General features: G+C 60.6%; 50 protein-coding genes, 4 tRNA genes and 1 pseudogene (1 of these 55 only partly in view). 24 read left to right on the top strand and 31 right to left on the bottom strand.

The window, feature by feature from the left end; genetic code table 11:
- Window positions 1–676: the 3' portion of an MFS transporter gene (locus FBY04_RS28225; RefSeq protein ID WP_145318656.1), read on the top strand. 479 nt of this gene lie to the left of the window's left edge; 676 of the gene's 1155 nt are visible here — the last part of the coding sequence; the start codon falls outside the window, past its left edge; the stop codon is at window positions 674–676.
- Window positions 677–680: 4 nt separating this feature from the next.
- On the opposite strand, the gene nhaR is transcribed toward FBY04_RS28225, so the two are convergent.
- Window positions 681–1580, bottom strand: coding sequence for a transcriptional activator NhaR (nhaR, locus tag FBY04_RS28220; RefSeq protein WP_084319760.1), 900 nt, complete (start codon window positions 1578–1580; stop codon window positions 681–683).
- Window positions 1581–1860: 280 nt separating this feature from the next.
- On the opposite strand from nhaR, the gene FBY04_RS28215 reads away from it, so the two are divergent.
- Together FBY04_RS28215 and FBY04_RS28210 are read left to right on the top strand one after the other, a co-directional pair.
- Window positions 1861–2103 (top strand): hypothetical protein, encoded by a 243-nt coding sequence (locus FBY04_RS28215; protein ID WP_084319761.1) that lies wholly within the window; start codon window positions 1861–1863, stop codon window positions 2101–2103.
- A gap of 28 nt (window positions 2104–2131) precedes the next feature.
- The gene (locus FBY04_RS28210) at window positions 2132–2881 is read left to right on the top strand and encodes a TerC family protein (protein WP_145318653.1); all 750 of its coding nucleotides are present in this window, start codon (window positions 2132–2134) and stop codon (window positions 2879–2881) included.
- A 79-nt stretch (window positions 2882–2960) separates the two neighbouring features.
- Here FBY04_RS28210 and FBY04_RS32490 read toward each other — a convergent pair whose 3' ends face one another.
- The gene (locus tag FBY04_RS32490; RefSeq protein WP_167362933.1) at window positions 2961–3128 is read right to left on the bottom strand and encodes a hypothetical protein; all 168 of its coding nucleotides are present in this window, start codon (window positions 3126–3128) and stop codon (window positions 2961–2963) included.
- A 234-nt stretch (window positions 3129–3362) separates the two neighbouring features.
- On the opposite strand from FBY04_RS32490, the gene FBY04_RS28205 reads away from it, so the two are divergent.
- The 3 genes from FBY04_RS28205 (at window position 3363) to FBY04_RS28195 (ending at window position 4560) form a co-directional block, all read left to right on the top strand.
- Window positions 3363–4022 carry a peptidase C39 family protein gene (locus tag FBY04_RS28205; RefSeq protein WP_256667200.1) on the top strand — a complete coding sequence of 220 codons (660 nt, stop codon included), beginning with the start codon at window positions 3363–3365 and terminating at the stop codon, window positions 4020–4022.
- 96 nt (window positions 4023–4118) lie between these two features.
- The gene (locus FBY04_RS28200) at window positions 4119–4325 is read left to right on the top strand and encodes a DUF6021 family protein (protein WP_084319763.1); all 207 of its coding nucleotides are present in this window, start codon (window positions 4119–4121) and stop codon (window positions 4323–4325) included.
- Window positions 4326–4344: 19 nt separating this feature from the next.
- Window positions 4345–4560 (top strand): hypothetical protein, encoded by a 216-nt coding sequence (locus FBY04_RS28195; RefSeq protein ID WP_084319764.1) that lies wholly within the window; start codon window positions 4345–4347, stop codon window positions 4558–4560.
- Window positions 4561–4612: 52 nt separating this feature from the next.
- Here FBY04_RS28195 and pbpG read toward each other — a convergent pair whose 3' ends face one another.
- Both pbpG and folD read right to left on the bottom strand, forming a co-directional pair.
- Window positions 4613–5551, bottom strand: coding sequence for a D-alanyl-D-alanine endopeptidase (gene pbpG, locus FBY04_RS28190; RefSeq protein WP_084319765.1), 939 nt, complete (start codon window positions 5549–5551; stop codon window positions 4613–4615).
- Window positions 5552–5790: 239 nt separating this feature from the next.
- A complete protein-coding gene (gene folD / locus FBY04_RS28185) occupies window positions 5791–6645 on the bottom strand; it encodes a bifunctional methylenetetrahydrofolate dehydrogenase/methenyltetrahydrofolate cyclohydrolase FolD (protein WP_084319766.1) in 855 nt (284 codons plus the stop codon).
- 275 nt (window positions 6646–6920) lie between these two features.
- Here folD and FBY04_RS28180 point away from each other — a divergent pair.
- The 11 genes from FBY04_RS28180 (at window position 6921) to FBY04_RS28130 (ending at window position 17441) form a co-directional block, all read left to right on the top strand.
- Window positions 6921–6997, top strand: a tRNA-Arg gene (locus FBY04_RS28180).
- A gap of 32 nt (window positions 6998–7029) precedes the next feature.
- Window positions 7030–7105, top strand: a tRNA-His gene (locus FBY04_RS28175).
- Window positions 7106–7159: 54 nt separating this feature from the next.
- Window positions 7160–7244, top strand: a tRNA-Leu gene (locus FBY04_RS28170).
- Between the two features lie 78 nt (window positions 7245–7322).
- Window positions 7323–7398 (top strand) — tRNA-His (locus FBY04_RS28165).
- A gap of 400 nt (window positions 7399–7798) precedes the next feature.
- Entirely contained in the window at window positions 7799–9109 is a 1311-nt protein-coding gene (gene tig, locus FBY04_RS28160) for a trigger factor (RefSeq protein WP_084319767.1), read from the top strand.
- Between the two features lie 93 nt (window positions 9110–9202).
- A complete protein-coding gene (gene clpP / locus FBY04_RS28155; RefSeq protein ID WP_008034105.1) occupies window positions 9203–9838 on the top strand; it encodes an ATP-dependent Clp endopeptidase proteolytic subunit ClpP in 636 nt (211 codons plus the stop codon).
- Between the two features lie 112 nt (window positions 9839–9950).
- A complete protein-coding gene (clpX, locus tag FBY04_RS28150; protein WP_145318649.1) occupies window positions 9951–11234 on the top strand; it encodes an ATP-dependent Clp protease ATP-binding subunit ClpX in 1284 nt (427 codons plus the stop codon).
- A gap of 240 nt (window positions 11235–11474) precedes the next feature.
- Entirely contained in the window at window positions 11475–13871 is a 2397-nt protein-coding gene (lon, locus tag FBY04_RS28145) for an endopeptidase La (RefSeq protein WP_084319771.1), read from the top strand.
- 147 nt (window positions 13872–14018) lie between these two features.
- The gene (locus FBY04_RS28140) at window positions 14019–14291 is read left to right on the top strand and encodes an HU family DNA-binding protein (RefSeq protein ID WP_002552737.1); all 273 of its coding nucleotides are present in this window, start codon (window positions 14019–14021) and stop codon (window positions 14289–14291) included.
- A gap of 233 nt (window positions 14292–14524) precedes the next feature.
- The gene (locus tag FBY04_RS28135; RefSeq protein ID WP_145318646.1) at window positions 14525–16396 is read left to right on the top strand and encodes a SurA N-terminal domain-containing protein; all 1872 of its coding nucleotides are present in this window, start codon (window positions 14525–14527) and stop codon (window positions 16394–16396) included.
- Between the two features lie 211 nt (window positions 16397–16607).
- A complete protein-coding gene (locus FBY04_RS28130) occupies window positions 16608–17441 on the top strand; it encodes a DUF2242 domain-containing protein (protein ID WP_145318643.1) in 834 nt (277 codons plus the stop codon).
- A gap of 348 nt (window positions 17442–17789) precedes the next feature.
- Here FBY04_RS28130 and FBY04_RS28125 read toward each other — a convergent pair whose 3' ends face one another.
- Window positions 17790–18830 (bottom strand): AraC family transcriptional regulator, encoded by a 1041-nt coding sequence (locus FBY04_RS28125; protein ID WP_145318640.1) that lies wholly within the window; start codon window positions 18828–18830, stop codon window positions 17790–17792.
- Between the two features lie 3 nt (window positions 18831–18833).
- Complete coding sequence (locus tag FBY04_RS28120) at window positions 18834–19964, bottom strand: carbon-nitrogen hydrolase family protein (RefSeq protein ID WP_145318637.1); 1131 nt, start codon at window positions 19962–19964, stop codon at window positions 18834–18836.
- A gap of 272 nt (window positions 19965–20236) precedes the next feature.
- Here FBY04_RS28120 and FBY04_RS28115 point away from each other — a divergent pair, with 272 nt between their 5' ends.
- Entirely contained in the window at window positions 20237–21244 is a 1008-nt protein-coding gene (locus FBY04_RS28115; protein WP_084319781.1) for an Ldh family oxidoreductase, read from the top strand.
- Between the two features lie 39 nt (window positions 21245–21283).
- On the opposite strand, the gene FBY04_RS28110 is transcribed toward FBY04_RS28115, so the two are convergent.
- The 15 genes from FBY04_RS28110 to FBY04_RS28040 all read right to left on the bottom strand — a co-directional run bounded on the left by FBY04_RS28110 (window position 21284) and on the right by FBY04_RS28040 (window position 36617).
- Window positions 21284–22864, bottom strand: a complete 1581-nt coding sequence (locus tag FBY04_RS28110) for an aldehyde dehydrogenase (NADP(+)) (RefSeq protein ID WP_145318634.1) — start codon at window positions 22862–22864, stop codon at window positions 21284–21286.
- Window positions 22865–22931: 67 nt separating this feature from the next.
- Entirely contained in the window at window positions 22932–24329 is a 1398-nt protein-coding gene (abaF, locus tag FBY04_RS28105; protein ID WP_145318631.1) for a fosfomycin efflux MFS transporter AbaF, read from the bottom strand.
- 71 nt (window positions 24330–24400) lie between these two features.
- Window positions 24401–25318 carry a dihydrodipicolinate synthase family protein gene (locus tag FBY04_RS28100; RefSeq protein WP_084319786.1) on the bottom strand — a complete coding sequence of 306 codons (918 nt, stop codon included), beginning with the start codon at window positions 25316–25318 and terminating at the stop codon, window positions 24401–24403.
- A gap of 127 nt (window positions 25319–25445) precedes the next feature.
- Window positions 25446–26474: a proline racemase family protein gene (locus FBY04_RS28095; protein WP_145318628.1), complete on the bottom strand. Its 1029-nt coding sequence runs from the start codon at window positions 26472–26474 to the stop codon at window positions 25446–25448.
- Window positions 26475–26608: 134 nt separating this feature from the next.
- Window positions 26609–27331: an amino acid ABC transporter ATP-binding protein gene (locus tag FBY04_RS28090; RefSeq protein WP_084319790.1), complete on the bottom strand. Its 723-nt coding sequence runs from the start codon at window positions 27329–27331 to the stop codon at window positions 26609–26611.
- Window positions 27324–27974: an amino acid ABC transporter permease gene (locus tag FBY04_RS28085; protein ID WP_084319792.1), complete on the bottom strand. Its 651-nt coding sequence runs from the start codon at window positions 27972–27974 to the stop codon at window positions 27324–27326. The genes FBY04_RS28090 and FBY04_RS28085 overlap by 8 nt, the downstream gene beginning before the upstream one ends.
- A 10-nt stretch (window positions 27975–27984) precedes the next feature.
- Entirely contained in the window at window positions 27985–28650 is a 666-nt protein-coding gene (locus FBY04_RS28080) for an amino acid ABC transporter permease (RefSeq protein WP_084319793.1), read from the bottom strand.
- Complete coding sequence (locus tag FBY04_RS28075; RefSeq protein ID WP_145318625.1) at window positions 28643–30421, bottom strand: aconitase X; 1779 nt, start codon at window positions 30419–30421, stop codon at window positions 28643–28645. Before FBY04_RS28075 ends, FBY04_RS28080 begins: the two co-directional genes overlap by 8 nt.
- 10 nt (window positions 30422–30431) lie before the next feature.
- A complete protein-coding gene (locus FBY04_RS28070) occupies window positions 30432–31250 on the bottom strand; it encodes a transporter substrate-binding domain-containing protein (RefSeq protein WP_084319796.1) in 819 nt (272 codons plus the stop codon).
- A gap of 231 nt (window positions 31251–31481) precedes the next feature.
- Window positions 31482–32231: an AraC family transcriptional regulator gene (locus tag FBY04_RS28065; protein WP_084319797.1), complete on the bottom strand. Its 750-nt coding sequence runs from the start codon at window positions 32229–32231 to the stop codon at window positions 31482–31484.
- A gap of 73 nt (window positions 32232–32304) precedes the next feature.
- The gene (locus FBY04_RS28060; protein ID WP_145318622.1) at window positions 32305–33561 is read right to left on the bottom strand and encodes an FAD/NAD(P)-binding oxidoreductase; all 1257 of its coding nucleotides are present in this window, start codon (window positions 33559–33561) and stop codon (window positions 32305–32307) included.
- A complete protein-coding gene (locus FBY04_RS28055; RefSeq protein ID WP_145318619.1) occupies window positions 33558–33794 on the bottom strand; it encodes a 2Fe-2S iron-sulfur cluster-binding protein in 237 nt (78 codons plus the stop codon). Before FBY04_RS28055 ends, FBY04_RS28060 begins: the two co-directional genes overlap by 4 nt.
- A complete protein-coding gene (locus tag FBY04_RS28050; RefSeq protein ID WP_145318616.1) occupies window positions 33787–34902 on the bottom strand; it encodes an FAD-binding oxidoreductase in 1116 nt (371 codons plus the stop codon). The genes FBY04_RS28055 and FBY04_RS28050 overlap by 8 nt, the downstream gene beginning before the upstream one ends.
- On the bottom strand, window positions 34899–35831 hold the full coding sequence (locus tag FBY04_RS28045; protein WP_145318613.1) for a 4-hydroxyproline epimerase: 933 nt from the start codon (window positions 35829–35831) through the stop codon (window positions 34899–34901). The genes FBY04_RS28050 and FBY04_RS28045 overlap by 4 nt, the downstream gene beginning before the upstream one ends.
- A gap of 114 nt (window positions 35832–35945) precedes the next feature.
- On the bottom strand, window positions 35946–36617 hold the full coding sequence (locus FBY04_RS28040) for a GntR family transcriptional regulator (RefSeq protein WP_084319966.1): 672 nt from the start codon (window positions 36615–36617) through the stop codon (window positions 35946–35948).
- Between the two features lie 297 nt (window positions 36618–36914).
- On the opposite strand from FBY04_RS28040, the gene FBY04_RS28035 reads away from it, so the two are divergent.
- Window positions 36915–38954, top strand: a complete 2040-nt coding sequence (locus tag FBY04_RS28035) for an FAD-dependent oxidoreductase (protein WP_145318610.1) — start codon at window positions 36915–36917, stop codon at window positions 38952–38954.
- 189 nt (window positions 38955–39143) lie between these two features.
- Window positions 39144–40070 (top strand): 1-aminocyclopropane-1-carboxylate deaminase/D-cysteine desulfhydrase, encoded by a 927-nt coding sequence (locus FBY04_RS28030; RefSeq protein ID WP_145318607.1) that lies wholly within the window; start codon window positions 39144–39146, stop codon window positions 40068–40070.
- Between the two features lie 48 nt (window positions 40071–40118).
- On the opposite strand, the gene FBY04_RS28025 is transcribed toward FBY04_RS28030, so the two are convergent.
- The 3 genes from FBY04_RS28025 to FBY04_RS28015 form a co-directional block, all read right to left on the bottom strand.
- Entirely contained in the window at window positions 40119–40679 is a 561-nt protein-coding gene (locus FBY04_RS28025; RefSeq protein WP_145318604.1) for a cytochrome b, read from the bottom strand.
- 249 nt (window positions 40680–40928) lie between these two features.
- Complete coding sequence (phnX, locus tag FBY04_RS28020) at window positions 40929–41756, bottom strand: phosphonoacetaldehyde hydrolase (RefSeq protein WP_145318601.1); 828 nt, start codon at window positions 41754–41756, stop codon at window positions 40929–40931.
- 181 nt (window positions 41757–41937) lie between these two features.
- Window positions 41938–43047 (bottom strand): 2-aminoethylphosphonate--pyruvate transaminase, encoded by a 1110-nt coding sequence (locus FBY04_RS28015; protein ID WP_145318598.1) that lies wholly within the window; start codon window positions 43045–43047, stop codon window positions 41938–41940.
- Window positions 43048–43156: 109 nt separating this feature from the next.
- Here FBY04_RS28015 and FBY04_RS28010 point away from each other — a divergent pair, with 109 nt between their 5' ends.
- Window positions 43157–44020, top strand: coding sequence for a LysR substrate-binding domain-containing protein (locus FBY04_RS28010; protein ID WP_145318595.1), 864 nt, complete (start codon window positions 43157–43159; stop codon window positions 44018–44020).
- A gap of 109 nt (window positions 44021–44129) precedes the next feature.
- On the opposite strand, the gene FBY04_RS28005 is transcribed toward FBY04_RS28010, so the two are convergent.
- The gene (locus FBY04_RS28005; RefSeq protein ID WP_084319815.1) at window positions 44130–45002 is read right to left on the bottom strand and encodes a LysR family transcriptional regulator; all 873 of its coding nucleotides are present in this window, start codon (window positions 45000–45002) and stop codon (window positions 44130–44132) included.
- 268 nt (window positions 45003–45270) lie between these two features.
- On the opposite strand from FBY04_RS28005, the gene FBY04_RS28000 reads away from it, so the two are divergent.
- Window positions 45271–46596, top strand: coding sequence for an MFS transporter (locus tag FBY04_RS28000; protein WP_145318592.1), 1326 nt, complete (start codon window positions 45271–45273; stop codon window positions 46594–46596).
- A 4-nt stretch (window positions 46597–46600) separates the two neighbouring features.
- Window positions 46601–47998: an FAD-dependent oxidoreductase gene (locus tag FBY04_RS27995; RefSeq protein WP_178118337.1), complete on the top strand. Its 1398-nt coding sequence runs from the start codon at window positions 46601–46603 to the stop codon at window positions 47996–47998.
- Here the strand turns inward: FBY04_RS27995 and FBY04_RS27990 are convergent, their stop codons facing one another.
- Window positions 47999–49327, bottom strand: coding sequence for a type VI secretion system Vgr family protein (locus FBY04_RS27990; protein ID WP_145318586.1), 1329 nt, complete (start codon window positions 49325–49327; stop codon window positions 47999–48001).
- A gap of 225 nt (window positions 49328–49552) precedes the next feature.
- On the opposite strand from FBY04_RS27990, the gene FBY04_RS27985 reads away from it, so the two are divergent.
- Window positions 49553–50257: a YebC/PmpR family DNA-binding transcriptional regulator gene (locus tag FBY04_RS27985; protein ID WP_084319822.1), complete on the top strand. Its 705-nt coding sequence runs from the start codon at window positions 49553–49555 to the stop codon at window positions 50255–50257.
- A 148-nt stretch (window positions 50258–50405) separates the two neighbouring features.
- Here FBY04_RS27985 and FBY04_RS27980 read toward each other — a convergent pair whose 3' ends face one another.
- The 5 genes and pseudogenes from FBY04_RS27980 to FBY04_RS27960 form a co-directional block, all read right to left on the bottom strand.
- Complete coding sequence (locus FBY04_RS27980; RefSeq protein WP_145318583.1) at window positions 50406–51707, bottom strand: protein kinase; 1302 nt, start codon at window positions 51705–51707, stop codon at window positions 50406–50408.
- Between the two features lie 194 nt (window positions 51708–51901).
- On the bottom strand, window positions 51902–53032 hold the full coding sequence (zapE, locus tag FBY04_RS27975; RefSeq protein WP_145318580.1) for a cell division protein ZapE: 1131 nt from the start codon (window positions 53030–53032) through the stop codon (window positions 51902–51904).
- 281 nt (window positions 53033–53313) lie between these two features.
- Window positions 53314–54359: pseudogene (locus tag FBY04_RS27970) on the bottom strand (ABC transporter substrate-binding protein).
- Between the two features lie 18 nt (window positions 54360–54377).
- Complete coding sequence (locus tag FBY04_RS27965; RefSeq protein ID WP_145318577.1) at window positions 54378–55493, bottom strand: FAD-binding oxidoreductase; 1116 nt, start codon at window positions 55491–55493, stop codon at window positions 54378–54380.
- Window positions 55490–56845, bottom strand: coding sequence for an NAD(P)/FAD-dependent oxidoreductase (locus FBY04_RS27960; protein WP_145318574.1), 1356 nt, complete (start codon window positions 56843–56845; stop codon window positions 55490–55492). The genes FBY04_RS27965 and FBY04_RS27960 overlap by 4 nt, the downstream gene beginning before the upstream one ends.
- Window positions 56846–57447: the final 602 nt, after the last annotated feature.

Raw genomic sequence — 57447 nt, 5'->3', positions numbered from 1 at the left:
TGGCATTCTGGCGGTGATCGCGTTTGCCAAGGCGTTGTTGCTGTTTATCTACTTGCCGAAGACCAGCCTGCACCAGCATCAGGTGAGTTTCCGTTCACAGTTCAAGATCCTGCGCAGCCCGCTGATGATTGAGCACGTGTTGCTGTCGATCCTGGTGTTCAGCGGCATGTTCACCGCTTACACCTATCTGGCCGACATCCTTGAGCGGCTGGCCGGCTTCAATGGCACGGTGGTCGGCTGGTGCCTGATGGGCTTCGGCGCGGTCGGCCTGATCGGCAATTCGCTGGGCGGTCGTGCGGTGGATCGTCATCCGCTGATCGCTTCCGTGACGTTCTGCGCCTTCATGATTGCCGGCATGGTGGCGCTGGTGCCGAACATTCATTCGCCGCTGGGGCTGGCGGCGGCGATGGGGATCTGGGGTGTGACGCAGGCGGCGTTGTTCCTGGTCAGTCATGTGCGTTTGATGAAAGCAGCGCCTGAAGCGCCGGCCTTTGCCGCGTCGCTGAACATTGCCGGGGCCAACCTCGGGATTGGTCTGGGTGCGATGGTCGGTGGGCGCGTGATCGACAGCGTTGGCCTCGGCGGGCTTGGCTTTGCAGCGGCAGCATTTATCCTGGCTTCGATTCTGCTGGCCATGGCGCTGATGACCTTCAAACCCCGCGAAATCTGCGCCTGACCCTTCACATCGCGGTAAACAGCTCGCGTCGGGCACCTTCGGTAATCGCAACGATGCCGGGGTGCTTGACCTTGCGTTCCACCGAAATGGCGTAGAACGACTCGGTCACGGCATCGGTCTGGCCAATCAGCTCCACGCCGTACTGGTGTTTCACTTCATCGGCAATCACGCTCGGGCCGATGAAAATCCCGCTGCCGGATTGACCAAACGCCTGCATCAACGCGCTGTCGTCGAACTCGCCGACGATTCGTGGCTGGATCTGTTGCTCGGCAAACCAGCGCTGCAAGCGACTGCGCACCACGGTTTCCGGCCCCGGAATCAGCAACGGTGCGCCATGCAGGCTACGCGGAAAATCCTGCCCGTACTGCGCCGCGAGTTCAGCGGTGGCAAAGAAGCTGATCCCGCATTCCCCGAGTTTCTGGCTGTAGCCCTTGATGTCCAGGTGCGACGGCATCGGGCTGTCGGAGATCACCAGGTCGAGGCGCTGAATCGCCAGGTCGGCCAGCAAGCGTTCGAGTTTGTCCTCGCGACAGGTGATACGCAGCGGCTCGCTCAACTCCATGGTCGGCGCAATCAGGCGATAGACGATGGATTTGGGCACAACGTCGGCCACGCCGACCCGAAACAGAATCTGCTGCTCATTGGGCTGCGCCCGCAACATCAACTCCAGTTCACCGCCGAGCTGAAACATCTGCTCGGCGTAGGGCAGGGCCTGACGCCCGGCTTCGGTGAGTTCCAACTGTCGACCAACCCGGCGAAACAACTCGATCCCGTAGGTTTGTTCCAGCAGGGAAATCTGCCCGCTGATGGTCTGCGGTGTCAGGTTCAGCTGCTCGCAGGCGCGCACGATGCTGCCGGTCTTGGCCACCACCCAGAAGTAATGCAGTTGTCGATAGTTGAGCATGTTGCTGAAACCCCCTGTTCACCTCATGCGTAGGAACTGTCGAGTGAAACGAGGCTGCGATCTTTTGACGTTGCTTTTAAAGCGCAAAATCAAAAGATCGCAGCCTCGTTTCACTCGACAGCTCCTACGGGCGCCCCGTTGCACGTTTGAGGCTGGATTCGTTAAAACCGAAGTATAACCGCCAAAAATACGAATTTTCCTGAAGTGTTAGCCTCCCTAGAATGCCTCGCTATCAACGGGCCATCGTTTCGGCCCGTTCTGTTCTATCGAGGAAAGCATCATGAAGCTTACAACCACGGCACTGCTGATCGCGTCTTTACTGGTATTGGCCGGTTGCGACCAGGCCGAAAAAAGCGCTCAGCAACTGATGGGCAAGGCCGCCGAAACCGCCAAACAAGCGATCGACGATACCCACAAAGCGGCCGAGCAAGCGATCAGCGATGCCACCGGCGGGTTGATCAGCAAGAAAGAACCATCGGCCGAAGATAAAGAGAAATCCGAATCTTCGTCCCAGGAAATCTAAACCGTCTTAAACGAGTCAGGACTGACCCATGGAATACCTTTTAGAACTTGCTGCAAGCCCCACCGCCTGGGTCGCCCTGGCTACGCTGGTGGTGATGGAAATCGTGCTCGGCATCGACAACCTGATCTTCATCTCGATCCTGACCAATAAACTGCCCGAACAGCATCGGCAGAAAGCGCGGCGCATTGGTATCGGCATGGCGCTGATCCTGCGACTGGCACTGCTGAGCACCATCGCGTTCATCGTCCAGCTGACTGAGCCTGTGATCGAGATCCTCGGCCACGCGTTCTCCTGGAAGGACATGATCCTGATCGCCGGCGGCCTGTTCCTGTTGTGGAAGGCGACCACCGAGATTCATCACAGCATGGACCCGGCACCGGACGATCCGAAGTCGGCGACTTCGACCGTGACCCTGGGCTTTGCCGCCGCCATCGGTCAGATCCTGATGCTGGACATGGTGTTCTCCATCGACGGCATCATTACCGCTGTCGGCATGACCGAGCATTTGCCGATCATGATCATCGCGGTGGTGGTGTCGGTACTGGTGATGTTGCTGGCCGCTGACCCGTTGGCCAAATTCATCAACGACAACCCGACGGTGGTGATGCTGGCGCTGGGCTTCCTGATCATGATCGGCATGACGCTGATCGCTGAAGGCTTTGGCGCCCACGTACCTAAAGGCTACGTCTACGCGGCCATGGCGTTCTCGGCCACGATCGAGGGCTTGAACATGATGTCCCGGCGGGCAAAGCAGAAGCGCATCGCCGCTGAAGCGTAACCTGCGTTAAACAAAAGGCCGCCTGCGCTCGAAAGAGCCCAGGCGGCCTTTTTTGTTCGGGATTTTTTGTATGCGTCGGTCAATGAGCCGTCGCGTGGCGTGAAACCGATTTATCGGCCTTGGTTATCCGAACGGGCGGAGCAGGGTGATGGTGTCGGCGCGTAATCCGCAACACGCCCCACAACATGGCAGCGGCAACGGCCAGCCAGCCGGAAATCAACATCACTATGGTCATTGTCAGGCTCATCGGTGCCTCCTCTTTGCCCTGCTGCGGGCACACACTCTGTGCAAGTGACAGTCTAGTCGCTGCCGTGTTTCAGGCTATTGACCAAAGGTCGTCTGTCACCAACCAGTTCGCTCTATCGAATGCATTCGACTGCCGGTTAAGGCTATACCGCTGCCGCGTGGCGTCCTATGATCGATGGCCAAGCCGGGAGCACGATGACGGCGTCTGAACAAAAGAGTGATGAGGGTGCGGGGAATGTCGCGAATTCGAATGGCAGCACTGATTGCCGGTTGTGTTGCGGGTCTGGCTGGCTGTGCGGGAAGCGTTGCGCCGGAGGTCAAGCGGCTGCCGGAACGGGTAGAGCTCAGCGGCACGTTCTACCGCGGGCAAGACTATCAAAGCGGGCCGCAGGTCCTGGCGAGCATGCTGTCGCAGCAGGGCGTGGTGATCACGCCGGGGTTACTCGAAAAACCTCTGCACGTTCCCGGTGCCGAAGCGCAATTGCAGCAGAACATGCAGAACCTCGCCCGCGAGTACGGCATGGTCGTTTATCCCCTCGACAGCAATCTGCCTGCGCTGCTGACCCAGGTTGCGGCGGGTTATCCGGTGATGGTGCGCTTCACCGAAGGCTCGGCATTCTGGGCAGAACCGCGTTACGCGATTCTCGCCGGGTACAACCGTCAGAAACAGACCGTGCTACTGCGCGCCGGGATGAATCGTCGGGAATTGATGGGCTTCGGTTCGTTCGAGTCGGCTTTCAAGGACGCCGGTGGTTGGGCGGTGCTGATCCAGAAGCCGAACCAGATTCCGGCCAATGTCGATCAGCAACGCTGGTTGAAAGCAGCGAGTGACCTGGCTCAGGCCGGTCAGGAGCAAGCGGCAGCCCGTGCGAAGAAGGCGCTGGGCGCTCAGTAGGTTTCCGTTCGTCATCTGCATTGCACTGCTGCGCGCGGTTGGCCTCTGAAGGATAAGGACCCGGATTTTTCCCGGGTCAGTTCCAAGGAGGCGTTCATGACCAATCCCACTGCACCCACCGGCCCGCACTCGTCTGAGCATTCATCAGGCGACGAGTTGGGTTTTGATCCCGATTCGCCGGACCTCGCCGATCCTCAGGTCGACCCCATCGGACCTGCCAAGGCGCCCATGGACATAAAACCGGGCGAGGATACCAAGGCCCCCGCGAAGCCTTACGACCCGCTGGCAAATCTGAAACCCTGACGTTCAGTGTGAGGTGTGTATGTCTACTGATTCGAGTTTTGACGACAAACGTCCGGACAGCGTCCCAACCACCCCCGAAGATGACATTGATCCGGTGATGGATCCCGACAGCCCGATGCGCGACCCGTTGGCCAGGCCCGTGGTGGTGCCGACCGAACATCCGCAGGACAGGAGGGATCCGAGTGCCGGCGATGGCATTCCGGATGACGACCAGATGCCGCTGCCCAATGATTAACGCTGGACGAAAAAAAGCCCCGAAATGATCGGGGCTTTTGCTTTCTGCGCCGTTATTTGGAGGCTTCAACCACACCGCTCTGGCGGTGCTTGAGGTTCTTATCCGATTTGTATTGCAAGGCCACGGACGGAACGTCGGCGCTCTTGCCGGTCTCGACCCAATTGCGAATGCGACTGGCATCAGCAAAGTGCGTGTACTTGCCGAAGGCGTCGAGAATCACCAGCGCCATCGGGCGATTGCCCATGCTGGTCACCAGCACCAGGCAGTGACCTGCTTCATTGGTGAAACCGGTTTTCGTCAGCTTGATGTCCCAGTTAGGCTTGCCGACCAAATGATCGGTGTTGCGAAAACCCAGGCTGTAATTGGGTTTGCGGAACGACACGGTTTTTTCCTTGGTGGTGCTCAACTCGGTCAACAACGGGTACTTGTGCGCGGCGATCAGCAATTTGCTCAGGTCGCGGGCGGTAGAGACGTTACGAGGGGAGAGGCCGGTCGGCTCCACGAAGTGGGTGCTGGTCATGCCCAGCGCCTTGGCCTTGGCGTTCATCGCGGCAATGAATGCAACATAGCCGCCCGGATAGTGATGGGCCAGGCTCGCGGCTGCGCGGTTTTCCGAGGACATCAGGGCGATCAGCAGCATTTCCCTGCGCGGCAATTCGCTCTTGAGTTTCACCCTGGAAAATACGCCTTTCATTTCTGGCGTATCGCTGATGTTGATATTGATGTACTCGTCCATGTTCTGCCTGGCTTCGACCACGACAAGGCCGGTCATCAATTTGCTGACGGACGCGATAGGGACAACCACATCGGGGTTGCTGGCATAAATGACCTTGTTGGTCTGCATATCCAGCAGCAAAGAGCTGCCGGAAGCCAGCTTGAGTTGTTTCGTGTCTCGAGGTGCCGCGGTGGTATCAGCGGCATTGATCGTTGGCGTGATGAACGTCCCTGTAAATGCAAAAAATAGGCTCAGGATGGAAAGACGGATTTTCACGCTGGCAGACTCATAAGGTGTGGATTAGCCGTTCTGTAACGGGTTGTTTCTTGAAAACCGACGCATTTTAGGAGTATGGCTGAAGAACTGTCGATGGTTGTTCAATCAACAGATGAAAGTCCTTGAAAGGCCCTACAAAACAGCAGGTTTCCGGCGAATGGTAGTGGCCGTTCAGCGGGCAAAAAGAACCCCGCCATTGGCGGGGTTGTTTTGTTCGTCGCTGACGCTCAAGCGTGAACTCAGCTGTGCAGCGTTTCCGCTGCGTACAGCGTGTTTTCCAGCAGGCAGGCGCGGGTCATCGGGCCCACGCCGCCCGGCACCGGCGTGATCCAGCCGGCGCGGGGCAGGGCGGTTTCGTAGATCACGTCGCCGACCAGTTTGCCGTCTTCCTGACGGTTGATGCCGACGTCGATCACGATGGCGCCTTCCTTGATCCACTCACCCTTGACCAGGCCCGGCTTGCCGGCGGCCACCACCACCAGGTCGGCGCGACCGACGTGGCCTGCCAGATCCTTGGTGAAACGGTGGGCGACGGTCACGGTGCAACCGGCCAGCAGCAGTTCCATCGCCATCGGGCGCCCAACAATGTTGGAGGCGCCGACAACCACTGCGTCCATCCCGTAGAGATCGGCGCCGGTGCTTTCCAGCAGCGTCATGATCCCTTTGGGTGTGCACGGGCGCAGCAGCGGAATACGCTGGGCGAGACGGCCCACGTTATAAGGATGGAAACCGTCGACGTCTTTGTCCGGACGGATGCGTTCCAGCAATCTGGATGCGTCCAGGTGTTCAGGCAAAGGCAGCTGAAGCAGGACGCCGTCGATTGCCGGGTCGTCGTTCAGGCGATCGATCAGATCGGTCAGTGCTTCCTGAGTGGTTTCGGAAGGCAGGTCGTAGGCTTGGGAAATGAAGCCGACCTCTTCACAGTCTTTACGCTTGTGCGAGACATAAACCTGAGAGGCAGGATCGCTGCCGACCAGGATCACCGCGAGGCCCGGCGTGCGCAGGCCTTGCTCGCGACGCTCGGTCACTCGTTTGGCGATCTGCTGGCGCAGGCTGGCGGCGATCGATTTGCCGTCGATTAGTTGTGCAGTCATTGCGCGTGATTAACCATCGAGAGGGGAAAAAAAGAGAACGCATTCTCGCATGTCATGAGGTGAGGGCAAAGGCGCTTGGTCTGTAAATTCCCCTAACCCCTTTAATTAAATGAATTTTTTATAAAAAGGATTTGACGCCCCCCCGGGGGCTCTATACTATTCGTCGCACTTGTCGGGCACAGCCTAGCACTGGTTAAGAAGGCTGCGCGGAATTACGGTTCTGCAAAGCTGAAAAGCACTTAGTTTGTAGTCCTCCAAGAGTACAGATTAATAAGGCGCCCGTAGCTCAGCTGGATAGAGCATCCGCCTTCTAAGCGGATGGTCGCAGGTTCGAGTCCTGCCGGGTGCGCCATTAGGCAGCATTGGCACAAGTAGCGCGATATGGTGGGCGTAGCTCAGTTGGTAGAGCACGGGATTGTGACTCCCGTTGTCGTGGGTTCGATCCCCATCGTCCACCCCATATTTCGAAAGGCGCCAGATTAACAGTCTGGCGCCTTTGCTTTAACGGCTACACGCGGATGTGGTGGAATTGGTAGACACACTGGATTTAGGTTCCAGCGCCGCGAGGCGTAAGAGTTCGAGTCTCTTCATCCGCACCAAATAAAGCTTCACTCATGCCGGTTGGTCTGGTTGGGGCTCGACAGAGAAGTTGTTTGGCTTCTTTGTTACGCAATATGGTGGGCGTAGCTCAGTTGGTAGAGCACGGGATTGTGACTCCCGTTGTCGTGGGTTCGATCCCCATCGTCCACCCCATATTTCGAAAGGCGCCAGATTTAACAGTCTGGCGCCTTTTTTGTTTCAGTGTTTTGAATATCGGCGGCTGCGGTTCAGGGTCGCGAGGGCAGGGCGTTTCGTCGTATTTATGTTTCTCGATGATGCTGCGCTGCCCGCCGGCCTTGCGTGCAAGGTTGGCTGTCAGGGTGATGATCGGCAACCGCTTCTATATATAGAAGGGTTGGCGCAGAGCCTTGGCGTGATGGGTTGTATTTGCCACCGGGGCGAGACGCATTCGTGCATTCGTCCCTCTAAATTGCCTGCTGCGTTTTTACCCGTTTTCAGTAGGGTGACTTCTTGAGTTTGACCTACTAGAATGCATGCCCTTGATTCTGGGGTCGGAAACGGCCGGCCAACGTCTGTGCAACGAGGAATATCCATGCAAGTTTCTGTTGAAAATACTTCTGCTCTTGAGCGCCGCATGAGCATCACCGTGCCGGCTGAGCGCATCGAGACTCAGGTCAACAAGCGTCTGCAGCAGACCGCCCAAAAGGCCAAGATCGCTGGTTTCCGTCCAGGCAAAGTGCCGATGAGCGAAATCAAGCGCCGTTTTGGTGCTGATGCACGTCAGGAAGCTGTCGGCGACGTCATCCAGTCCTCGTTTTACGAAGCTGTTGTCGAGCAGAAGCTGAACCCGGCTGGCGCTCCTTCGATCGAGCCGAAATCCCTGGAAGCTGGCAAAGACCTGGAATACGTCGCGATTTTCGAAGTGTTCCCTGAGTTCACCGTTGCCGGTTTCGAAGGCATCACCGTAGAGCGCCTGAGCGCTGACGTTGCTGACGCTGACCTGGACAAAATGCTGGACGTCCTGCGCAAGCAGAACACCCGTTTCGAAGTGGCCGATCGCGCTGCCCAGAACGACGACCAACTGAACATCGATTTCGTCGGCAAGGTCGACGGTGAAGTGTTCGCTGGCGGTTCCGCCAAAGGTACTCAGCTGGTTCTGGGTTCCGGTCGCATGATCCCTGGCTTCGAAGACGGTCTGGTTGGCGCTAAAGCCGGCGAAGAACGCGTTCTGAACCTGACTTTCCCGGCGGACTATCAGAACCTCGACCTGGCGGGCAAAACCGCTGAGTTCACTGTGACCGTGAACACTGTTTCCGAGCCAAAACTGCCAGAGCTGAACGAAGAATTCTTCGCTCAATTCGGCATCAAGGAAACCGGCCTGGAAGGCTTCCGCGCCGAAGTTCGCAAGAACATGGAGCGTGAACTGCGTCAGGCGATCAAATCCAAGGTCAAGAATCAGGTAATGGACGGTCTGCTGGCCACCAACCCGATCGAAGTGCCAAAGGCTCTGCTGTCCAACGAAGTTGACCGTCTGCGCGTGCAGGCTGTTCAGCAGTTCGGCGGCAACATCAAGCCTGACCAACTGCCGGCCGAGCTGTTCGAAGAACAAGCCAAGCGCCGCGTTGTACTGGGTCTGATCGTGGCTGAAGTGGTCAAGCAATTCGACCTCAAGCCTGACGAAGCCCGCGTTCGCGAAATGATTCAGGAAATGGCTTCGGCCTACCAAGAGCCTGAGCAGGTTGTGTCCTGGTACTACAAGAACGACCAGCAACTGAACGAAGTCCGTTCGGTTGTGCTGGAAGAACAAGTTGTGGATACTGTTCTGCAGAAAGCTAGCGTGACCGACAAGTCGGTCTCTTACGAAGAAGCAGTCAAGCCGGTAGAAGCTCCACAAGCCGACTGATCGTTTTTGCGATAAGAAGTACACACCATAAGCCAGCCTTCGTGCTGGCTTATGCGTATTCAAGACATAACTATTTGGGAGTGACTGCAGAGCATGTTCCGTAATTCGTATATTCAGCAGAACTCTGATATCCAGGCCGCAGGCGGCCTGGTCCCGATGGTTGTCGAGCAGTCTGCTCGTGGCGAGCGCGCCTACGACATTTACTCGCGTCTTCTCAAGGAGCGAGTGATCTTTCTGGTTGGTCCGGTAGAGGACTACATGGCCAACCTGATTTGTGCGCAACTGCTGTTCCTTGAAGCGGAAAACCCGGACAAGGACATCCATCTCTATATCAACTCCCCGGGCGGTTCGGTGACGGCGGGCATGTCGATCTACGACACCATGCAGTTCATCAAGCCAAACGTGTCGACCACCTGTATCGGTCAGGCCTGCAGCATGGGCGCATTCCTGCTGACCGCCGGTGCCCCTGGCAAGCGTTACTGCCTGCCGAACTCGCGCGTGATGATTCACCAGCCACTGGGCGGTTTCCAGGGGCAGGCGTCGGATATCGAAATCCATGCCAAGGAAATCCTCTTCATCCGTGAGCGTCTCAACACGCTGATGGCCAAGCATAGCGGCCGCACTCTTGAAGAAATCGAGCGCGATACCAACCGCGATAACTTCATGAGTGCAGAAGCCGCGCGTGAGTACGGGTTGATCGATGAAGTGATCACCCAGCGCCCTGCTTAAAAATAAGCAGCTCAAATAAGGCGGGTCGGCTGGTCCGATCACCAGCGGGCTTGAAAAAGCCCGCAATAGCCTTCATCTTGTGTTGCAAGCCTATCGGATTTGGATCGAACGAATGACTGACACCCGCAACGGCGAGGACAACGGCAAGCTGCTCTATTGCTCCTTCTGTGGCAAAAGCCAGCATGAAGTACGCAAATTGATTGCCGGCCCCTCGGTCTTTATCTGCGACGAGTGCGTCGACCTGTGCAATGACATCATCCGAGAGGAGGTGCAGGAAGCCCAGGCCGAAAGCAGCGCGCATAAATTGCCTTCGCCTAAAGAAATCAGCGGCATCCTTGATCAGTACGTGATTGGTCAGGAGCGTGCGAAAAAGGTTCTGGCCGTAGCGGTGTACAACCACTACAAGCGTCTGAACCAGCGTGACAAAAAGAATGACGACGTCGAACTCGGCAAAAGCAACATCTTGCTGATCGGCCCGACAGGCTCGGGTAAAACCCTGCTTGCCGAAACACTGGCCCGCTTGCTGAACGTTCCGTTCACCATTGCCGACGCAACCACCCTCACCGAGGCGGGTTACGTGGGTGAAGATGTCGAGAACATCATTCAGAAGCTGCTGCAGAAGTGCGATTACGACGTGGAAAAAGCCCAGATGGGCATTGTCTATATCGATGAGATCGACAAGATCTCGCGCAAGTCTGACAACCCGTCGATCACCCGGGACGTTTCCGGTGAAGGCGTGCAGCAGGCCCTGCTCAAGTTGATCGAAGGCACGGTCGCTTCCGTTCCGCCTCAAGGTGGTCGCAAGCATCCGCAGCAGGAATTCCTTCAGGTCGACACCCGCAACATCCTGTTCATCTGCGGTGGTGCGTTCTCCGGTCTGGAAAAGGTTATTCAAAACCGTTCCACCAAGGGTGGCATCGGTTTCGGCGCGGAAGTTCGCAGCAAGGAAGAAGGCAAGAAAGTCGGTGAATCCCTGCGTGAAGTCGAGCCTGACGATCTGGTCAAGTTCGGTCTGATCCCGGAATTCGTCGGTCGTCTGCCGGTCCTTGCCACGCTGGACGAGCTTGATGAAGCTGCATTGATGCAGATCCTCACCGAGCCGAAAAATGCTCTGACCAAGCAGTACGCCAAGTTGTTCGAGATGGAAGGCGTGGACCTGGAATTCCGGGCCGACGCGCTGAAATCGGTCGCCAAACGTGCCCTGGAACGCAAAACCGGTGCCCGTGGACTGCGCTCGATTCTCGAAGGTGTGTTGCTCGACACTATGTACGAAATCCCCTCGCAGTCCGAGGTGAGTAAAGTAGTGATCGATGAAAGCGTTATAGAAGGCAAGTCCAAGCCACTGTATATCTACGAAAACAGTGAGCCGGCTGCCAAGGCCGCGCCAGACGCTTAAGCGTCACGCAGCTGGAATAAAGAAGGGGCCTTCGGGCCCCTTTGCTTTTGTGGGTGCTGGCCTGCCGGGTCGCTGCACCTCGGCGCTGGCGGCCTGACAGCTGACCATTTTCTCAAGCTTCTTCAGGCGGCGATCTTTTACTGCCTTTATCCGCTTGTTTTTTTCTAAACAAGCCCCCATCTTGGTTTCAAGCTTACTTCCATCTGTTTACGGCCTTATGGCCGCCGTAGAGGCGAAATCATGAAGACAACCATCGAATTGCCTCTCCTGCCATTGCGTGATGTTGTGGTTTATCCGCACATGGTTATCCCGCTGTTCGTGGGGCGCGAGAAATCCATCGAAGCCCTCGAGGCTGCGATGACGGGCGACAAGCAGATCCTTCTGCTGGCTCAGAGAAACCCTGCTGACGACGATCCCGGTGAAGATGCACTCTATCGCGTAGGTACGATCGCTACCGTTCTTCAACTGCTCAAGCTGCCGGATGGCACGGTCAAGGTTCTGGTCGAAGGTGAGCAGCGCGGCGCCGTGGAGCGCTTCATTGAAGTGGACGGCCACTGTCGTGCCGAAGTCTCGTTGATCGATGAAGTCGACGCGCCTGAGCGCGAGTCGGAAGTGTTTGTCCGTAGCCTGCTGGCTCAGTTCGAACAATATGTGCAGCTGGGCAAGAAAGTCCCTGCAGAAGTCCTGTCGTCGCTCAACAGCATCGACGAGCCAGGCCGCCTGGTCGACACCATGGCCGCGCACATGGCCCTGAAGATCGAGCAGAAGCAGGAAATCCTCGAAATCATCGATTTGTCGGCCCGGGTCGAGCACGTCCTGGCGTTGCTGGATGCCGAAATCGATCTGCTGCAAGTCGAAAAACGCATTCGCGGCCGAGTCAAGAAACAAATGGAGCGCAGCCAGCGCGAGTACTACCTGAATGAGCAGATGAAGGCCATTCAGAAAGAGCTCGGCGACAGCGACGAAGGCCACAACGAAATCGAAGAGCTGAAAAAGCGCATCGATGCCGCCGGCCTGCCGAAAGATGCCTTGGCCAAGGCCCAGGGCGAACTGAACAAGCTGAAGCAAATGTCGCCAATGTCCGCGGAAGCGACCGTGGTGCGTTCGTACATCGACTGGCTGGTTCAGGTGCCGTGGAAGGCCCAGAGCAAAGTGCGCCTGGATCTGGCACGTGCAGAAGACATCCTCGACGCGGACCACTACGGTCTGGAAGAAGTCAAAGAGCGGATCCTCGAATACCTCGCCGTGCAGAAGCGCGTGAAGAAAATCCGTGGTCCGGTGTTGTGCCTGGTTGGCCCTCCGGGTGTGGGTAAAACCTCGCTGGCGGAGTCGATTGCTCACGCCACCAACCGCAAGTTCGTGCGCATGGCCCTCGGTGGCGTGCGTGATGAAGCGGAAATTCGTGGTCATCGCCGGACTTATATCGGTTCGATGCCAGGAAGATTGATTCAAAAGATGACAAAAGTGGGCGTCCGCAACCCGCTGTTCCTGCTCGATGAAATCGACAAAATGGGCAGCGACATGCGTGGCGATCCGGCGTCAGCGTTGCTGGAAGTGCTCGATCCGGAGCAGAACCACAATTTCAACGATCACTATCTGGAAGTCGACTACGACCTGTCCGATGTGATGTTCCTGTGCACCTCGAACTCCATGAACATTCCGCCGGCGCTGCTCGACCGGATGGAAGTGATTCGTCTGCCGGGCTACACGGAAGACGAGAAAATCAACATCGCCGTCAAATACCTTTCGCCGAAGCAGATTACGGCTAACGGTTTGAAGAAAGGCGAGCTGGAATTCGACGCTGAAGCGATCCGCGACATCATTCGCTACTACACCCGCGAAGCCGGTGTACGTGGGCTGGAGCGTCAGATTGCCAAGGTTTGCCGCAAGGCGGTCAAAGAACATGCGCTGGAAAAACGCTTCTCGGTGAAGGTCACTGCCGACATGCTGGAACACTTCCTGGGCGTGCGTAAATTCCGCTACGGCCTGGCTGAATCGCAGGATCAGATTGGCCAGGTGACCGGTCTGGCATGGACTCAGGTCGGCGGCGAATTGCTGACGATCGAAGCCGCTGTCGTGCCGGGTAAAGGTCAACTGATCAAGACCGGTTCGTTGGGCGACGTGATGGTCGAGTCCATTACCGCAGCCCTCACGGTTGTTCGCAGCCGCGCGAAGAGCCTGGGGATTCCCCTGGACTTCCACGAGAAGCGCGACACGCACATCCATATGCCGGAAGGGGCGACCCCTAAGGATGGCCCTAGCGCCGGTGTAGGCATGTGCACGGCCCTGGTATCGGCGTTGACCGGGATCCCGGTGCGCGCGGATGTCGCCATGACCGGCGAAATTACCTTGCGTGGTCAGGTTCTGGCGATTGGCGGTCTGAAAGAAAAACTGCTCGCGGCTCACCGCGGCGGAATCAAGACTGTGATCATTCCTGAAGAGAACGTACGCGATCTGAAGGAAATTCCGGACAATATCAAGCAGGATCTGCAGATTAAACCGGTTAAATGGATTGACGAGGTCCTGCAAATTGCGCTGCAATACGCGCCGGAGCCCTTACCCGATGTAGCTCCGGAGATAGTTGCAAAGGATGAAAAACGCGAGTCTGACTCTAAGGAAAGAATTAGCACGCATTAGTACGCATTTGCCTGGGTGGCTTGTTGACAGCTTTTTAGAGCCCTTGTTATAAAGCGGCTCTTAAGTGTCTGTAGGCCATTCAGCACTCGTTTTTGCTTTCACCAAAAAACTTAGAATCATACTCAAATAGATATAAGGGGACTTAGAGTGAACAAGTCGGAACTGATTGATGCTATCGCTGCATCCGCTGATATCCCGAAAGCTGCTGCTGGCCGTGCGCTGGACGCTGTAATCGAATCCGTCACTGGCGCTCTCAAGGCTGGCGACTCCGTTGTTCTGGTTGGTTTCGGTACTTTCTCCGTGACTGATCGTCCAGCTCGCATCGGTCGTAACCCACAGACCGGTAAGACTCTGGAAATCGCAGCAGCCAAAAAACCAGGTTTCAAAGCCGGTAAAGCACTGAAAGAAGCTGTCAACTAAGTTCGATTCAGGTTTTTGCCTATCCGGGTCGGGGTCATGCCTGACCTGGCAGCGGAGCGGTAGTCCAGTCGGCAAGTCGCCGGTCCGAGACGCCGAGGGTCGCAAGTTCGAACCCTTGGTCCGCTCCGCCAGTTACGAGAAGGCGCATCCTCGGATGCGCCTTTCTTCTATCCGGATTCTACCCACGCTCCACGGTTGCCTAATTTTGAAGTTCAACCGTTTCTGGGGGACGCATGCTGCAGAATATCAGGGACAATTCACAAGGCTGGATTGCCAAGACCATTATCGGGGTCATCGTTGCACTGATGGCTTTGACCGGTTTCGACGCCATTTTTCAGGCCACCACCAGTCGTAATGATGCGGCCAAGGTCAACGGCGAAGAGATCAGCCAGAACGAGCTGAGCCAGGCGGTCGATATGCAACGCCGTCAGCTCATGCAACAGCTGGGCAAGGATTTCGATGCTTCCTTGCTCGACGAAAAAATGCTGCGCGAATCGGCCCTCAAAGGCTTGATCGACCGCAAACTGCTGCTGCAAGGCGCAGAAAACTCGAAATTCGCTTTTTCCGAAGCGGCTTTGGACCAGGTGATCCTGCAAACCCCTGAATTCCAGGTGGACGGCAAGTTCAGCTCCGAGCGTTTCGATCAGGTCATTCGTCAGCTCGGCTACAGCCGCATGCAATTCCGCCAGATGCTGGCTCAGGAAATGCTGATCGGCCAGCTGCGCGCGGGTCTGGCAGGTAGCGGTTTCGTCACTGACGCACAGGTTCTGGCCTTCGCCCGTCTGGAAAAACAGACCCGCGATTTCGCTACTCTGAACGTCAAGGCTGACCCGGCGGCAGTGAAGCTGACCGACGATGAGGTCAAGGCCTACTACGACGAACACGCCAAGGAGTTCATGACGCCGGATCAGGTGATCATTGATTACCTCGAGCTCAAGAAGTCCTCCTTCTTTGACCAGGTCGCCGTCAAGGACGAAGACCTGCAAGCGGCGTATCAGAAAGAAATCGCGAACCTGTCCGAGCAACGCCGGGCGGCGCACATTCTGATCGAAGTGAACGATAAGGTGACCGAGGCGCAAGCCAAGACCAAGATTGAGGAAGTTCAGGCCCGTCTGGCCAAAGGCGAGAAGTTCGAGGCCCTGGCCAAGGAATTCTCCCAGGACCCGGGTTCGGCGAACAACGGCGGTGACCTCGGTTACGCAGGCCCTGGTGTCTACGATCCAGCCTTCGAAACAGCGCTGTATGCGTTGGCCAAGGATCAGGTTTCGGCACCGGTTCGCACTGATTTCGGTTTCCATCTGATCAAGCTGTTGGGTGTCGAGGCGCCAGAAGTTCCGACCCTCGCCAGCCTGAAAGACAAGCTGACCCGCGATCTGAAAACCCAGCAGGTCGAGCAGCGTTTCGTCGAGGCGACCAAGCAACTGGAAGACTCGTCGTTCGAATCCTCCGATCTGGCCCAGCCGGCGCAGGACCTGAAACTGACCATTCACACCTCCAAGCCGTTTGGCCGTGAAGGTGGCGAAGGCGTTGCAGCCAACCGTGCCGTGCTCGCCGCCGCGTTCAGTCCTGAAGTGCTGGATGAGGGTGCCAACAGCACCGCCATCGAGCTCGATCCGGAAACCGTGATCGTGCTGCGCGCCAAGGAGCACCTGAAGCCTACGCAATTGCCGCTGGAAAGCGTGTCTGCCGCCATTCGTGGTCAATTGGCCAAGGAGCACGCCAGTGCTGCCGCCAAGACCAAGGCTGACGAGCTGATCGCCAGCCTGCGCGAAGGCAAGACGCCACTGGACAAGGCAATTGATGGCCAGGGCTGGAAAGTCACCGCAGCGGCGACACGGGCTCAGGAAGGGATTGACCCTACCGTGCTGCAAGCGCTGTTCCGCATGCCGAAACCTGCCGCCAAAGACAAGCCGACCTTCAGCAGCGTGACTCTGGCTGATGGCAGCCTGGTGATCGTGCGTCTGAACGGCGTCAACGAGGCCGCTGCACCGACTGAAGAAGAGAAGGCTCAATACCGTCGCTTCCTCGCCTCGCGCATTGGCCAGCAAGACTTTGCGGCGTACCGCAAGCAGCTGGAAGCAGAAGCGGACATCAAGCGTTTCTGATGCCTGATTGAGTTTCCCGCGCAACATAAAGACCCCGGCCGAAAAGCCGGGGTTTTTTGTGGGCAGAATCTTTTGATCTTTCCCCGAAGGGGACTTTTTCCTGTAAATGGCAGTCATTACACTTGTAACTGTTTCAAGACACTAATCGGTGCGACGCTAAGCATCGATCTGTTGCACAATACGGCCCGGACCGTTTTCTTCAGGATGTTCAATGTTTAAATCATTTCCCGTGCGGGTTGTCGGGCTGGCTCTGGTGCTGGCGGCCGCGGCCGGTTGCTCGTCGAAAAAAGCCCCCATCTATGAGCATGAGAACTTCGATGACTCCGGAACGTTTTCGCGCAACTATCCGGTAACCGATGCGCAAACCTGCGAAGCCGCCCGTCGGGCGCTGCTCAGTCAGGGCTACATCATCACCAGCAGCGATCCGAAACTGATCAGTGGCCACAAAAGCTTCCAGCAGACTGGCGATACCCACATGGAGATCAGTTTCAGTGTGGTCTGTGCCGATGATGGCAGCGAAGGGCACCACGCCACCATGTTCGCCAACGCACTGCAGGATCGTTACGCGCTGAAGAAAACCAACAATTCCGCCAGCCTTGGCGTGGGCGTGCTGGGTTCGGTATCGATGCCGATCGGTTCGTCCGATGATTCGATGGTCAAGGTGGCCAGCGAAACCGTATCGTCTGCCAAGTTCTACGAGCGCTTCTTTACCCTGGTGGAATTGTTCCTGCCGCCGGAAGCGAAAAAAGCCGCGCACATCGTCGAGAAGCCGAAAACCGACCTGGGCGTGCCTGAAACCAAGGCCGCCCCGGCTGCATTGGTGCCGGAGCCTGCACCTGCACCTGCACCTGCACCTGCGCCTGCCGCTGAGCCTGCACCGGCACCTGCCTCGGAACCGGTTGCGCCGCCACCTGAACCCGCACCGGTTGCCCCGGCCGAAAACGCCGAATCGGCCCCGTCGACGGAAAACGCCACCCCGCCGGCACAGTCGAATTTGCCTCCGCCGAGCGAGCCGATTCCCGCCATGCCGGTCACCAGCCAATAATCGCTCTGACGTTCCGGGATCAGCTCATCGCTCATCGATCCCGGGACAGCGTTCAAGATTGATCCGCGTCAACCCGGGCCGTATTCCTGCAGCCTTTATCGAAAAAATCCTGTGATAAATTCCTGACCGCCTGCTACGTTTTATTAAGTAGCGGCGAAGCGTCATGCCTGCGTCATTTTTCTTTCACGCGGGCACTTTATGCTCAAGGCGAAGGTCATTTATTCAAGCGTTTTTTCAATGAGCGATGGGGGATTCAAAATGGACGATTATCAAGAAGAGCTGCTCGAGTTCCAGGCCTTTGAACTGGACCCGCTGGAACCAGCCGAAGACGCTACCGAGCTGTAAGCGTCAGGCTGATTGGCGGTGACTGCGGCGAAATTCGCCGGGGGTCTGACCGCTCCAGCGTTTGAAAGCGCGTTGAAAGGCTTCGGCTGAGGCAAAGCCCAGCAGGTAAGCGATTTCCCCGAACGCCAGTTCGGTATCGCGAATGTAGGTCATGGCCAGGTCGCGACGGGTGTCGTTGAGAATTGCACGAAATTGCGTGCCTTCCTCGGCGAGTTTGCGGCGCAAGGTCCAGGTAGGCAGCTTCAGGCGTGCCGCCACTTCTTCCAGGTCGGGCTCCCGACCACCATTGAGCAACGGCCCCAGCAACTGAGTGATGCGTTCACGCAGGCTGCGGGTGCGTGTCAGCTGTTCCAGTTCCCGTTCACACAGTTGCAGCAGGTGCCGCCAGGTACTGGGGCAGTGCAGCGGGTTGCGCTGGGCGAGGCTGGCCAGGCTCAGACGCAGCTGGTTCTGTTCGGCGCCGAACTGGATCGGGCAATCGCCCAATACCGCATACGCATCTCGGTAATCCGGTTCATCGAATTCGATTTCGATGCGTTCGGCGCTCAAGGGAACAGGGCTGACGCTGGACAATTGCTGCAACCATCCGGCAAGGATCGAATCCACCACGAAGCGGTTGTAGGCGTTGTAAGGACTGATGGAATAGAACCGCAGCCAGGCACCCCGGGGGTCTTCGTGAAAGCTCGATTGGCCGCGATAGTTGGAACCGTACAACGCTTCGAAGCGAATCAGGCAGCGCGCCGCTTCCCGTACCGTTGGCGCCTGTGCAGCGGTGACCCCGGCCAGGCCGGCCTGGCTCAGGCGGCTGAGCTGGCCCATGCGCAAACCCAGCGCCGGGTTGCCGGTCAGTTGAATCGCGCCGTGGCCAAGACGCATGTAGCGCGGGATCGAAAGCCGGGCGCAGGCTTCGCCCAAGCGAGCCGGGTCGAGGCCATATTGATCGAGGAGGGGCTGAGGATCCAGGTCATGGCTGCGCACCGCATCGGCCAGGCTATGAACAAAGCCTACCGACAAATCACCCAGACGCACCGGCAACGGTTTCATGGCTTACAACCAGAGGTTCAGCAGGCGCGCGCCACGGACATTGCCACCGGCAAAATGCTGCCCGTTGCTGCTGAGGAAACTTTGCCCGGCGCTGCCCTGATCCCAGAACTGCCCGCGCAGGAATACACTTATGCCGGCGATGGCCTGGCTGCTGGGCGGTTGAGCGGTGAGTGTAAGGCGATGCCAAGCCTGGCCTTCGCTGAGCTCGCCGGCTTTGAGACTTACGGAGCCGGGCGTCGACAAACCTTTGTAACCGCGCCATGGCTTGTCCCAGGTATCGCGACCACTGACGAACGCCGGGACCGCGACCAGCTGAGCACCCTGATCGTCGAGTTTGCGGTAGTTGTCCGGGTACCAACTGTCGCTGCCGATCAGCACGCCAAGACGACCGGCCGGAGTATCGACGACGTTGAGCGTGTGTTCGCCATTGGCCTCGATCACATCGTGCTCGGCGAAAATCGGGTGCATCTGGCGCTGTGGCTGGCCAATCGGCAGACCATCGCGACCGAACACCACGCTGCTGTTGTACAGCGCACCGCGACCGATTTTCAGGGTGCCGTCGATGATGCTCGGCTCGGGCAACACGATGGAGCCCGCCACCAGTGTCACGTGAAATTCTTTCGCCAGGCCACCGAACAGCGCCTGGTAATCCTTGGCCATGCCTTTGGCTTTCATGCGCAGGTGCGCATCGTCCAGGCGGTTGTCGCCCTTGGCACTGATCAGGGCACGAACGAACTGCAAGGGATTGCTCACCGCCAGCCAGTTCATGGCTTCCTTGATGGTGTTGGCCTGGTACAGCTCGTCTTTTTCGCCACTGACCATCAACCAGGTGCCGACATGTTCGGGCAGCACGACGATGGTTTTTTCATTCAACAGGCCCTGTTCCTGGGCTTTCTGCAGATAGGCCGCGAGTTTTCGGTGCAGGCGTTCGGCGCTTTGATAGTCGGTGGGAAACAGCTCCGGCTGGATGCCCAGCAGGTTGCCGCGATCGGCAGGTGTGCCCTGATCGATGGCGAGATCGATACGCAGGTCCGACAGGTAATGACCCACCGGACGGTCCGCGGCCCACATGGCGTAGGTTGTCAGGGCGGCAATCAATGCCATGGAGAAGGTCAGGTACAGAAGTTTGCGCATGGGGAAACAGTCAACGGCCGTGTGCAGGGTTCATGATTGGCGTTCAGATTGGGATCGAGGCTACGGTAAAACAACGGGTTAGGGGTAGATTTACCTGGGTTTTTTGTTTTTTTTGTCATTTTGAGCTGAATGATGGGCGATGCGGTCGGGCGAACCCGAATCTGGATAGCCATCGATGCTATGTGCCGAATTCGTCATCACCTTGGCTTAAAGCGATCAAGCCGTGACAGCTGGAGTGGGCCAGGCTGGGCGGTCTGTTCAAGGAGGTGATTATGATCCGATTGTCCCTGGCCGAAGCTCGCGAGCTGGCCGAATCGATTTTGCTGCACAACGGTTTCAACCTTGCCCACGCTCAAGCGGTGACCGCCACAGTGATTGCCGGCGAGCGCGATGGCTGCGCCTCCCATGGTTTGTACCGGATTCTGGGCTGCGTCAACTCGCTCAGGGCCGGCAAAGTGGTGGCCGATGCCGAGCCGCAGATCATTGATCAAGCGCCTTCGATTGTGCGCGTGGAGGCGGCGGGTGGTTTTTCACAATTGGCGTTCCAGGCAGGGCTGCCGTTGTTGGCGCAGAAAACCCGGGCAAACGGTATCGCTGCGCTGGCAATCAATCGCTGTGTGCATTTCTCTGCGCTGTGGGTCGAGATCGAACAACTGACGGCCGCCGGCCTCGTGGCGCTGGCCTGCAATCCCAGTCATGCCTGGGTGGCGCCAGCAGGCGGCAGCCAGCCGGTGTTCGGCACCAATCCCATTGCGTTCGGGTGGCCTCGCGCGGGCAAGGATCCGTTTGTGTTTGACTTCGCCACCAGCGCGATTGCCCGTGGCGATATCGAGTTGCACCGGCGTGCCGGCAAAGCGATTCCCGAGGGCTGGGGCGTGGACGCGCAGGGTCAGCCAAGCACCGATGCCAATGTGGTGCTCGATGCGGGCGCGATGCTGACGTTCGGTGGGCACAAAGGTTCGGCACTGGCCGCCATGGTGGAGTTGATCGCCGGGCCGTTGATCGGTGACCTGACCAGTGCCGAGTCATTGGCTTACGACGCCGGCAGCAAGTCGTCGCCGTACCACGGCGAGCTGATCATCGCCCTTGATCCACGACGTTTTCTCGGTGAAGCCACCGAGCAGCACCTGGCCCGTGCCGAAGTCTTGTTCCAGAGCATTCAAGGGCAGGGCGCACGGTTGCCATCGCAACGGCGCTATGCGGCGCGAGCGCGTAGCCTGGTGGAAGGTGTGGAGATTCCCGAAGCGTTGTACAACGACCTGAACGCGTTGCTGGGATGAGTGAAAGAAGGCGCCACCGGTAAACCAGTGGCGTTTTTTTTACAGCGGGGCGTGTTGATTGCTGCCATCGACCAGGCGAGCGATGCCCAGCGGGTTCGCATTTTTCAGCGGGTCGGGCAAGAGCGCGTCGGGACAGTTCTGGTAGCACACCGGGCGCAGGAAACGCTCGATGGCCAGGCTGCCGACCGAGGTGCCGCGCGCATCTGAGGTGGCCGGATACGGCCCGCCATGCACCATCGCATCGCAGACTTCGACGCCGGTCGGGTAACCGTTGAACAACACCCGGCCGGCTTTTTGTTCCAGCAGTGGTAACAGCTCAGGGTGATTTTTCAGGTCGCCGGCTTCGGCAATCAGTGTGGCCGTGAGCTGTCCGTGCAAGTGTTGAAGTGCCCGTTGCAGTTCGGCTTTGTCGGCCACTTCCACCAACACTGTCGCCGGGCCGAACACTTCTTCCTGCAACAGCGGATCGCCATCGAGCAACAGGCTGACGTCAGCCTTGAACAGTTGCGGCTGCGCCTGTTTACCTTGTTGATCGTCGCCGGCCAGGTGAGTGATTTTCGGGTGCGCGTGCAGCGCCTGAACACCGTTGGCGTAGCTGTCGAGCGTGCCGAGGTTGAGCATGGTCTGCCCCGGTTGCTCGGCCATCAAGGCGCTCAGCAATGTGGTAAAGGTGCTGAACGCTGGCGAGCGAATACCGATCACCAGCCCCGGGTTAGTGCAGAACTGGCCGCAGCCGAGCACCACGGAGGCGGCGAGTTCGCTGGCAATTTTCTCGCCCCGCACTTGCAGCGCTTCGGGCAATACCACCACTGGATTGATGCTGCTCATTTCGGCGAACACTGGAATCGGCTGCGGTCGTGCCGCGGCCATGTCGCACAGCGCGCGTCCACCCTTGAGTGAGCCGGTAAAGCCAACGGCCTGGATGGCCGGATGCTTGACCAGCGCTTCGCCGACGCCCGCGCCGTAGATCATGTTGAACACACCCTTGGGCATACCGGTTTGCTCGGCGGCCCGCATGATCGCGTTGGCTACTTGCTCAGCGGTTGCCATATGCCCGCTGTGGGCCTTGAACACCACCGGACAACCGGCGGCCAACGCAGCAGCGGTATCGCCACCGGCGGTTGAGAATGCCAGCGGGAAATTGCTCGCTCCGAACACCGCGACCGGACCGATGCCGATCCGGTATTGGCGCAGATCGACCCGTGGCAGTGGCTGGCGCTCGGGCAAGGCTCGGTCGATGCGCGCGGCATAAAAATCGCCGCGTCGCAGGACGTGTGCAAACAGGCGCATCTGACTGCTGGTGCGCGTGCGCTCACCCAGAATGCGTCCGTTCGGCAACGCCGTCTCGCGGGTGACCAGGGCGACGAATTCATCGCCCAACGCTTCCAGTTGCGTGGCAATGGCCTCGAGAAACTCCGCGCGGCGACTGGCCGGCAAAGTGCGAAAGGTCGGGTAGGCGGTCGCGGCGGCCTGGGCGGCTGCGTCGACTTCTTCGACGGTGGCCTGCATGAACGCGTAGGGCAGCGCCTCTCCGGTACTGGCGTCGTGGCTACGCACGGTGACCTTGCCGACTGCACTGCGCGCACCGCCGATGTAGTTGTGGCCGATGATCTCGGGCATGGAAAACTCCGTTTGGTATGTAGAGGACCTGTAGGAGCCAGCAAGCCGGCTCCTACAAGGGACCGTGTCAGGCCAGCGAATTGCTGCGGCGTGCGGCCACCGGTTCGGCGTCGTTCAGGGCGGCGATGCGCGCGGCAGATTCGCTGTCCACCAGATGCAACGACTTGCCACGCGTCTCACGGGTCAGACCGACCGCGATGATGGAGATCAGCGACGCAGCGACCAGGTAGAACGCAATCGGCGTGGAGCTGTGGTACTTGTTGAGCAAGGTGATCGCGATCAGTGGCGCGAGTGAGCCGGCGAAGATGGGCGCCACCTGATAGCACAGGGACAACGCGGTGTAGCGCACGTGGGTCGGGAACATTTCGGCCATCAGCGCCGAGTAGGGCGCATAGGTCATCGACTCGATGGCCAGGCCCAGAGTGATGGCAGCCATGATCAGCCAGTTGTTGCCGGTGTCCATCATCGGGAAACCGATGAACCCCCAGAATGCCGTGAGTACAGCGCCTGTCAGGTACACCGGTTTGCGCCCGACCAGATCCGACAGATACCCCATCAGCGGAATCATGAAAAAGTGCAGCAGGTGGGCACCGAACATCAGCAACAGAATTTCGGAAGTGTCTTTGTGCACCACCAGTTTCAGGTAGGTAATCGAGAAGGTCACGACGGTGTAGTAGAGGATGTTTTCGGCAAACCGCGCACCGATACCGACCAGTACCGAACGCCAGTGGTGACGCAGCACTTCCACCACGCCCAGTTGCAGTTGTTTGGTTTGCGCCTGACGGGCCTGGGCTTCCTTGAAAATCGGCGCGTCATCGACGCTGGTGCGAATCCAGTAGCCGATCAGTACCACGATGGCCGAGAACCAGAACGCCACGCGCCAGCCCCAGGCGAGGAATTGCTCCTCCGACAGGTTCGACGACAACAGCAACAGCGCAACCGTCGCCACCAGGTTGCCGGCCGGCACACCGGCTTGCGGCCAACTGGCCCAGAAACCTCGGCGATTGTCCGGGCAATGCTCGGACACCAGCAGAATCGCACCGCCCCATTCGCCGCCAAAGGCGAAACCCTGGATCAGCCGCAGGAGCACCAGCAACACCGGTGCGGCATAGCCGATCTGGTTGAAGCCGGGCAGGCAACCCATCAGGAATGTGGTAACGCCGACCACCACCAGGCTCAGTTGCAGCAGGCGCTTGCGGCCGTATTTGTCGCCATAGTGACCGAACACCAGGCCGCCCAGCGGGCGGGCGAGAAAGCCCACGGCGTACAGGGCGAAGGCGGCGATGATGCCGTCGATGGGGCTGTCGGTCTGGCGGAAGAACAACTGGCCGAAGACCAGTGCCGACGCGGTGCCATAAAGAAAGAATTCATACCACTCGGCGACGGTGCCGGCCATGGCGGCGGCCACGACACGCTTGAGTCCCGAGGGTGTGGTTGCGCTTTGCGTGTGTTGAGCATCAGGCATGCTGGCGTTTCCTGTAAGGGCGCAAAAACAGGCAGCCGGGCCGGGTCCGCAAAGACCCGCCCGGCAATCACTCAGAGACCGACGTCCGGCAACGACGGACGGTTGGCCAAGGCCTTGGCCATGATCTGTTCGACGAAAACCCGGTCGGCTTCCGGCAGGGCCAGGCGTGGCGGACGGGTCAGGGCACTGCCACGACCGGCGATGGCTTCGCAGAGCTTGATGCATTGCACCAGGTCGGCCCGGGCGTCGAGGTGCAGGATCGGCATCAGCCATTCATAGATCGGCATGGCTTCGGCATAGCGTCCGGCCTTGGCCAGTCGGAAGATGGTTTCGCCTTCTTTCGGGAACACGTTGGACATGCCCGACACCCAGCCTTCAGCCCCCACGGCGAGGCTTTCCAGCACCACGTCGTCAAGGCCGGCGAACAATACGAAACGGTCACCCACTTCATTGCGAATGTCGATGAAGCGGCGGGTGTCGCCAGACGAATCCTTGAAGCACACCACGTTATCGCAGTCGGCCAGGGCAATCAGGATGTCCGGGGTCACGTCGTTTTTGTAGATCGGCGGGTTGTTGTAGACCATCAGCGGTACGTCGGCATTTTTCGCCACGTAGCGGTAATGCTCGGCGGTTTCGAACGGCTTGGAACCGTAGACCAGCGCCGGCATCAGCATGACGCCATCGACACCGACCTTGCGGACTGCGTTGGCGACCTTGGCCGCTTCCACACTGGTGAACTCGGCCACGCCGCAAATCACCGGCACGCGACCGCGAGAGGCATCGACTGCGACTTCAGTGACGGCGATTTTTTCTGCAGCGGTCAACGAAGTGTTTTCGCCTACCGAGCCGCAAACCACCAGGCCCGAAACGCCGTCGCGAATCACGTTGGAAATCACCTGATGGGTTTTGTCCAGGTTGATCGAGAAGTCATCGTTGAATTGAGTGGTCACCGCGGGGAAGACGCCACTCCAGTTAATTCGCTTGCTCATTGTTACCTCCGGGTTGTTTATTGTATTTCGTATACGATATTTAAAATGAAAAGAATCGGCTAGTGCTTTTTTCAGGTTTGAAGGGTTTTTGTCAGCCGTTGGTCCGGGGAGGGCAGGGATTCAGCGTTCAGGCACCGGGCCAGGTGTCTGACAACCGATAGCCTTGTGGCCATGGATCGCTTGGATCGAGCAGCAATTGATGGGTGCCGGTGATCCAGGCACGGCCGGAAATGCAGGGGTAGATAGCGGCGCGTCCGGCCACTTCGGTCAGTGAGTCAATCCGGCAGTGGAATTCGGAGCCAATGATCGAGCGACCGATAAAACGGTCTCCGGCCTGCATCAAACCCTTGGCTTGCAACACGGCCATGCGCGCGGAGCAGCCAGTGCCGGTAGGCGAGCGGTCGATCTTGCCCGGTTGAATCACCACCGCATTAGCACCGGTGGCGATGCCGTTCTCGTAGACGATGGGCGCTGCGATCTGGCAAAAGGAAATGTGTGACCACTCAGGGTTCAAAGGATGTACAAAGCCCAATTGCTCGTTGGCGGCACGGGTGATTTTCAACCCGACCTCCACCAGGTCGGCGGCCTCATCGGGGCTGATTGAAAAGCCCAGTTCCTTGGCATCGGCGATCACAAAGCTGTCTCCGCCATAGGCGGTATCGACCTTGAGCGTGCCGACACTTTCTACTTCGATCCACGCGTCGAGGCGATCGGCGAAGGACGGCACGTTTTTGATTTCCACCCGTTCGACTTTGCCGTCACGGCAATCGGCCACGGCTTCGATCAGCCCGCCGGGGGCTTCGAGCACCAACCGGGTTTGCGGCTCGGTCATCGGCACAATACCGGTGTCGAGCAACACGGTGACCACGCACAATGAGTTGGAGCCGGACATCGGCGGGGTATCCGCCGGTTCCATGATGATCCAGGCCATCTGTGCCCGCGGGTCCTTGGCCGGCACCAGCAGGTTGACGTGGCGGAACACTCCGCCACGCGGCTCGTTGAGCACGAAGTTGCGCAGGGTTTCATCCCTGGCGATCCAGCGTGATTGTTCCCAGACTGTGGCGCCGGGCGGTGGTGCGACCCCGCCGACAATCACGTCGCCGACTTCACCTTCGGCGTGGCAGCTGACCACATGAATGACTTTCGATGAGCGCATGGTTTGCTCCTTGTTTTGTCTGTTCGGGCCCCTTCGCGGGCAAGCCCGCTCCCACAGGGTTTGGCGGCGTACATAAAATCGGGGCTCAACCCAGGCCAATGTGAGAGCGGGCTTGCCCGCGAAGGGGCCATCCGTTATTTCACCGATTTCAGAAACGCCGCGGTTTCCGCCTGTACCGGATTACCGATCACCTGATCCGGCGAGCCGATCTCGTGCACCAGGCCGTTGCGAAAGAACGCCACGCGGTCGGAGACGTCCCGGGCGAAGCGGATCTCGTGCGTCACCAGCACCATGGTCATACCGTCTTCGGCGAGCATGCGCATGGTGTCCAGCACTTCGCCGACCAACTGTGGATCGAGGGCCGAGGTGGCTTCGTCGAACAGCATGTAGTCCGGTGACATGGCCAGGGCGCGGGCGATGGCCATGCGTTGTTGCTGGCCGCCCGAGAGTTTGCCGGGGAACACCTTGAGCTTGTCACCCAGGCCAACGTGAGTCAGTTGTTGCACGGCCAGTGCCTCCGCTTCGGCCTTGCTCTTGCCGAGGACTTTACGCGGAGCGAGCATCACGTTTTCCAGCACAGTCAGGTGTGGAAAGGCATTCCATTGCTGGAACACGATGCCGATCTTCTGCCGCAGGCGGTTGAGGTCGGTGGTGCGGTGGTGCACCTCGACGCCATCCACCCGGATGTTGCCTTTCTGGATCGGCTCAAGGCCATTGATGCACATCAGCAGCGTCGATTTTCCGGAGCCCGAGCCACCGATGATGGACACCACCTCACCCTTGTTTACCGTCAGGCTGACGCCCTTGACCACATCGAGGTCGCCGAAGGATTTGTGTACGTTGTCGATCTCAATCATTTTCTTGCCACCTTCTTTCCAGACGAGCGCCGAGGCGTGCGACCACCAGGCTCATGACGTAGTAGATAAGGCCCGCGATGCACAGCACCAGCAGCGGCTCCTGAATGCGGGTCACGATGGTTTGCGAGGCGCGCAGCAGTTCGACGATGCCGATCCACATCACCAGCGCGGTGTCTTTCATTACGCCGAGCACCAGGTTCAGCCAGCCGGGAAAGGCCACCCGTGAGGCCATCGGCAGGACGATCCAGCGCAGGTCCTGGAAGAAACTCAGGCCCAGCGATCGGCTGGCCCGGCGAAGGGGCAGCGATACCGACAACACGCCGCCGCGCACGATCTCGGTGAAGTACGCGGCGGCGTAAACCCCGAGCACGATGCAGCCGACGCTGAACGCGCTGATGTTCAGGCCGACGATGCTCTTGAGCGAGTTGAACAACACGAACTGGATCAGCAACGGCACGCTGCGAAACACGTCCAGCACCCACGCCAGCGGCAGGCTGGCTCGTGGCAACAACGCACGCAGCAGGCCGAACAGCAGCCCGGCGAACGTGCCGAGCAGGATCGCCCAGCAGGTCAGTTGCAACGTGACCCAGGCGCCGTTGAGCAGGAACAACAGGTCGTTCCAGGAAAAACCGGTGGAAAACATAGTCACGTCCTCAGTAACGGAACAGCCGCCAGGCCATCAGCCGGGCCGTCGCGACGATCGCCTTGGCAATCAGGTAATACAGCACCGCCGCGATGGTGAAATATTCGAAGGTGCGGAAGGTCTTGACGTTGTAGTCCTGGGTGACGCCGGTCAGGTCGTTGTTGAGCCCGACAATCACTCCCAGCGACGTCATCAACACCGCCCAGACCATCTGGTTGCTCAGCGGGTAGAACACGATTCGCAACAGCTGCGGAACGATGATCATCCGGTAGGCCTGGAAGGCACTCATGCCCAGCGAGCGTGCGGCCCGCACTTGCGTGTCGGGCACCGCCTTGAGCCCGCCGCGAAAGTTTTCCGCGAGATAGCCGGCATTGTTGAAGGTGATCCCGGCCAACAGCGCGAGCCAGGAGCTGACGTGCAGGCCCATTGAGCCGAGGCCGAAGTACAGGATGTAGATCTGGAACAGCGACGGGGTATTACGGGCAATCGACACCCAGCCGTTGCCGATGCCGCGCAGCAGCGGATGTCTGGTTTCGCGCATCACCGTCAGGGCCAGGGCGATCAGTACGCCGAAAATCATCGACAGCGCCGCGGTCTCGAACGTGACCCAGGCGCCGGCGAGCATGTCCGGCAAGGCGCGCAGGGTCGCGCGCCATTGGAAGGTGTAATCAAACATGCGCGTGGCTCTCCATCAGCAAGGCAGGTTGCAACCAGGTTGGCAGGCGTCCGCTGGCACTGGCGGTGCAGGCCGCGTCGACGCACTCGGCGAGGCTGGCGAAGTGCACCTTGCGCCCCACCAGGCCGGGTGCGTAATGGGCGTATTTGCCCGAGTTGGTCATTAACGTGGTGGCCGCCGGCGGAATCACCGGCTCGCCGAGCATGCACCAGCAGGTGTCGGTCACCAGGGTGGCGCCGAAGGCTTCAATCACACCGATGTGCCCGGCGTCACGGGCCTGCTCCAGCACCGTCCGACCGCACGTGATGGCGAGCACCACCTCGGGGTGTTTGTGCCGGCCGCGGCACAAACGGGCCAGGTGAGCGAACTCGCTGAGCGAGAAGTGCGGGTTGCCCAACGAAACCACATCCACGTGTTTATCGCGGGCGCTGTTGAGTTCACGCCAACTGAACAGCAGGTCCTGCAGGCGGATCGTTTCCACAGGCACACGGGCATCCGGTTCCAGCACCTGTGTCGAGTCGAGTGCTTCGGGTGTGACCCCGGCGATATGAAACAACGGCGCGGCCGACGTGGTGGCAAACGCCGCGCCGAAGGCTTTCAGATCGTCGAGGCCTGGCTGGTACTGTTCCAGCCCGAACACCAGCGGGATCCGGCTGCCCGCGAGGGCGCCGATGTGGTAGCCAAGCAAAGGGTAAAACGCATCGTCGAGTTCGCCCAATTCCGGTAATTCAACGCGCAGGCGGGCTTTGCGTGATGCCTCCAGATGACAACCGATCAGGGGCGCGCGGCCGGTCAGGGCGATGCAGATATCCAGGTAATCCGGGTACTTCAACGTGCGCGCACCGAGCACGCTGTTGGCGTAGACCACCGCGTTGGATTCAGCCCAGACGATTTGCTCGCCGGCCTTCGGAGCGCTGTCGAGCAAGTAGGGGGCGCAGGTGAAACTGAGCTGCGCACCCATCGCCATGTAGGCATCGCCCAAGGCACTGGCCGGTTCGCCGAACAACGGGTCGATGCCCAACTCTCGCCAGCGGCGCTGGTCCACGGAAATTGAATTGAGGGTGGTGGGCACGCGAACCTTTGCGCCCCAGTGCACCAGTTGTTCGGCAAAGCGCAGGCTTGCAGGTCCCGTGTAAATACAACCGTCGATGTGGGCCTGAGAGATATCCACCAGTTGGTGGGCGCCTTGCAGTTCGGCCATGCGCAGGACAATCTGCATGGCCATCTGCGCGGCTTTGCCATGTTCGCCTTCGAGCAGCGAACGGTCGAACCCGGTGAGCTCAATCGACTCGTTGGTTTCGCCTGTGTGCATCAGTGTTTCGGTTGGCTGCCAGTCATCGATGGGCACGTGATCGAACATCGCCAGCGAGGTGCCTTCGACTCGGGCGAAGGCTTTGCCGCGCAACGTAGCGAAGGCCTCCCGGCCGATGCACAGCACCGGCAGGGAACGCTCGAAAATGGTCTGTGCCACCAGCACGCCCAAGGTCAGGATCTCATCGGCTTCGGCCAGTACCAAAGCGGCCGGTGCATGACCGTTGCTGATCAACTCCATCAGCACGCTGCTGCCGGTACACGAACCGCGACCACTGGGAATGGCCAGTACACGACCGGCCAGGTGTAAGCCGCTGAGCGGATGATGACGGTCGATGACTTCACCCGTGTAAGGGTCGACGCCGCCCCAGAAGCTCAGCCCGACATCGGCAAACAGCAGCGCGCCCTGGGCGGAGCCCGGGACCAGGTTACGACCGATGAGAGCAGTGGACCCAGGCATGCCGGACACTTTAGTAGTAGACCTTTGGCACGGTCAGGTCAGTCGGCGGGATTTCAGTGCCGACCCATTTGGTGAACAACTCGTTGTAGCGACCGCTGCGCACCTGCTGGTTGACGAACAGGTTGAGGTAGTTGAGCAGGCCGTACTCATTGCGCTTGGCGCCCAGTGACACATAGTCGATGGTGTAAGGCGCGTTGCCGGCGATTTTCAGGTTTTTGTATTTGCCTGACTTGATCGTCGCGGCGGCCACGGTATTGGTGACCACCGTGGCGTCGATGTGACCCTGGGCCACAGCCAGAAGCGTGTCGTTTTGTGACTGGTAGGCGCGGAAGGTGCCGCTGCCCCATTTCTTCACATCACCCTCCAGTGCGATGGCTTCAAAGGTGCCGCTGGTGTTGCCCAGTGCTTTGCCCTTGATGTCGTTGAAGCTGTTGATGCCCGTGTTGTCGCGGGTCAGCACGACCATCTGGAAGGCGAAGTACGGCACGGTCAGGCCAACGGTCTTGGCCCGTTCGAGGGTATCGGAGGTCGAGGCGACGATCACGTCGGCCCGCCCGGAGACCAGTGCCGGAATACGGTCCGGGAACGGCGTCTCCACCACTTCGGCCTCGACCCCCAGGATCTTCGCCAGGTCGTTGCAATAGTCCACGTCGAAACCGGCGGGAGCGTTGCTGGCATCGCGGAAACCCATGGGGGGGAAGTCCAGGGTCACGGCGCAGCGCAGCTTGCCTGAACCGATAATGTCGTCGAGCTTGTCCGCGTGCGCGGAGGCAATGAAGGAGGTACTGAGCACAGCGCTGAGGGCTACGGCAAATGCGGGGTTTTTCATAGAGGCCTCGTGATCGGAAAGTGCTGTTAGATATCGTATTGGGGATTTCGTATACGATATTAACAATAGCAATCGACGTGCCGATTTTGTTTTTTTGCCTGCGATTTTTTGCCAGCCCTTGAGGCAGGGCTGCTTAAAGGCTATTGGCCGCACAGCGGCGTCATGACGTCGATCGGAAGGGTGTTACGGAAGGGAGCACAGCGAGTGCCTGGCGCCCCTTAAAGGAACATTTCAGCGACGCCCATCGCGGTACTGGCTGGGCGACAGACTGGTGAGCGCGCGAAACTGGCGGCTGAAGGCACTGTGGTCGGTATACCCGCAGCGCAGGGCGATTTCGGTGATGGGCAGGTCCGTGTCCAGCAACAGCCGCGAGCCTTCTTCGAGGCGGGACTTGTGGATCATCTGCCGTGGCGTGAGCTGGAACACCCGTTTGCAATGGCGTTCCAGTTGCGCCACGGAGAACCCGGCGATGGCCGTCAGTTCGGCAAGGCTGATGGGGCGGGCGAAATGGCGTCGGATGTGCGCGTCCACCGCCGCCAGTTTCTGGAATGCCGGATGGTTGGACTGGGGCAGTTGCAAGTCGCGCGAAATACCGGCCAGGCCGACGATCTGCCCGTGTTCGTCATGCAATGCGAGCTTGTGGGTCAGGCACCAGACCGGCTGGTTGCCGAAATACAGGTGCAATTCCAGTTGATCGGCCAGTTCGCGGCCGGTCGACAGCACCCGCCGATCCTGCGCTGTGTAGAGCGGGCCAAAGCGCTCCGGAAAGACCCGATCCGCTGTCAGCCCGAGCAGTTGCTCGCTGTGTTTGAAGCCGCAGCGCCGGGCCAGAGTCTGGTTGACGAAGACGTAGCGCGCCTCGCTGTCCTTGATGAAAAACACCACGTCCGACAGGGTGTCGAGCAGCGTCGCGATGGGTTGCAGACAGCTCAGCAGCGTCGGCAGGTCGCAGGGTTTGAAGTGATTGAGTGAGGGGAACATAGCGCTGGGGCCTGGTGGCAACTACCGGGATCATAAAGACTCGGCAGCGCACCTGAAACCCCAGGCCAGGTCTTTACGCGGGTGGGGTGTCGTCCAGGCACATCAGGGTTTCGATGCGTGCCGGGTTGAATGGTGGCCGGGGAGCCGAGGGTTGCCAGTCGAACAGATACTGCAAGGCGCCGCCACACACTCGGCCCTGACAGGCGCCCATGCCGCAGCGACTCGCCAGTTTGGCCGCGCGCCAGTCAGTGTGCCCGGCCAATGCCGCGTAGGGCACGTCTTCGCATCGACAGACCAGCGTGTCGGCCTGCGCCAGTGACTTGAGGTGCGGGTTGAGGCTGAAGGCGCTGTTCAACGCCTTGGCGAAACCCTGCCAGCGCGTCCGACGTGGCCACAATTGACGTGCTGCTGCGGTGTCACCGACAGCGGCATACCCGGCGATTGCGCCTTCGACCAACGCCAGTTCACTGCCGCCGAAACCGGTACATTCCCCCGCCGCGTAGTGATCGGCCTGGCTTGTGGCTTGCCAGGCATCGACTGCGAGCGCCGTGCCATCGAGGGCGCAACCCAAAGCTTGGCCGAGCTGAGTATTGGGAATCAGGCCGAAACCGCAGGCCAGGCGATCACAGGCCAGTTCGACGATTTTTCCCTGTTGCTGCAGTCGCACGCCCTCCAGCCGTTCAGTACCCAAGGCGGCCACTACGTGGGAGCCGCTTCGATAATGGCGGTCGAACAGGGTGAAGGATTGCAACAGCTTGCCGGGCCAGCGGGGCAGTTGCAGAGCGAACCCGGCGACCGCCATCGAAGAGGCCTGCTCGGCAATTCGCAGCACGTGGGCGCCGTTGTGTTTCGCGGTGGCCGCACTGGCCAGTAACAAGGGCCCGCTGCCGGCGATCACCACGCGTTCGTCCTGCACCGGCAGACCGCCCTTGATCAACGCCTGGAGTCCTCCCGCGCCTGTCACCCCCGGCAATGTCCAACCGGGAAACGGCAACAGCAACTCGCGGGCCCCGGTGCACAGAATCAGTTTGTCGTAGCCGATCAACCAGCCATGGTCGGCGTCTTCCACCAGCAATTGTCTGGGACCGCAACAGGCGATCACGCGAGTGCCGCCGTGGTGGCGAATATTGCTGTGGGCGTGCAGGCGCTCGCGCATCTGCCGCGCCTGATTTGGCAGACAGGCCTGAGGCCCGTCGCGCCAGATCTGGCCTCCCGGCAGCGGGTTGTCGTCGAGCACGATGATGCGTGCGCCACTGGACGCGGCGGCGAGGGCGGCACTCATGCCGGCGGGGCCGGCGCCGATGATAAGCAGGTCGGCGTATTCGTTCATGGGCGGGTCTGCACTTGCATGCCGTGCTGGCACAACGTCTGGCAGGCCAGTCGGCGGCGGCCGTCGATGGTCACCCGGCATTCCTGGCAGATGCCCATGCCGCACAGCGGTGCGCGCCGCTGACCGTTGACCGAGGTGCGACTGCAACCGTCGCCGGCCAAGGCCAGTGCCGCGGCGACAGTTGTGCCTTCGGCCACCCGCAGGGCGCGGCCATCCAGGATCAAGTCAGGCATACACGGCCTCCCCGAGAAAGCGTTGCGGCAGATAGGGTTGTGCCGCCAGGGGCGGCGTCTCGTTGAACAATTGCGCGACCAGCAAATCGGCCGTTCCGGGGGCCGTGGTGACTCCAAGTCCCTCGTGCCCGACCGCCAGCCACAGGCCCTTGCGTTTAGGGTGTTGGCCAACCAACGGCAGCCCGTCGGGGCTGGCGGCGCGAAAACCGGTCCAGGCGCGGATGCCGTTGAGCTGAGCCAGGCCTGGCATGTACTCGGTGGCACGCTTGAGCATTTTCGCGAGCATCCAGCCTTCGACTTGCGGGTCGAGGGTGCCGAACTGTCGCGAGGCGCCGATGAACAGTTGCCCGGTCGGCCGGGGCTGAATGTTGCAGGCGGTCGATGGCCCGGTGGCGTTGTGGGCGCTGGTGACATAACCGAGCTCCACCAGCGTGTGGGTGACCTTGCCGGGGTAGCGGTCAGTGATCAGCAAGTGGCCTTTTTTCGGCTCGATCGGCAACTCGGGGCACAGTTCGTTGGCCTGGATGCCGTTGGCCAATATGACGGCTTCGGCGTTCAACCACTGGCCGTCATCGAGTCGCACGCGGTGGCCATCTACCTCGCTGACCCGCGCCCGGCGTTGTTCGATGTGGGGAGTATCGAGCATCCAGTCGGCGGTCGCCGGGGCGTAGAGAATGCCGTCGCCGTTGATCAACAAACCGCCTTCCAGGCCGTCGCGCAACTCGGGTTCACGGCTACGCAAAGCGTTGCGGGTGATCAGCTCGCAGGCAACGCCCTGGGCTTGAAGGTTCAGGTACTTGCTTTCGGCCACGGCCATTTCCTCGGCATTGGCCGCCAGCCACAACGTGCCATTGTTTCGATAAGCACAGCCTTCGGGAAGCTGCGGCGCCTGTTCGCGCCAGCGTTGCAGCGAGTATTGGCTCAGGGCCAGTTCGGCCGGGTTGTCATCGAGCACCAGCAAGTGGCCCATGCCAGCGGCCGTTGCGCCATGCAGGCCAGCGTCCAGCACCAGCACGCGCAAGCCACGCCGCGCCAAGGCCTGAGCGCAAGCGGCGCCGATGATGCCGGCACCGATCACGATCACATCGGCCACCAGGCCTTGGCTCATGGGCGAATGCCCCAGGCGAACGGGTCGTCCTGTTCGATGATCAGGCTGGCCTCGGCGCTGATGAAGGCACGGCCACGAATCGTCGGTACGATGCGCTCACCGTGTTGTTCGTAGGAGCCTTCGAACTCGCTGCCGATCACGCTGGCCTGACGCCAGATCTGTCCCGGCTGCAATTTGTCGTCGGCCGCCAGGCACGCCAGTTTTGCACTGGTGCCGGTGCCGCAGGGCGAACGGTCGTAGGCTTTGCCGGGGCAGAGCACAAAGTTGCGGCTGTCGGCGTGCTCATCCTCGGCGAACAGCTCGACGTGGTCGATCAACCCGCCGTCTTCGCCATGTATCCCCTGAACGTCCAGTGCCTGCTGCACGGCGAAGGTGTAAGCGGTCAACGCATCAAGGTTGTCGCTGGCGACGCGCAGGCCATGCTCGGCGATCAGGAAAAACCAGTTGCCGCCCCAGGCAATATCGCCGACCACCTCGCCGATCCCCGGCACCTGCAATGCCACGGCTTTGCGATAACGGTAGGCCGGCACGTTGCGCACGCTGACGGAGTAGTCGTCGTGCAAGGTCGCCTGCACCGTACCCACCGGTGTTTCGATGCTATGCACGCCCGGAGCGATCTTGCCCAGGTGCGCCAACGACGCCACCAGGCCGATGGTGCCGTGGCCGCACATGCCGAGGTAACCGGTGTTGTTGAAGAAGATCACCCCGGCGCAGGCCGCAGGGTCGACGGGTTCGCACAGCAGTGCGCCGACCAGCACATCGCTGCCCCGCGGTTCGAGCACACACGCAGCGCGCCAGTGGTCATGCTGTTCTGCCAGGCGCTGCCGGCGTTCGGCCATGCTACCGGTGCCCAGATCAGGAAAGCCGGCGGTCACCAGGCGGGTCGGTTCGCCGCCGGTGTGGGAGTCGATCACGGTGATGCGTTTCATGACAGGGCCACGTCCGTTCAGATGAGTGAACGCAAGAGTGGCCCGCGTGAGGGCTTGCAGGCTTGAGGGTTTTATCCAGCGCCCATGACGAAATCGGCACAGTGTCGCAGTTTGTCAGTGGTGGTGGGGCAGGTGCTCGAACAGGGTTTTGCAGACCCCGGCGATGTGTTCGTCCAGCAGCTTCACCGCCCGATCGACGTCACCGGCACGGCAGGCTTCGAGGATCTCCCGGTGTTCGTGATCGGCGCGCTCCTTGCCGGCGGAAAGGCTCATTTGCATGCGCAAGTAGCGTTCCAGCTTGTCATTGACCGAACGGATCAGGCTCACCAGAAATGGACGTTGCGCCGGCTCGTAGAGGCAGGCGTGCAGTTCCCAGTTGAGCTCGGCCCAGCGGCCCACGTCATCTTCGCCGACGAACTCCTGGCAGATGCGTTCGGCGCGGGCGAAGGTGTCTTCGGTCATGTTGGGAATGGCCAGGCGCAGGACTTTGTCTTCGAGCAACATGCGCACTTCGAACATTTGTGCCAGTTCGGCATCGGACACCCGCGTGACCATTGCCCCGCGATTGCGCTGGAACATCACCAGGCCTTCGGCCTCCAGTCGCTTGAGAGCCTCACGCACCGGGATCTTGCTGACGTTGAATTGCCGGGCGATATCGTCCTGGCGGATAGGCTCGTCCTCGGCGAAATGCCCGGCAACGATGGCGTCACGCAGGTGGCGGGTAATGATTTCCGAGGTCGAAGGCGCATTGCCCAGGTCTGGAGCATTGAATTTGGGTAGGTTCACGGCGGCAGTCGTTCGATTGAGTTGGAGATATGGTATACGAATTTCCAGCCGGAACTCACTGACCTGCGCGGCCAGGTCGGGCGACTGGGGGAGAACCTGCCTGCCTTGAGCAATCTGGAGTTCACGGCTGCGCAGTTGCGCCAATGGGTGAGGCCTGGGTTCTGCTCGTTTGGATCATTAAGTTGTCAGTTTCGGTCATTGAGCGGCCGGGGGAGTGCTCATAGTCTGTTGCACATGACAGAGGGGCGCCAAAGAGCGCCCACACTTTTTCCGTGATCGCTCGTTGTGGAGTTACCGATGACCGCCGCTCATTACCCGCACCTGTTGGCCCCGCTGGACCTGGGTTTTACCACGCTGCGCAACCGCACCCTGATGGGCTCGATGCACACCGGTCTTGAGGAAAAGCCCGGCGGCTTCGAACGCATGGCTGCCTACTTCGCCGAGCGTGCCCGTGGCGGTGTCGGCCTGATGGTGACGGGTGGTATCGGCCCGAACGACGAAGGGGGGGTGTATTCCGGCGCGGCCAAGCTGACCACTGAAGAAGAAGCGCTCAAACACCAGATCGTGACCCGCGCGGTGCACGAGGCGGGCGGCAAGATCTGCATGCAGATTCTTCATGCCGGTCGTTATGCCTACAGCCCGAAACAGGTTGCGCCGAGCGCCATTCAGGCGCCGATCAACCCGTTCAAGCCCAAGGAGCTGGACGAAGAAGGCATCGAGAAGCAGATCAACGATTTCGTTACCTGCTCGACCCTGGCGCAAAAAGCCGAGTACGACGGTGTCGAGATCATGGGGTCCGAAGGTTATTTCATTAACCAGTTCCTCGCGGCCCATACCAACCACCGCACGGACCGTTGGGGCGGCAGTTACGAAAACCGCATGCGCCTGCCGGTGGAAATCGTCCGCCGTGTACGTGAAGCGGTCGGTCCGAACTTCATCATTATTTTCCGCCTGTCGATGCTCGACCTGGTGGAGGGCGGCAGCACCTGGGAAGAAATCGTGACGCTGGCCAAGGCCATCGAGCAGGCCGGTGCAACCATCATCAACACCGGTATCGGCTGGCACGAAGCGCGGATTCCGACCATCGCCACCAAAGTGCCGCGCGGGGCATTCAGCAAAGTCACCGCCAAGCTGCGCGGCTCGGTGAGCATTCCGCTGATCACCACCAACCGCATCAACACCCCGGAAGTCGCCGAGCAGATTCTCGCCGAAGGCGATGCCGACATGGTCTCCATGGCGCGGCCGTTCCTCGCCGACCCTGACTTCGTCAACAAGGCCGCTGCCGGTCGTGCCGATGAAATCAACACCTGCATCGGTTGCAACCAGGCCTGCCTCGATCACACGTTTGGCGGCAAGTTGACCACTTGCCTGGTGAACCCGCGGGCCTGCCATGAGACCGAACTCAATTACCTGCCGGTGCAGCAGATCAAGAAGATCGCTGTGGTCGGTGCCGGCCCTGCGGGTCTGTCGGCTGCCACCGTGGCCGCCGAACGTGGCCATCAAGTGACGCTGTTCGATTCGGCCAGCGAAATCGGCGGCCAGTTCAACATCGCCAAGCGCGTGCCGGGCAAGGAAGAGTTCTTTGAAACCCTGCGTTACTTCAACCGCAAACTGCAAATCACCAACGTCGAGCTGTGCCTGAATACCCGCGTCGACGTGGCGAAACTGGTGGAAGGCGGTTACGACGAAATCATCCTCGCTACGGGTATCGCGCCTCGTACACCGGCGATTCCGGGCGTCGAGAACGCCAAGGTGCTGAGCTACCTGGATGTCATCCTTGAGCGCAAACCGGTCGGCAAACGTGTTGCAGTGATCGGCGCGGGCGGTATCGGTTTTGACGTGTCGGAGTTCCTGGTGCATCAAGGCGTGGCCACCAGCCTGGATCGCGAAGCCTTCTGGAAAGAATGGGGTATCGACACGCATCTGGAAGCACGCGGCGGTGTGGCCGGCGTCAAGGCCGAAGTGCATGCACCGGCCCGCGAAGTGTTCCTGCTGCAACGCAAGAAAACCAAGGTCGGCGACGGCCTGGGCAAGACCACTGGCTGGATTCACCGCACCGGTCTGAAGAACAAGCAGGTGCAGATGCTCAACAGCGTCGAATACCTGAAGATCGATGACGAAGGCTTGCACATCCGCATTGGTGAAACCGGCGAACCGCAAGTGCTGGCGGTGGACAACATCGTGATCTGCGCCGGGCAGGATCCGTTGCGCGAGTTGCAGGACGGGTTGGTCGCGGCGGGGCAGAACGTGCACTTGATTGGCGGCGCGGACGTGGCGGCGGAGCTGGACGCGAAGCGGGCGATCAATCAGGGTTCGCGGTTGGCTGCGCAGTTGTAATCACGCAATCCCTGTGGCGAGGGGGCTTGCCCCCGTTCGGCGGCGCAGCCGTCGTAAACCCATTCGCCTCGGTGATTCTGGAAAACCGTGTCGTATGGGTATGGGGCTGCTGCGCAGCCCAACGGGGGCAAGCCCCCTCGCCACAGGTCTGCTGTTAAGATGCCGGCTCTTTACCCAGAGCCGGCATCGATGCTTCTCCCTTCCAGTGACTGGCTACCCCAAGTCCCGCTCGAACCCCTTCATCTTGACTGGCTAACCCGATCAAGCATAGAAGTCGCCATCCTGCGCCTGGACCAGATCGACCCGCTGATCAGTGGCAACAAATGGTTCAAGCTCATCGAACACCTCAAAGCCGCTGACCTTGCCGGTGCCAAAGGCATCATCAGCCTGGGCGGTGCTCACTCCAATCATCTGCATGCACTGGCGGCCGCCGGCAAACGCTTCGGGTTCAAAACGGTGGGTTTGCTGCGCGGTCATCCGCAAGACACGCCGACAGTGAACGACTTGCAGGCCTTTGGCATGCAGTTGCACTGGCTGGGTTATGGCGGCTATCGCGCGCGGCACGAAGCGGGTTTTTGGGAACCCTGGCGGGCGCAGTATCCCGATCTGCTTCCGGTGCCCGAAGGTGGCGGCGGATTACCCGGCGCAAAGGGCTGCATGCCGTTGAAAACAATGGTCAGCGAGCAACTGAAGGGGCTGGGGTGGAGCGGTTTCGACGGCTGGTGGCTGGCCTGTGGAACCGGCACCACGCTGGCCGGCCTGGTGCTGGCCGAAGCGGGGGAACATCCGGTTTACGGCGCGTTGGCCGTGCCTGACGACCATGGTGTGGCGCAGCAGGTCGAATCTATTGTGCAAGAAGCAGGCTTGCGCGATCCGGTCTATGAATTGTTTGAGGCCAGCCGGGGCGGCTTTGCCAAAGTCGATCCGCTGTTGCTGGAGTTCATCGCGCAAACCGAACAGGCCAGCGGCATTCCTCTCGAACCGCTGTACACCGGCAAAGCATTACTGGCGCTCAAGCAGCACGTCGAAGCGGGAAGACTCGAAAAAGGCACGCGCCTGATCTTCATCCACACCGGCGGCTTGCAGGGCCGCCGCGGGTTCTGTCCAAAAACCTGAAGGACGCCGCAGACTAATGTGGGAGCGGGCAAGCCCGCTCCCACACGTTCAGGTATTGCGGCTAACCCGTTTGGGCATCATCCGCAACAAGGTGTTATCGCCCACCACATAGTGATGATAAATCCCCGCCACGGCGTGCAGGCCGATCAGCCAGTAGCCGATGGTGCCGCCGAGCACATGCCAGCCTTCGATCTGCCTGGCCAGCGCCTTGTCCTCCGAGACCAGCAGCGGCAAATCAAAACCATAGAACATCACCTGATGACCCTTGGCGCTGGTGACCAGCCAACCCAGGATCGGCATCGCGATCATGAAAATGTAGAGCGCCCAGTGCATCAACCTGGCGAGGGTGGTTTGCCAGTGCGGTGAGGCGGGGAATATCTGCGGCGCCGGGCCAAGGCTGCGGGCGAACAACCGGAACCAGACCAGCACGAATACCGTGAGCCCCAGCATGAAGTGCGACTCGGTGATCAGCGTTCGGCCGCCACTACCCTTTGGGAAGATCCCGCGAAATTCGATGCAGGCGTACACCAGCGCCAGCAGGACCAGCATCAACCAGTGCAGCGTGATCGACACGGTGCTGTAGCGTGAATCGGAGTTTTTCCAGGGCATTCGGCGTTCCTCACAGGTCGGGTCGAGCCACCGTTCTTGGTCGACGGTGTGCTTTAACTGTAAGCCTGTTTCGCAAGGTTTGCCTCAAACCATTGGCGGTTCAATGCTCTAAGTCAGGTGATTGAGCAAAAAACACAATTCCCCTTGTAGGAGCCGGCTTGCTGGCGATAGCGGTGTGTCAGCAACCTTTATGTGGGCTGACCCACCGCTATCGCCAGCAAGCCGGCTCCTACAGGGGGAGGCGGGGGATCAGCAGGTCTGCGGCATTTCACCCTTGGCCAGACGCTGGTTGATGTCGGCGATCACTTCCGGCAAATCGGTGATGGTGTCGATCATGTAGTGCGGGCGCGAGCCTTCGAATAATGCGTGGATGCGCTTGCGCTCGCTGGCCAGTTGATCGCTGCCGAGGGCGCGATAACCTTCATAGTCCAGGCCCAGCGCGTTGCCCGAGCAGATCAGCGCCACGGTCCACATACCGGCGCGCCGGCCTTCGAGAATGCCCGGCACGGTGTCGTCGATCTTCACACACGCGGCGACATCGTCGATGCCCAGGGCGATGACGTTGGCCAGCGCCTGAGCCGGCCATGGGCGGCCGTTGGGCACTTCGTCTGTGGCGACCACATGGTCGGCGACGTAGCCGTTGGTGGCAGCCAGTTCGACCACTTTGTCCATGACCTGTTTCGGGTAGCCGGAGCAGGAGCCGATTTTGATTCCTTGTGCACGCAGGTTGGCGATGGTGTCCAGCGCGCCGGGAATCAGCGCCGAATGCTCGGCGATTTTCTCGATCTGCAGTGGCATGAAACGCTGATAAATGGCGGTGACGTCATCGTCGGTCGGCGTGCGACCGAAGGCCTTGCGATAACGTTCGGCGACGGCCGGCTGATCGCACAGGGTGCGGATGTGATCCCACTTGCCCATGCCCATCGGGCCACGGGCTTCTTCGATGGACACCTGGACGTCGAATTCGGCGAAGGCCTCGACAAAAATCTGCGTAGGGGCGAACGAGCCGAAGTCGACTACGGTGCCGGCCCAGTCGAGGATGGCGGCCTGGAGTTTGGTTGGGTTTGTGTAGTTCATGGTGATCAAATCCTGTGGCAACTGATTAATGAGGAGCTGCTTTTGGTGGGAGCGGCGGTGCGACGATTCGACTTGCTCGCGAAGGCGGTGCAGCGAGCGACATTTATGTTGAATGTCAGTCCGCATTCGCGAGCAAGTCGAATCGTCGCACCGCCGCTCCCACAGGGGAAACCGGTGTGGTTTAGATCTCTAACACTTCCATCTCGCGCAGCACTTCGGCAATCGCCGCCACGGCCGCGTGCATCTCGGCCTGGTTGACGTGGCCGATGCAGCCGACGCGGAAGGTTTCGACCTGGGTCAATTTGCCGGGGTAGAGGATGAAACCCTTGGCCTTGACGCGTTCGTAGAACGCCTTGAACTGGTAGCGCGGGTCTTTCGGTGCGTGGAAAGTGACGATGATCGGCGCCTGGATCGCGGCGGGCAGGAAGCTGCGCAAACCCAGTTTGGCCATGTCATCGAGCAACACTTTGCAGTTGTCGGCGTAGCGCTGATGCCGCGCCGGCAAACCGCCTTCTTCGTTGTATTGCAGCAGGGCTTCGTGCAGCGCCGCGACCACGTGGGTCGGCGGGGTGAAGCGCCACTGACCGGTCTTGGCCATGTAGGTGTGCTGGTCAAAAAGGTCCATCGCCAGGGAGTGCGAATTACCCGCGGCGTTCGCCAGCGATTCTTTGCGAGCGAAGACGAAACCCATCCCCGGTACGCCTTCCAGGCATTTGCCCGAGGCCGCAATCAGCGCGTCGAACGGCACTTGTTGCGCATCCACCGGCAGCGCGCCGAAAGAACTCATGGCATCGATGATCAGGCGTTTGCCGTGTTGCGCAATGACCTGGGCGATTTCCGGCAGCGGGTTGAGGATGCCGGTGCTGGTTTCGCAGTGAATCAGCGCAACGTGGGTGATGCTGGCGTCGGCCCGCAGCAGGCGGTCCACGTCGGCGGCGGTGGTCGGTTCGTCTTCGGCAGTTTCGAACGTGCTGAAGGAGCGACCGAGCACTTCGCAGATTTTTGCCAGGCGTTTGCCGTAGGCGCCGTTGATCAGCACCAGGACTTTGCCGTCGCGAGGCACCAGCGTGCCGATGGCCGCTTCGACCGCGAAGGTGCCGCTGCCTTGCAGGGGCACGCAGTGGTGACTGTCGCCGCCGTTGATGATCGCCAGCAATTGCTCGCAAAGGCTGGCGGTCAGTTGATTGAAGCGGTCATCCCATGAACCCCAGTCGACCATCATCGCCTGGCGGGTGCGGGCCGAAGTAGTCAACGGGCCGGGGGTGAGCAGGATGGGTTCGACAGTACTCATTCTCGTGTCCTCGCAATCGATGGGATGAAGCTACGGGGCCTAAATTGCAATTTGCCGTGCTATCAATCAAATTGTTTGTTGTTATGCCAGCCATCAGTGAGGGTTATTCATGAACCTGTTCCAGCTCCGCGCGTTCGATGCGGTGGCCCGCGAGGGCAGCTTCACCCGTGCCGCCGCGCGGCTGTTCATCAGCCAGCCGGCGGTCACCGGACACATCAAGGCGTTGGAGGAGCACTACCAGATCACCTTGCTGCGGCGAACGGCACGACGGGTGGAGCTGACGGAGGAGGGCACCAAACTCGCCGCGATCACACGAGCGATGTTCGGTCTGGCCGAAGAAGCGCAAGTGATGCTGGAGGCCAATCGGCAGTTGCTCACCGGGCGTCTGGAGGTGGCGGCGGACGGGCCGCACATGGTCATGCCGATGCTGGCCAGCCTGCGGGCGCGGTATCCGGGGATCACCGTGAACCTGCGCCTGGGCAATGCCCAGGAAACCCTCGCGGCGTTGTTGTCGGAGCATGCCGACGTGGCGGTGCTGACCGAGGTCGAGCCGCGAAAGGGGGTGCATTTGCTGGCACTGAGCGAGTCGCGGATTTGTGCGCTGGTGCCGGATAGTCATCCTTGGGCGCACCGTTCGAAGGGGGTGCCGCTCAAGGAGCTGGATCAGGTGATCATGGTGTTGCGCGAACCGAGTTCGATTACCCGACGCACGTTTGATGAGGCGTGTGCTCAGGCGAAGGTCAATCCGCGGGTGTTACTGGAACTGGACAGTCGTGAGGCGGTGACCGAGGCCGTCGCGGCAGAGTTGGGGGTGGGGGTGGTGTCATCGGTGGAAGTCAGCCATGACCCACGGGTGGCGGCAGTGCCGATTATTGGTGAGGGATTGGTGAATCGACACATGATCGGGTGCATGGAGCGGCGGCGGGATTTGCGTTTGATTCAGGCGTTTTTCGAGTTGGCACCCGGCCGATAGACCGAGGTGCGGCCTTCGCGAGCAAGCCCGCTCCCACATTTGACCGAGTCGCCTGGAACGACTCGGTCAAATGTGGGAGCGGGCTTGCTCGCGAAGGGGCCGGACCTGCCTACACAAGACTCTCGCGCACCATCTCCAGAAACGTCGCCACCACCCGCCGCGAACTCTGCTCGCGCAAGCACACCAGCGTCTCCGTCAGCCGCCGTGTGCAATCGGTAATCGGCAATGCACACACCCGCGAATCCGCACCGAACTCCGCAGCCGAGACCACGCCCACCCCAATCCCCACGACCACCGCCTCACGCGCCGCTTCCCGGCCTTCAACCTGAATCGCCGGGCGAATCCGGAACCCGGCGCCGGCCATTTCCTCCTCCAGCGTCTGGCGCGTCACCGAGCCGATTTCCCGCAGCACCAGCGGCGTGTCGTCGAGGTCCGCGAGGCAGATCGACTCGCGGTCAGCCCACGGATGATTGCGCGAAACAAACGCCACCATCGGGTCGTTACGCAGCGCTACCGAGATCAATCGTTCATCGCTGACCTCACGCCCGAGCAACGCCAGGTCAGCCTGATAGTTGAACAGCCGAAACAGCGATTCATCAGTGTTGCCGGTTTCGATTTTCACGCTGATGCCGGGGTAGCGCTCGCAGAACCGCGCGATCTGCGGCAGCACGTGCACCGGCGCATCCACCGCCAGAATCAGGCTGCCGGTCTGCAACGCCTGGGAGTCCTGCAGCAGCTCCTGCGCCTCGGCCTCAATGACAAACAGCCGCTGGGTGATGCCGAGCAAGCGTTCGCCCAGATCGGTCAGGCGCACCGAACGTTTGTTGCGGTGGAACAGCAAAACACCGAAGCGTTCCTCAAGTTTGCGCACCTGGTCGGAAATCGCCGGTTGCGTGAGGAAAAGCCGCTCGCCGGCTTTGGTGAAGCTTCCGTGTACAGCCACGGCGTGGAAGGCTTTGAGCTGGGCGTGGGAAACCGACATCGAAACCTCCAATAACAAGCTGAGCTTATATTGGAAATACGATAAATCGATTTCACTTATTAATCAGTAATTGTTTTTATCGGCCTCAGTCGCGGTGACTGGTCAGTCGAACAGCCTCCGTGACCATGAGCCTGTGCGTGCAACTGCAGGACTCATCTGACCGGTATCGCCTCAGTGACGCAGCGATATCGCAGTGCTCAACAATAAAAAGACAGGCGTTATTTCTCAATTTCTGCCGGCACACTCACACCCTGAGGTCAGAACCACAATGAACAAGCACATCGGCACCATCAAGCGTTGGCGCGTGCAGATCTTCGCGATCACCTGGCTCGCTTATGCCGCTTTCTACTTCACCCGCAAAGCGTTTTCCGTGGCCAAACTGGGGATCGCCGAAGACCCCACGTTCACCCTCGACAAAATGGCCATGGCCAACCTCGATGCCATCTACCTCGCCGCTTACGCCCTCGGACAATTCATCTGGGGCATCCTTGCCGACCGCTTTGGCCCGCGGGTCGTGGTACTTGGCGGGTTGCTCATTTCCGCCGCCGCGGCGCTGGTGATGGGCAGCTTTGCCACGTTACCGATTTTCGCCACGTGCATGCTGATACAAGGCCTGGCCCAGTCCACCGGATGGTCGGGGTTGTGCAAGAACATCGGCAGTTTCTTCCCCGCCGAACAGCGCGGGCGGGTGCTCGGTTTATGGAGTTCCTGCTATGCCTTTGGCGGACTCGTGGCTTCGCCGTTTGCCGGTTGGTGGGCGTACACGCTCATCGGCAGCTGGCATGCGGCGTTCATTTCCAGTGCGGCGGTGGTTGGGCTGGTCGCCGTGCTGTTTTTTATTTTTCAACGCAACAAACCCGAAGACGTCGGCTTGCCAGCGGTGGAGCCCGAGCCCGAGCTGACCGCCGATGAGGCGTACGCTCAAAGCAAGATCAGCGTGCTGGAACCGCTGAAGGAAATCCTGCGCAACCGCACGGTGCTGATTCTCGGGCTCGCGTATTTCCTGCTGAAACCGGCGCGCTACGCGATTTTGCTGTGGGGCCCGGTCATCGTTTTCGAGCAGATGCCGACGGTGGGTAAAGTCGGTGCGGCGATCATCCCGACAGCATTCGAACTGGCCGGGCTGCTTGGGCCGATCCTGCTGGGGCTGGCCTCGGACAAATTGTTCGGCGCCCGGCGCATGCCGGCCTGCGTGCTCAGTCTGTTGGCGCTGACTGTTTCCCTGGCGTTGTTCATGGGCGCGCTGCACACCGGCAGTGTGATGCTGGTGGTGGCGTTGTTGTTCGTCATGGGCCTGACCCTGTACGGGCCGGACTCGATGATCAGCGGCGCGGCGGCCATCGATTTCGGCACCGCCAAGGCCGGCGCAACGTCGGCAGGCTTCGTCAACGGTTGCGGCTCGGTCGGGGCGATTCTCGGCGGCTTGCTGCCGGGCTACTTCGACTCGGTCACCGTGTTCATTATCTTCGCCGGCTGCGCGTTGTTCTCCGCGCTGGTGCTGATCCCTTACTGGAACAGCCGCCCGGCGGGCCTGCAGGCCCAAAGTGCGTTCGTGCCTGACCGGCCGATGAGCGTGAAACCCCTGCGTACCTGAGGAAATACCGATGAGACCTTTCTGGCTGGAACAGGCGCTGGCGGCCGAGTCGTGCGCGCCGTGCGAACCCTTGGTGGGCGACACCCGCGCCGATGTGTGCATCGTCGGTGGTGGCTACACCGGGTTGTGGACCGCGATCATGCTCAAGGAGCAGAACCCTGAACTGGACGTGTTGCTGATCGAGGCGGACATCTGCGGGGCCGGCGCCAGTGGCCGCAACGGCGGTTGTGCACTGTCGTGGTCGGCCAAGTATTTCACCCTGGAAAGGTTGTTCGGCGTCGAAGAGGCAGTGCGTCTGGTCAAGGAGTCCGAGCGCAGCATCTACGCGATCGGCACCTTCTGCGAACAGTACGGCGTGGACGCCGATTACCGCCTCGACGGCACGCTCTACACCGCGACCAACCGTGCGCAATGCGGTTCGACCGACGCGGTGATCGCGGCGCTCGAACGCAACGGTATCAACTCTTTCACTCAACGGCCGGTCGCGGATGTACAACGCATGGCCGGCTCAAGCAAACACCTGGAAGGCTGGTTTTCACCGGCCGCTGCGAGCGTGCAGCCAGGCAAACTCGTGCGCGGTTTGCGCCGGGTTGCGTTGCAGTCGGGTGTGAGGATTTATGAAAACACGGCGATGACCGGACTGGAGGAGGGCAAGCCCGCGGGCATTCATACCCCCAACGGCACTGTCCGCGCAGATCGGGTCGTATTGGCGATGAACGCGTGGATGGCCCGCGCATTCCCGCAGTTCGAACGCAGTGTGGCGATTGTCTCCAGCGACATGCTGATCACCGAACCACGGCCGGATCTGCTCGACGAAATCGGCTTGACCAGCGGCGTCACGGTGCTCGATTCGCGAATTTTCGTGCACTACTACCACAACACCCCGGACGGCCGGATCATGCTCGGCAAGGGCGGCAACACGTTCGCCTACGGTGGGCGGATGCTGCCGGTGTTCGATCAGCCGTCGCCCTATGCCGGTTTGTTGAAGCACAGCCTGGGCGAGTTCTTTCCGGCGTTTGCCGAGGTCAAGGTCGAGGCTACCTGGAACGGTCCGTCGGATCGCTCGGTCACGGGGCTGCCGTTCTTCGGCCAGATGAGTGCCCACGGTAATGTATTTTACGGGTTCGGTTATTCCGGCAGCGGCGTCGGACCGTGCCATATGGGCGGGCAGATTCTCGCTTCGATGGTCCAGGGGCTGGACAACGCCTGGACCCGTTCGCCGCTGGTCAACGGTCCTTTGGGCTTCTTTCCGCCGGAGCCGATTCGTTACCTGGGCTCGCTGATGGTGCGCAACGCCATCCGCCGCAAGGAGCGCGCCGAGGATCACGGGCGCCGGCCACGGCATCTGGATGTCCGTCTGGCGAAATTCGCGGCGGCGGCCGGCAAGGCGGACAAAGGCTGATCAGGTTTTCCGGTTCACCAGCCAGTCAAACAGCAGGCGGTCATCACCCTTGGGTTGCGGCGCGGGGTGAGGCGCTGGCGGGCTGCTCGCGGTGGCGTACAACACGGGGCGGTCCGGATCGCTGTCGAGAAAACTGATGAGCACGTCGGCTCCGGCGACCGGCAGCCTGGACGGATCGATCCGGCCATCCGGGGCAACGACGACCACCGGCAGCCAGAATCCGCTGGACTCGTCCTCCTCAGTCTGCGGGGTTGGCCATAACCTGACTTTTATCCGGCCTTGCTCATCCAGCTCTGCAGGCTGGCCGAGCGGGCCCAGCACCCGGGCCGACTGAAAACCCGGAATGTTGGGTCTGGCCTGTGTGAGTGCGGGCCGGAATACCGTTGACCATGGAATGGCGGTGAACTGATTGCTGTAACGCTGCACCCCGTCGGTTACGTTGCGCTCGAGAATCGACGGCTGCCGACCCTGATGTCGGATTTCGGTCAGTAGCCATTGATCGTTGAAATTCGGTAGCGGATGTTCCGACACTTGTACGATGCGTCCGCTGTGCAATGCGCTCTGATTGCTTTGACCCTGCATCTGCCCATGGCGGCAGCGCAGGCGTTCCAGTGTCCGGCGGCTGAGCTGGTCGCGCTCGAGCGGTTGTGGGGAAGGGCGCGTGGTGAGTGGGGGCGAGGTGTGGCGCTGGAACAACTCATTGATCACCGGCCCGTTTACGGCAGCAGCCTCATCGCCGTGAAACGGCATGAGCAGCGGTTCTTGAGGGAAACTGAGGCTGTCGTCCGCCAGCACCAGCACATGGCCGTCGCGCTGATGTTCGAAGTGATAGTGAATGCCTTCTTCTTCGCAGAGTCGTTGCAGAAAGGCCAGGTCCGTTTCATCAAACTGAATGCACAGCGGCTTGGCGGGATAGCGCCCGTTCGGCAGTTCAAAGCGGTAGCTGTCTTCAGGCAGCCCGTTTTCTTCGAGCAACCGGCGCAGGATGGTGGGCACATCGAGCTGATGAAACACTCGGCGTGAACGCTGTCGATCGAGGTTTTGCAGCCAGGGCACCAACGCCAGCCTGTAGCCGACCCGGTGCAGGTCGCGATGTTCGCGGGTGGCGCAGTGGATGATGCCGTGAACGCCCCGGCCTTGCGCCAGGCTGAGGAACACCGGTTGTTGCAGCAGGCGATCCAGGCTCATGGCCGGCGCCAGGCTGATCACCTCGATGTCGAATCGGTAAGGCTGGTTGAGGGCTTCAAGGCCATTGAACTGCACCACCTGCAAACTCAAATTGCCGTTCAGCAGGGTCAGGGTGAAGGGACTTTCCTTGTCGTTGTGCATCGAGCGCGCTTCTGCCAGGGAGTACGGGCGCAGAGGGTACGAAACCGTGGCTCCTTATGGTCACCGCAAAGCGACGTTTCAGAATCGCCCTACAACTCACGGTGAAGATGTCGATTCGACAGGATGGATTTTTTGGTCGATTGCCAACTTTAGGCCGTATAAACTTGCACAAAGCGTCGGCCAATAGATGTCTCGGCGCCACAGATAAGTGAGTGAGAGTGAGTAATGGGCGCACAGTGGAAGGTTAAACACAAAGAAGCGGCAGCCAATGCCAAGGGCAAGATCTTCGGCAAACTGGTGAAAGAAATCACCATCGCTGCGCGCAACGGTGCCGATACCGCCACCAACGCACACCTGCGTCTGGTGGTCGAACAGGCGAAAAAGGCTTCGATGCCCCGCGAAACCCTGGAACGTGCGATCAAGAAAGGCTCCGGCCAGCTCGGCGAAACCGTGCAATATCATCGCGTGACCTACGAAGGGTTCGCGCCGCACCAAGTGCCGCTGATCGTTGAATGCGTGACCGACAACATCAACCGCACCGTCGCGGAAATCCGCGTCGCGTTCCGCAAGGGCCAATTGGGTGCGTCCGGTTCCGTTGCCTGGGACTTCGACCATGTGGGCATGATCGAGGCGTCCCCGGACAGCCCGGATGCCGATCCGGAAATGGCCGCTATCGAAGCGGGCGCACAGGATTTCGAACCGGCCGAGGACGGCGCCACGCTGTTCATCACCGAAGCGACCGACCTGGATTCGGTACAGAAAGCCCTGCCTGAGCAGGGTTTCACCGTGTTGTCGGCGAAGCTGGGTTACAAGCCGAAGAACCCGGTCAGCGGCCTGAGCGACGAGCAGATGGCTGAGGTCGAAGCCTTCCTTGAAGGCCTCGATAACCACGATGATGTGCAGGACATGTTTGTCGGGTTGGCGGGTTAAATCATTGTGTCATTGACGGTTCTGTCGATTGACTGACCGTCTTCGCGAGCAAGCCCGCTCCCACATTGGTTTTGTGTCGTACGCATAACGTGTGACCGACATAGAACCCCTGTGGGAGCGGGCTTGCTCGCGAATGACCGCGCAGCGGTCACCGGCTGTCCAACTCCCGCACAATCTCGCTGAACCCCGGCCGCGCCAGCACATCCGGCTGACAGCAGCGCTGCTGCAAATCCTCCAGATACACACGCCCCTCATCGCTCAACCCCGAGTCGATCCGCTCCAGCAATTCCCCCAATAGAACGCCAAACGCACGCACCTCGATCCGTTGCAATGCGCGGCTTTCAAGGCTGTCCTGCGTCGAGTGGAAAGACGCTGCGCCAAAGTCCCCCAACAGGCAATCACCGTGCTCGTTCCACAGAATGTTGTGGCCATAGAGGTCGCCGTGGGTGATGCCCTGACGGTGCAGATGCTCGGCCACCGACGCGATGCCACAGGCAATTCGCAAGGCCACGCCAGCGCTGAAACGGGTGTCGCTGGCGTAGACATCACGGCTGCAGGACGCCAGGCTCGGCAACCCGGCGAGGTTGCGATAACTCGGTTCGATCAGCTCCATGACCAGCCCGGCCTGCGCCTGCGGGTGCTCGATGATCCGTCCTTCGACCCGGATCAGGTTAGGGTGAAGGCCGGCGGTCATGCAGGCATTCATTTCGTGCAGCGGCGAGCCATCGCTGGTCATTTCGCCCTTGTAGAGTTTGACCGCGACCGGCGTTGCCTGCTTCCACAACGCCTGATGAATGACCCCGGAAGCGCCTTCGCCCAATTGTTGTTCCAGACTGAGCTGTGACCAGGGGATCGTCGGCGTGGCCTCGAGCGCGGCCGCATCCGCCTCTGTTTCCAGCGGATTACCGGCGTAGGCCAGCCAGGTCAGGCTTGGCAGGGTCAGCAGCCATTCCGGCAGTTCGGTCAACTGGTTGGCGGCGATGCGGGTCAGCTCCAGGCGATGGCAATTGCTCAGGCTCTCGGGCAAGCGCTGCAGACGGTTACCGGCCAGCATCAGTTTTTGCAGGTGCGGGCGCTCACCCAGTTCGGTGGGCAGTTCGCTGATGCGGTTGTCAGTGAGGATCAGCCAGCGCAACAGCGGTGGCAGCGCAGCGCCCGGAACGGTTTCGATGCGGTTGGACTTGAACCCGAGCATGGTCAGGGCGGCGCACTGGCCAAGGCAGGCGGGCAGTTCGCTGAAATGGTTGCGGTCGCAGAACAACACGCGCAAACGGGTCAGGCGGTGAAAGTCGTCCGGCAGGCTGCTCAAGGCGTTGCCGCTGAGGTTGAGCACCTCGAGCGAGTCCGCCAGGTCGAGGATTTCCCGTGGGAACTCCGTCAGGCCTGCGGCCAGGTCCAGGCGAGTGGAGCCAGCCAGCAGGCCGGCGCGCAGTTGCGCAAGGGTATCCATGAACAGATTCGCTATTGATCGAGGGTAGGGCGCGGGGGCCTGAAAAAGGGCGACATGATAGCGGGAAAACTCTGGTGACTGTCAGACCGCGATCGCGAGCAAGCCCGCTCCCACATTGGTCCTGCGTACACAGGTCAAATGTGGGAGCGGGCTTGCTCGCGATGGCGGCAGGTGTCGCGCCGCCACCCTTGTGGTCAGACCGACTCCCGGACCTCCACCAACTGCCCCAACCGGCTGCGAGTGCGCGCCAGATCAATGGCATCGCCGCCCAGGTTCTCGCTTAACGACCGCTGGCCCAGCAGGATCAGGTGCTTGTCCTGGTCGTACAAAACGTCCACCAGATTGATGAAGCGCTGCTGTGCGGCGATCGAGCAGTCGGCGAGGTTGGGCAGTTTGTCGATGATCCAGTGATCGAATCGCCGGCACAGTTCCAGGTAATCCATGACAGCAGTGGGGTGGTCGCACAGGTCGGCGAAGGTGAAGCCGATGGTTCGTCCTTCGCAGTAGCGGGCAGGAAGATGCCGGGTGCCGACGGGCAGCGCGATGGTTGGCGCGTCGGGTTCGGGCAGGTTCAATGCCTGACGCTGCGCCACGGTGGCTGGCCATACATAGTGGCCCTGGGTAAACAGTTGCTGGGCGTGGGTTCTCGCCTGGCTGCGGTAATCATGAGGGCCGCCGACTTCCATCACTTGCATGCGGGCGTTGATCAGGTCGATCACCGGTTTGAAACGCGCGTGGTAGAGCGGGTTTGGCAGCAAGCCTTCGGGCGGGTAATTCGACGTGACCAGCAGCAGGATGCCGCGGCGGAACAGGGCCTTGAACAGCCGCGCAATGAGCATTGCATCGCCGATGTCATGGACGTGAAACTCGTCGAAGCACAGCACCCGGCAATCGCTCAGCAGTTCGTCCAGCGTCGTCGTCAGCGCATCAGGATGGTCGCGATGGCTGAACATGCCCTGGTGCAGTCGGGCGAAAAATTCATGAAAGTGCAGGCGCTGTTTTTCCGCGATCGGCAGCGCCTGGAAAAAGCCGTCGAGCAACCAGCTCTTGCCCCGACCGACGGCGCCATGCAGGTAAAAACCCGGCAGTGGTTTCGCCGACGGGCCAAGCAGCGCTGTAGCGTGCTGCGCCATGCAGTCGATCACGCGCTGTTGGCTATGGCTGAGTGTGTAACCCTGGGAATGGGCCTTGTGGCGAAAGTAGTCGTGGACGGCGCGTCCCGTCGCGGAATGACTGGCGGAGGCGATCGAGACCTTGCCGAAGAGACGGCGCAGCGCGGGCCAGCGTGGTGTGAATCGCGAACGGTCAGGCGGTCGAACGGCCACTGGCATCACCCCGTTATCGTCAGGCAGGCTCCCCGAGCTGCGGCGGCGTAGTGTAACCAATACCGGAAATTTGCTGCCAGTTGTGTAGACAAGTGCGGGAAGCAACTGGCCAGTGTGGTGCTGGAGGTGGGGTGTTAACGCGAAACCTGTGGGAGCGGGCTTGCTCGCGAAGGCGGTGTGTCAGTCGGTAATGATGTGGCTGACACACCGCTTTCGCGAGCGAGTCGAATCGTCGCACCGCCGCTCCCACAGGGTTTTGTTGCGTTTGATCGGTCAGTGAACTACCGCTCGATACTGCGATTCCACCGCGCATTCCACGCCGGGCGCTGTTCGTTGACCTGGTCCCAGTCGATTGCAATAGCCGTTTGCAGGTACTGCTTCATCGCCTCGACCTGACCGCGCGTCTTGTCGGTGGTCGGGGTGTTCGGGTTGGACGGGATCTGATCGCCATCTTCAAGCGCGGCGGCTTGCGCCTCGGGAGTCAGCAGAAACGCGGCGAGTTTCTGCGCCAGTTCCGGTTGGGTGTTGTTGGCGATGGCACATTCGGCGACGTTGAGTACCACCGCGCCTTCTTTCGGTTGTGCGTACTCGACCGGCATGCCTTTGAGTTTCAGGGCCGTCACCTGAGTCGGCGTCAGCGGGAACAGCGCCGCTTCGTCGGTCTGGAGCATTTCGGAAATCTTCGCCGAGCTTGGAATGTATTCCAGCACGTTGCGCCCGATGGTGTTCGGCCAGGCCTTGAACCCCGGTTCGACGTCGGTTTCGCTGCCGCCCTGAATCCGGTTGAACATCAGGAAACCGTGCAGGCCGAAGGTCGAAGAGGCCATCGACTGAAACACCAGTTTGTCCTTGAAGCGCGGGTCGGCCATGTCCATCCACGAGGTCGGCGCAGCCCAGCCTTTTTCCTTGAACAGTCGCGTGTTGTACGCCAGACCTGTGACGCCGAGGCTGACTGCCACGGCCTGGTCCTTGATGCGGCCCTTGGCCGGAATCTGCGCCAGGGTCGGGCTGTCCTCGAGTTTGTCGCACAGGCCCATGGCGATGGCGCGGTACATGATGCCGTCGTCGAGGAACATCACGTGCATCTGCGGGTTGCCTTTGCTGGCCTGGACCTTGGCCAGGATATCGGCAGAGGTGCCGGGCACAATCACCACTTTGACGTTGTTGGCTTTCTCGAAAACCGGCAGCACCTTGTCGGCGTAGAGCGCTCCATGGTCCCGCCGTTCATGCCGAGGTAAAGCGTCGGCTCGGCCTGGGCCTGGGTGACCGTGAGCAGGGCGCTCAGGCACGAAAGTCCGAGCAGTGCAGTGCGTTTGACGTTATTCATTGGCGCGACCTTCCTCTATCAAGCAACGGAGATGGAGTGAAACCGGGTGATGGAAAACGCATCCAGCGACGTGGTTGAGGCGCCGCTGCAGATGATCTCGGCGAGCGCCTGGCCCACCGCAGGACCGATCTGAAAACCTGCGCCGGCAAAGCCGAACGCATGCAACAGACCGGGTTGAGTGCCACTGTGACCGATCACCGGCTGGCGATCGGGCAAGTAACCTTCGGTGCCGCTCCAGGTACGAATCGCCTGGGCGCCTTCAAGAAACGGGTAGAGCTCGACGGCCTGGCGCAGGATCTCGATCACGGCGTGCTGACCGGGGCGGGCGCGGGCGTCGTCGAGGGCAAAACCCTGACCGCCGCCCAACACACAATTGCCGCGCGCGACCTGGCGCGCATAGATGCCACCGCCCTCGACACCGGTGCTCGCGTTCATCACCCACGGCAACGGCTCGGTGACCAGCATCGCGGGGTGGCCGGCGTGCATCGGCACGGGTTCACCGAATTGCCCGGCCAGTTTTCCCGCCCACGCGCCCGCGCAGTTCAATACCCAGGGGGCCCGCAGTTCGAGACCGCTTTGAGTGCTGACGCGAAAGCGCTGGCCGTCGTGCTCCACCGCGCCCACCGCGCATTGTTCATGGACCTGCGCGCCATGGTGTCGGGCTGCACGGGCAAATGCCGGAGATACCAGGCGCGGGTTGGCGTGGCCGTCATCCGGACAAAATGAAGCGCCGACCGCCACCTCGCCGACCCACGGAAAACGCGCGCGTAACTCACTGCGTTCGAGCACTTGCAAATCGAGGCCAAAGCCCTGACTGCTGGCGGCGTAGTCCTGTAATGCACGCAGGTCGTTGAGGCTGCGCGCCAGTTTCAAGTGGCCGCTGCGCTGGTACTCGCCGTCGATGCCGATCAACTGCGGCAACTGGCCCCAGATCTCGTGGGCCCGTTGCGACAGCGGCAGTTGCGACAGCGGCCGACCCTGACGGCGCACGCCGCCATAGTTCACGCCGCTGGAATGCGAGCCACAAAAATCCCGCTCCAGCAGCGCCACGCGACGACCCGCCTGGCTCAGAAACAGCGCGGCGGAAGCACCGACAATGCCGCCGCCAATGATCACTGCATCGACTTCGATCATGGCTCGATCTCCAGACCAAACGGCAACGGTTTGATTGGCGCCTGCGCCCGCAGTCGACCGATGTCGGACACCGCCCGCTGACTTTCGCAGGCGATGATTTCCGCGGCCGCGGCACCACACATCCGACCCTGGCAGCGGCCCATGCCGACCCGGCAATGGGCCTTGACCCGATTGATTTCCCAATGGCCTTCACGCACCACTTCGCGGATGTCACCGGCGCGCACTTCTTCGCAGCGGCAGATCATCACGTCGTCAGCGGTATCGGTCGCCCAGTTTTCCGGGAATACGAAAGCGCGTTCCAGGCCATGTCGAAAGGTATCGATCCGTCCAAGTGCCTGCTCCAATTGCACGCCACGCTGCGGCGCGATCGGGTAATCGTTGTCTTCGAGCAAGGCGAGGGCAGCCCGTTCGCCGGCGATTTCCGCCGCGTCGGCGCCCATGATGCCGGCACCGTCACCCGCCAGATAAACTTCGGCGACGCTGCTGCGACCGGCGCTGTCGCGTTGCGGCAGCCAGGCGCGGTTGAGCGGGTTCCAGGCGAATGCGCAGCCGAGCAAATCAGCGAGTTGGGTTTCGCTGCGCAGACCGTGGGCGAAGGCCACTGCATTACAGTCCAGCGTATGTTTGCCGCTGGAGTTGGACCAGTTCAGCGACTGCACCCGTTGTTCGCCGTTGATGCGTTTCAAGGTTGCGCCTTGATGCACCGGGATGCCGTGAGCGGTCAGCCAGCTGCGGTAGTAAATGCCTTTGGCCAATGTCGCCGGTTGCGACAGCAGGCCGGGCAGGGCGCGGGCCTGAGCGCTGAACGGTGAACTGTCGAGTACCGCCACCACCTTCGCACCGGCCTTGGCGTATTGATACGCGACCAGGTACAGCAAGGGGCCGCTGCCGGCGAACACCACCCGTTCACCGATGGCGCAGCCCTGGAATTTCAGGGCGATCTGCGCGGCGCCGAGGCTATAGACACCTGGCAACGTCCAGCCCGGCACCGGCAAAACCCGGTCGGTGGCGCCCGTGGCGACGATCACCCGAGAGAATTCCAGTCGTGCGGCGCGACCCTCGTGCAAGGTGTCGAGTGCACCGTCTTCGGCGTTCCACACCAGGGTGTCGGGACGGTAATCGAGTTGCTCGCGCAACTCATCAATCGTTTGATGCAACGCGTTCGCCTTGCGCGCTTCGAAGCCATACAGCTTGACCGCCGAGCGTTTGAAATTCACCGGCTGACGCCGATAAATCTGCCCGCCGCCGCGTGCGGCTTCGTCCAGCAGGATCGGGCGCACACCATGCGCCACCAACGTCTGCGCCGCACGAATCCCGGCCGGCCCGGCACCGATGATCACGACAGACTTCATACCCACCGCCCCCCTGTGGGAGCCAGCCTGCTGGCGATGACGGTGGCACAGTCAAAAATGCTGGTGGCTGACACTCCGTAATCGCGAGCAAGCCCGCTCCCACATTCGATTGAGGTCACGCCCGGATTTTGTGATCGCCGCCCAACTCCTGTGGGAGCGGGCTTGCTCGCGATGAGGCCGGCGCATTCAACAAATGCGCTGGCAGACAAACCGCCATCGCGAGCAAGCCCGCTCCCACATTCGATTGAGGTCACGCCCGGATTTTGTGACCGCCGCCCAACTCCTGTGGGAGCGGGCTTGCTCGCGATGAGGCCGGCGCATTCAATAAATGCGCTGGCAGACAAACCGCCATCGCGAGCAAGCCTGCTCCCACATTCGATTGAGGTCGCGCCCGGATTTTGTGACCGCCGCCCAACCCCTGTGGGAGCGGGCTTGCTCGCGATGAGGCCGGCGCATTCAACAAATGCGCTGGCAGACAGACCGCCATCGCGAGCAAGCCCGCTCCCACATTTGATTGAGGTCACGCCCGGATTTTGTGACCGCCGCCCAACCCCTGTGGGAGCGGGGGGGGGGGGGGGGGGGCCGGCACCTTACACAAAATC

It is taken from the genome of Pseudomonas sp. SJZ080 (assembly GCF_007828295.1).
In the GTDB taxonomy this organism is placed as follows: Bacteria; Pseudomonadota; Gammaproteobacteria; order Pseudomonadales; family Pseudomonadaceae; genus Aquipseudomonas; species Aquipseudomonas migulae_A.
The sequence above is the reverse complement of the archived record's forward strand: the minus strand, read 5'-3'. Positions and strand labels throughout refer to the sequence as shown.

Coding starts and splice junctions, on each gene's coding strand:
- nhaR (WP_084319760.1), bottom strand. CDS start 1,580: ATGCTCAACTATCGACAACTGCATTACTTCTGGGTGGTGGCCAAGACC.
- FBY04_RS32490 (WP_167362933.1), bottom strand. CDS start 3,128: ATGAGCCTGACAATGACCATAGTGATGTTGATTTCCGGCTGGCTGGCC.
- FBY04_RS28215 (WP_084319761.1), top strand. CDS start 1,861: ATGAAGCTTACAACCACGGCACTGCTGATCGCGTCTTTACTGGTATTG.
- folD (WP_084319766.1), bottom strand. CDS start 6,645: ATGACTGCACAACTAATCGACGGCAAATCGATCGCCGCCAGCCTGCGC.
- FBY04_RS28045 (WP_145318613.1), bottom strand. CDS start 35,831: ATGAAACGCATCACCGTGATCGACTCCCACACCGGCGGCGAACCGACC.
- FBY04_RS28035 (WP_145318610.1), top strand. CDS start 36,915: ATGACCGCCGCTCATTACCCGCACCTGTTGGCCCCGCTGGACCTGGGT.
- FBY04_RS28015 (WP_145318598.1), bottom strand. CDS start 43,047: ATGAGTACTGTCGAACCCATCCTGCTCACCCCCGGCCCGTTGACTACT.
- FBY04_RS28205 (WP_256667200.1), top strand. CDS start 3,363: ATGTCGCGAATTCGAATGGCAGCACTGATTGCCGGTTGTGTTGCGGGT.
- FBY04_RS28130 (WP_145318643.1), top strand. CDS start 16,608: ATGTTTAAATCATTTCCCGTGCGGGTTGTCGGGCTGGCTCTGGTGCTG.
- FBY04_RS28115 (WP_084319781.1), top strand. CDS start 20,237: ATGATCCGATTGTCCCTGGCCGAAGCTCGCGAGCTGGCCGAATCGATT.
- FBY04_RS28135 (WP_145318646.1), top strand. CDS start 14,525: ATGCTGCAGAATATCAGGGACAATTCACAAGGCTGGATTGCCAAGACC.
- clpP (WP_008034105.1), top strand. CDS start 9,203: ATGTTCCGTAATTCGTATATTCAGCAGAACTCTGATATCCAGGCCGCA.
- FBY04_RS28110 (WP_145318634.1), bottom strand. CDS start 22,864: ATGCCCGAGATCATCGGCCACAACTACATCGGCGGTGCGCGCAGTGCA.
- FBY04_RS28085 (WP_084319792.1), bottom strand. CDS start 27,974: ATGTTTTCCACCGGTTTTTCCTGGAACGACCTGTTGTTCCTGCTCAAC.
- FBY04_RS27960 (WP_145318574.1), bottom strand. CDS start 56,845: ATGAAGTCTGTCGTGATCATCGGTGCCGGGCCGGCCGGGATTCGTGCG.
- phnX (WP_145318601.1), bottom strand. CDS start 41,756: ATGAACTACACAAACCCAACCAAACTCCAGGCCGCCATCCTCGACTGG.
- FBY04_RS28000 (WP_145318592.1), top strand. CDS start 45,271: ATGAACAAGCACATCGGCACCATCAAGCGTTGGCGCGTGCAGATCTTC.
- clpX (WP_145318649.1), top strand. CDS start 9,951: ATGACTGACACCCGCAACGGCGAGGACAACGGCAAGCTGCTCTATTGC.
- FBY04_RS28075 (WP_145318625.1), bottom strand. CDS start 30,421: ATGCCTGGGTCCACTGCTCTCATCGGTCGTAACCTGGTCCCGGGCTCC.
- FBY04_RS28010 (WP_145318595.1), top strand. CDS start 43,157: ATGAACCTGTTCCAGCTCCGCGCGTTCGATGCGGTGGCCCGCGAGGGC.
- FBY04_RS28080 (WP_084319793.1), bottom strand. CDS start 28,650: ATGTTTGATTACACCTTCCAATGGCGCGCGACCCTGCGCGCCTTGCCG.
- FBY04_RS28200 (WP_084319763.1), top strand. CDS start 4,119: ATGACCAATCCCACTGCACCCACCGGCCCGCACTCGTCTGAGCATTCA.
- FBY04_RS28095 (WP_145318628.1), bottom strand. CDS start 26,474: ATGCGCTCATCGAAAGTCATTCATGTGGTCAGCTGCCACGCCGAAGGT.
- FBY04_RS28005 (WP_084319815.1), bottom strand. CDS start 45,002: ATGTCGGTTTCCCACGCCCAGCTCAAAGCCTTCCACGCCGTGGCTGTA.
- FBY04_RS28100 (WP_084319786.1), bottom strand. CDS start 25,318: ATGAGCAAGCGAATTAACTGGAGTGGCGTCTTCCCCGCGGTGACCACT.
- FBY04_RS28050 (WP_145318616.1), bottom strand. CDS start 34,902: ATGAGCCAAGGCCTGGTGGCCGATGTGATCGTGATCGGTGCCGGCATC.
- FBY04_RS28125 (WP_145318640.1), bottom strand. CDS start 18,830: ATGAAACCGTTGCCGGTGCGTCTGGGTGATTTGTCGGTAGGCTTTGTT.
- FBY04_RS28195 (WP_084319764.1), top strand. CDS start 4,345: ATGTCTACTGATTCGAGTTTTGACGACAAACGTCCGGACAGCGTCCCA.
- FBY04_RS28025 (WP_145318604.1), bottom strand. CDS start 40,679: ATGCCCTGGAAAAACTCCGATTCACGCTACAGCACCGTGTCGATCACG.
- FBY04_RS28070 (WP_084319796.1), bottom strand. CDS start 31,250: ATGAAAAACCCCGCATTTGCCGTAGCCCTCAGCGCTGTGCTCAGTACC.
- abaF (WP_145318631.1), bottom strand. CDS start 24,329: ATGCCTGATGCTCAACACACGCAAAGCGCAACCACACCCTCGGGACTC.
- FBY04_RS28210 (WP_145318653.1), top strand. CDS start 2,132: ATGGAATACCTTTTAGAACTTGCTGCAAGCCCCACCGCCTGGGTCGCC.
- FBY04_RS27980 (WP_145318583.1), bottom strand. CDS start 51,707: ATGGATACCCTTGCGCAACTGCGCGCCGGCCTGCTGGCTGGCTCCACT.
- FBY04_RS28055 (WP_145318619.1), bottom strand. CDS start 33,794: ATGCCTGACTTGATCCTGGATGGCCGCGCCCTGCGGGTGGCCGAAGGC.
- lon (WP_084319771.1), top strand. CDS start 11,475: ATGAAGACAACCATCGAATTGCCTCTCCTGCCATTGCGTGATGTTGTG.
- tig (WP_084319767.1), top strand. CDS start 7,799: ATGCAAGTTTCTGTTGAAAATACTTCTGCTCTTGAGCGCCGCATGAGC.
- FBY04_RS28065 (WP_084319797.1), bottom strand. CDS start 32,231: ATGTTCCCCTCACTCAATCACTTCAAACCCTGCGACCTGCCGACGCTG.
- FBY04_RS27965 (WP_145318577.1), bottom strand. CDS start 55,493: ATGATCGAAGTCGATGCAGTGATCATTGGCGGCGGCATTGTCGGTGCT.
- FBY04_RS28060 (WP_145318622.1), bottom strand. CDS start 33,561: ATGAACGAATACGCCGACCTGCTTATCATCGGCGCCGGCCCCGCCGGC.
- FBY04_RS28030 (WP_145318607.1), top strand. CDS start 39,144: ATGCTTCTCCCTTCCAGTGACTGGCTACCCCAAGTCCCGCTCGAACCC.
- FBY04_RS28090 (WP_084319790.1), bottom strand. CDS start 27,331: ATGATTGAGATCGACAACGTACACAAATCCTTCGGCGACCTCGATGTG.
- FBY04_RS28120 (WP_145318637.1), bottom strand. CDS start 19,964: ATGCGCAAACTTCTGTACCTGACCTTCTCCATGGCATTGATTGCCGCC.
- FBY04_RS27990 (WP_145318586.1), bottom strand. CDS start 49,327: ATGCACAACGACAAGGAAAGTCCCTTCACCCTGACCCTGCTGAACGGC.
- FBY04_RS27985 (WP_084319822.1), top strand. CDS start 49,553: ATGGGCGCACAGTGGAAGGTTAAACACAAAGAAGCGGCAGCCAATGCC.